Source organism: Nostoc sp. DedQUE12b, assembly GCF_034530835.1.
Taxonomy (GTDB): Bacteria; Cyanobacteriota; Cyanobacteriia; order Cyanobacteriales; family Nostocaceae; genus Nostoc.
The window spans coordinates 173,015-230,685 of record NZ_JAVRCI010000002.1; the positions used below are offsets into that span (position 1 = coordinate 173,015).

General features: G+C 42.8%; 56 protein-coding genes and 1 pseudogene (2 of these 57 running past the window's edge). 29 read left to right on the forward strand and 28 right to left on the reverse strand.

Annotated features, from left to right (window positions below):
• The 14 genes and pseudogenes from RMY16_RS01615 to RMY16_RS01680 all read right to left on the reverse strand — a co-directional run.
• A protein-coding gene (locus RMY16_RS01615; RefSeq protein ID WP_322734958.1) for a DNA translocase FtsK crosses the window boundary here: on the reverse strand, positions 1 to 307 show its 5' end (the start). Its footprint begins 1,874 nt before the window's first position; 307 of the gene's 2,181 nt are visible here — the first part of the coding sequence; its start codon is at positions 305 to 307; its stop codon lies off the left edge, out of view.
• A 9-nt stretch (positions 308 to 316) separates the two neighbouring features.
• Entirely contained in the window at positions 317 to 1,144 is an 828-nt protein-coding gene (locus RMY16_RS01620; RefSeq protein WP_322734959.1) for a lysozyme, read from the reverse strand.
• A 26-nt stretch (positions 1,145 to 1,170) separates the two neighbouring features.
• Positions 1,171 to 1,842, reverse strand: a pseudogene (locus RMY16_RS01625) (M23 family metallopeptidase).
• Complete coding sequence (locus RMY16_RS01630; RefSeq protein WP_322734892.1) at positions 1,826 to 2,167, reverse strand: hypothetical protein; 342 nt, start codon at positions 2,165 to 2,167, stop codon at positions 1,826 to 1,828. Before RMY16_RS01630 ends, RMY16_RS01625 begins: the two are co-directional and overlap by 17 nt.
• Entirely contained in the window at positions 2,167 to 2,658 is a 492-nt protein-coding gene (locus RMY16_RS01635) for a hypothetical protein (RefSeq protein WP_322734893.1), read from the reverse strand. The genes RMY16_RS01630 and RMY16_RS01635 overlap by 1 nt, the downstream gene beginning before the upstream one ends.
• An 18-nt stretch (positions 2,659 to 2,676) precedes the next feature.
• Positions 2,677 to 3,246, reverse strand: coding sequence for a hypothetical protein (locus RMY16_RS01640; RefSeq protein ID WP_322734894.1), 570 nt, complete (start codon positions 3,244 to 3,246; stop codon positions 2,677 to 2,679).
• A 4-nt stretch (positions 3,247 to 3,250) separates the two neighbouring features.
• Positions 3,251 to 4,093, reverse strand: a complete 843-nt coding sequence (locus RMY16_RS01645) for a phage terminase large subunit family protein (protein ID WP_322734960.1) — start codon at positions 4,091 to 4,093, stop codon at positions 3,251 to 3,253.
• 10 nt (positions 4,094 to 4,103) lie between these two features.
• Complete coding sequence (locus RMY16_RS01650; RefSeq protein WP_011316696.1) at positions 4,104 to 4,322, reverse strand: hypothetical protein; 219 nt, start codon at positions 4,320 to 4,322, stop codon at positions 4,104 to 4,106.
• Between the two features lie 61 nt (positions 4,323 to 4,383).
• Positions 4,384 to 4,644, reverse strand: a complete 261-nt coding sequence (locus tag RMY16_RS01655; RefSeq protein WP_322734895.1) for a hypothetical protein — start codon at positions 4,642 to 4,644, stop codon at positions 4,384 to 4,386.
• A gap of 8 nt (positions 4,645 to 4,652) precedes the next feature.
• Positions 4,653 to 5,204, reverse strand: coding sequence for a hypothetical protein (locus tag RMY16_RS01660; RefSeq protein WP_322734961.1), 552 nt, complete (start codon positions 5,202 to 5,204; stop codon positions 4,653 to 4,655).
• 55 nt (positions 5,205 to 5,259) lie between these two features.
• Positions 5,260 to 5,625 carry a hypothetical protein gene (locus RMY16_RS01665; RefSeq protein ID WP_322734896.1) on the reverse strand — a complete coding sequence of 122 codons (366 nt, stop codon included), beginning with the start codon at positions 5,623 to 5,625 and terminating at the stop codon, positions 5,260 to 5,262.
• A gap of 391 nt (positions 5,626 to 6,016) precedes the next feature.
• Positions 6,017 to 6,604 (reverse strand): hypothetical protein, encoded by a 588-nt coding sequence (locus RMY16_RS01670; RefSeq protein WP_322734897.1) that lies wholly within the window; start codon positions 6,602 to 6,604, stop codon positions 6,017 to 6,019.
• Between the two features lie 5 nt (positions 6,605 to 6,609).
• Positions 6,610 to 7,854: an AAA family ATPase gene (locus RMY16_RS01675; RefSeq protein WP_322734898.1), complete on the reverse strand. Its 1,245-nt coding sequence runs from the start codon at positions 7,852 to 7,854 to the stop codon at positions 6,610 to 6,612.
• A 104-nt stretch (positions 7,855 to 7,958) separates the two neighbouring features.
• Positions 7,959 to 8,816 (reverse strand): AraC family transcriptional regulator, encoded by an 858-nt coding sequence (locus RMY16_RS01680; RefSeq protein WP_322734899.1) that lies wholly within the window; start codon positions 8,814 to 8,816, stop codon positions 7,959 to 7,961.
• 238 nt (positions 8,817 to 9,054) lie between these two features.
• Between RMY16_RS01680 and RMY16_RS01685 the strand changes: the two genes are divergently transcribed.
• The 7 genes from RMY16_RS01685 to RMY16_RS01715 all read left to right on the forward strand — a co-directional run bounded on the left by RMY16_RS01685 (position 9,055) and on the right by RMY16_RS01715 (position 13,899).
• Positions 9,055 to 9,225: a hypothetical protein gene (locus RMY16_RS01685; RefSeq protein WP_322734900.1), complete on the forward strand. Its 171-nt coding sequence runs from the start codon at positions 9,055 to 9,057 to the stop codon at positions 9,223 to 9,225.
• Between the two features lie 74 nt (positions 9,226 to 9,299).
• Positions 9,300 to 10,034 carry an SDR family oxidoreductase gene (locus RMY16_RS01690; protein ID WP_322734901.1) on the forward strand — a complete coding sequence of 245 codons (735 nt, stop codon included), beginning with the start codon at positions 9,300 to 9,302 and terminating at the stop codon, positions 10,032 to 10,034.
• 39 nt (positions 10,035 to 10,073) lie between these two features.
• Positions 10,074 to 11,183 (forward strand): aldo/keto reductase, encoded by a 1,110-nt coding sequence (locus RMY16_RS01695; protein WP_322734902.1) that lies wholly within the window; start codon positions 10,074 to 10,076, stop codon positions 11,181 to 11,183.
• Positions 11,184 to 11,364: 181 nt separating this feature from the next.
• Positions 11,365 to 11,700, forward strand: coding sequence for a DUF5674 family protein (locus RMY16_RS01700; protein ID WP_289794363.1), 336 nt, complete (start codon positions 11,365 to 11,367; stop codon positions 11,698 to 11,700).
• Positions 11,700 to 12,035, forward strand: coding sequence for a hypothetical protein (locus tag RMY16_RS01705; RefSeq protein WP_221704741.1), 336 nt, complete (start codon positions 11,700 to 11,702; stop codon positions 12,033 to 12,035). Before RMY16_RS01700 ends, RMY16_RS01705 begins: the two co-directional genes overlap by 1 nt.
• 408 nt (positions 12,036 to 12,443) lie before the next feature.
• A complete protein-coding gene (locus tag RMY16_RS01710) occupies positions 12,444 to 13,673 on the forward strand; it encodes an RNA-guided endonuclease InsQ/TnpB family protein (RefSeq protein WP_416211640.1) in 1,230 nt (409 codons plus the stop codon).
• Between the two features lie 43 nt (positions 13,674 to 13,716).
• A complete protein-coding gene (locus RMY16_RS01715) occupies positions 13,717 to 13,899 on the forward strand; it encodes a hypothetical protein (protein ID WP_221704736.1) in 183 nt (60 codons plus the stop codon).
• Between the two features lie 35 nt (positions 13,900 to 13,934).
• Here RMY16_RS01715 and RMY16_RS01720 read toward each other — a convergent pair whose 3' ends face one another.
• The 3 genes from RMY16_RS01720 to RMY16_RS01730 all read right to left on the reverse strand — a co-directional run bounded on the left by RMY16_RS01720 (position 13,935) and on the right by RMY16_RS01730 (position 16,555).
• Positions 13,935 to 14,360, reverse strand: coding sequence for a VOC family protein (locus RMY16_RS01720; protein ID WP_322734904.1), 426 nt, complete (start codon positions 14,358 to 14,360; stop codon positions 13,935 to 13,937).
• Positions 14,361 to 14,771: 411 nt separating this feature from the next.
• Positions 14,772 to 16,040, reverse strand: a complete 1,269-nt coding sequence (locus RMY16_RS01725) for an RNA polymerase sigma factor (protein ID WP_322734905.1) — start codon at positions 16,038 to 16,040, stop codon at positions 14,772 to 14,774.
• 158 nt (positions 16,041 to 16,198) lie between these two features.
• Complete coding sequence (locus RMY16_RS01730) at positions 16,199 to 16,555, reverse strand: hypothetical protein (RefSeq protein WP_322734906.1); 357 nt, start codon at positions 16,553 to 16,555, stop codon at positions 16,199 to 16,201.
• Between the two features lie 83 nt (positions 16,556 to 16,638).
• Here RMY16_RS01730 and RMY16_RS01735 point away from each other — a divergent pair, with 83 nt between their 5' ends.
• The 5 genes from RMY16_RS01735 to RMY16_RS01755 all read left to right on the forward strand — a co-directional run bounded on the left by RMY16_RS01735 (position 16,639) and on the right by RMY16_RS01755 (position 19,096).
• Positions 16,639 to 16,782, forward strand: a complete 144-nt coding sequence (locus tag RMY16_RS01735; protein ID WP_322734907.1) for a YciI family protein — start codon at positions 16,639 to 16,641, stop codon at positions 16,780 to 16,782.
• A 25-nt stretch (positions 16,783 to 16,807) separates the two neighbouring features.
• A complete protein-coding gene (locus tag RMY16_RS01740) occupies positions 16,808 to 17,305 on the forward strand; it encodes a VOC family protein (RefSeq protein ID WP_322734908.1) in 498 nt (165 codons plus the stop codon).
• 217 nt (positions 17,306 to 17,522) lie between these two features.
• Positions 17,523 to 17,954 carry a YciI family protein gene (locus tag RMY16_RS01745; RefSeq protein WP_322734909.1) on the forward strand — a complete coding sequence of 144 codons (432 nt, stop codon included), beginning with the start codon at positions 17,523 to 17,525 and terminating at the stop codon, positions 17,952 to 17,954.
• Between the two features lie 84 nt (positions 17,955 to 18,038).
• Positions 18,039 to 18,467, forward strand: a complete 429-nt coding sequence (locus tag RMY16_RS01750) for a VOC family protein (protein WP_322734910.1) — start codon at positions 18,039 to 18,041, stop codon at positions 18,465 to 18,467.
• On the forward strand, positions 18,464 to 19,096 hold the full coding sequence (locus RMY16_RS01755) for a glutathione S-transferase family protein (RefSeq protein ID WP_089131498.1): 633 nt from the start codon (positions 18,464 to 18,466) through the stop codon (positions 19,094 to 19,096). Before RMY16_RS01750 ends, RMY16_RS01755 begins: the two co-directional genes overlap by 4 nt.
• Here the strand turns inward: RMY16_RS01755 and RMY16_RS01760 are convergent.
• A complete protein-coding gene (locus RMY16_RS01760; protein ID WP_322734911.1) occupies positions 19,081 to 19,233 on the reverse strand; it encodes a hypothetical protein in 153 nt (50 codons plus the stop codon). The genes RMY16_RS01755 and RMY16_RS01760 overlap by 16 nt on opposite strands.
• A gap of 48 nt (positions 19,234 to 19,281) precedes the next feature.
• The gene (locus RMY16_RS01765; protein ID WP_322734912.1) at positions 19,282 to 19,521 is read right to left on the reverse strand and encodes a hypothetical protein; all 240 of its coding nucleotides are present in this window, start codon (positions 19,519 to 19,521) and stop codon (positions 19,282 to 19,284) included.
• Positions 19,522 to 19,530: 9 nt separating this feature from the next.
• Between RMY16_RS01765 and drmD the strand changes: the two genes are divergently transcribed.
• Complete coding sequence (gene drmD / locus RMY16_RS01770) at positions 19,531 to 22,611, forward strand: DISARM system SNF2-like helicase DrmD (protein ID WP_322734913.1); 3,081 nt, start codon at positions 19,531 to 19,533, stop codon at positions 22,609 to 22,611.
• 37 nt (positions 22,612 to 22,648) lie between these two features.
• Here drmD and RMY16_RS01775 read toward each other — a convergent pair whose 3' ends face one another.
• Positions 22,649 to 23,185: a hypothetical protein gene (locus tag RMY16_RS01775; RefSeq protein ID WP_322734914.1), complete on the reverse strand. Its 537-nt coding sequence runs from the start codon at positions 23,183 to 23,185 to the stop codon at positions 22,649 to 22,651.
• 18 nt (positions 23,186 to 23,203) lie between these two features.
• Positions 23,204 to 23,758 (reverse strand): GNAT family N-acetyltransferase, encoded by a 555-nt coding sequence (locus tag RMY16_RS01780; protein WP_322734962.1) that lies wholly within the window; start codon positions 23,756 to 23,758, stop codon positions 23,204 to 23,206.
• Positions 23,759 to 23,848: 90 nt separating this feature from the next.
• Here RMY16_RS01780 and RMY16_RS01785 point away from each other — a divergent pair, with 90 nt between their 5' ends.
• From RMY16_RS01785 to RMY16_RS01795, 3 genes are read left to right on the forward strand one after another with little or no spacing between them, the layout of a single operon-like run.
• Entirely contained in the window at positions 23,849 to 27,889 is a 4,041-nt protein-coding gene (locus RMY16_RS01785) for an Eco57I restriction-modification methylase domain-containing protein (protein WP_322734915.1), read from the forward strand.
• Between the two features lie 35 nt (positions 27,890 to 27,924).
• Entirely contained in the window at positions 27,925 to 28,230 is a 306-nt protein-coding gene (locus RMY16_RS01790) for a DUF2281 domain-containing protein (RefSeq protein ID WP_102206001.1), read from the forward strand.
• Positions 28,230 to 28,679 carry a type II toxin-antitoxin system VapC family toxin gene (locus RMY16_RS01795; protein ID WP_102206002.1) on the forward strand — a complete coding sequence of 150 codons (450 nt, stop codon included), beginning with the start codon at positions 28,230 to 28,232 and terminating at the stop codon, positions 28,677 to 28,679. The genes RMY16_RS01790 and RMY16_RS01795 overlap by 1 nt, the downstream gene beginning before the upstream one ends.
• Positions 28,680 to 28,692: 13 nt before the next feature.
• On the opposite strand, the gene RMY16_RS01800 is transcribed toward RMY16_RS01795, so the two are convergent.
• A complete protein-coding gene (locus RMY16_RS01800) occupies positions 28,693 to 28,812 on the reverse strand; it encodes a DUF4351 domain-containing protein (protein WP_322734916.1) in 120 nt (39 codons plus the stop codon).
• Between the two features lie 24 nt (positions 28,813 to 28,836).
• Here RMY16_RS01800 and RMY16_RS01805 point away from each other — a divergent pair, with 24 nt between their 5' ends.
• The 4 genes from RMY16_RS01805 (at position 28,837) to drmC (ending at position 35,485) form a co-directional block, all read left to right on the forward strand.
• Complete coding sequence (locus RMY16_RS01805; protein ID WP_322734917.1) at positions 28,837 to 29,214, forward strand: hypothetical protein; 378 nt, start codon at positions 28,837 to 28,839, stop codon at positions 29,212 to 29,214.
• 184 nt (positions 29,215 to 29,398) lie between these two features.
• Positions 29,399 to 32,794: a DISARM system helicase DrmA gene (gene drmA, locus RMY16_RS01810; protein ID WP_322734918.1), complete on the forward strand. Its 3,396-nt coding sequence runs from the start codon at positions 29,399 to 29,401 to the stop codon at positions 32,792 to 32,794.
• 34 nt (positions 32,795 to 32,828) lie between these two features.
• The gene (locus RMY16_RS01815) at positions 32,829 to 34,685 is read left to right on the forward strand and encodes a DUF1998 domain-containing protein (protein WP_322734919.1); all 1,857 of its coding nucleotides are present in this window, start codon (positions 32,829 to 32,831) and stop codon (positions 34,683 to 34,685) included.
• On the forward strand, positions 34,685 to 35,485 hold the full coding sequence (gene drmC, locus RMY16_RS01820) for a DISARM system phospholipase D-like protein DrmC (RefSeq protein WP_322734920.1): 801 nt from the start codon (positions 34,685 to 34,687) through the stop codon (positions 35,483 to 35,485). The genes RMY16_RS01815 and drmC overlap by 1 nt, the downstream gene beginning before the upstream one ends.
• 239 nt (positions 35,486 to 35,724) lie before the next feature.
• Here drmC and RMY16_RS01825 read toward each other — a convergent pair whose 3' ends face one another.
• The 5 genes from RMY16_RS01825 to RMY16_RS01845 form a co-directional block, all read right to left on the reverse strand.
• Entirely contained in the window at positions 35,725 to 37,713 is a 1,989-nt protein-coding gene (locus RMY16_RS01825) for a RecQ family ATP-dependent DNA helicase (RefSeq protein ID WP_322734921.1), read from the reverse strand.
• Positions 37,703 to 38,680 carry a hypothetical protein gene (locus RMY16_RS01830; RefSeq protein WP_322734922.1) on the reverse strand — a complete coding sequence of 326 codons (978 nt, stop codon included), beginning with the start codon at positions 38,678 to 38,680 and terminating at the stop codon, positions 37,703 to 37,705. The genes RMY16_RS01825 and RMY16_RS01830 overlap by 11 nt, the downstream gene beginning before the upstream one ends.
• A gap of 392 nt (positions 38,681 to 39,072) precedes the next feature.
• Positions 39,073 to 39,954, reverse strand: coding sequence for a hypothetical protein (locus RMY16_RS01835; RefSeq protein ID WP_322734923.1), 882 nt, complete (start codon positions 39,952 to 39,954; stop codon positions 39,073 to 39,075).
• 14 nt (positions 39,955 to 39,968) lie between these two features.
• Positions 39,969 to 40,763, reverse strand: a complete 795-nt coding sequence (locus RMY16_RS01840) for a hypothetical protein (protein ID WP_322734924.1) — start codon at positions 40,761 to 40,763, stop codon at positions 39,969 to 39,971.
• A gap of 20 nt (positions 40,764 to 40,783) precedes the next feature.
• Positions 40,784 to 41,794: a hypothetical protein gene (locus tag RMY16_RS01845; RefSeq protein ID WP_322734925.1), complete on the reverse strand. Its 1,011-nt coding sequence runs from the start codon at positions 41,792 to 41,794 to the stop codon at positions 40,784 to 40,786.
• 233 nt (positions 41,795 to 42,027) lie between these two features.
• On the opposite strand from RMY16_RS01845, the gene RMY16_RS01850 reads away from it, so the two are divergent.
• From RMY16_RS01850 to RMY16_RS01870, 5 genes are all read left to right on the forward strand, one after another.
• On the forward strand, positions 42,028 to 42,615 hold the full coding sequence (locus RMY16_RS01850; RefSeq protein WP_322734926.1) for a hypothetical protein: 588 nt from the start codon (positions 42,028 to 42,030) through the stop codon (positions 42,613 to 42,615).
• Positions 42,616 to 42,677: 62 nt separating this feature from the next.
• Positions 42,678 to 43,892 carry a hypothetical protein gene (locus RMY16_RS01855; RefSeq protein WP_322734927.1) on the forward strand — a complete coding sequence of 405 codons (1,215 nt, stop codon included), beginning with the start codon at positions 42,678 to 42,680 and terminating at the stop codon, positions 43,890 to 43,892.
• 48 nt (positions 43,893 to 43,940) lie between these two features.
• A complete protein-coding gene (locus tag RMY16_RS01860; protein WP_322734928.1) occupies positions 43,941 to 45,260 on the forward strand; it encodes a DNA cytosine methyltransferase in 1,320 nt (439 codons plus the stop codon).
• Between the two features lie 49 nt (positions 45,261 to 45,309).
• Positions 45,310 to 47,460 (forward strand): caspase family protein, encoded by a 2,151-nt coding sequence (locus RMY16_RS01865; protein WP_322734929.1) that lies wholly within the window; start codon positions 45,310 to 45,312, stop codon positions 47,458 to 47,460.
• 225 nt (positions 47,461 to 47,685) lie between these two features.
• On the forward strand, positions 47,686 to 50,922 hold the full coding sequence (locus tag RMY16_RS01870) for a DEAD/DEAH box helicase (protein WP_322734930.1): 3,237 nt from the start codon (positions 47,686 to 47,688) through the stop codon (positions 50,920 to 50,922).
• Between the two features lie 91 nt (positions 50,923 to 51,013).
• On the opposite strand, the gene RMY16_RS01875 is transcribed toward RMY16_RS01870, so the two are convergent.
• Positions 51,014 to 52,189 (reverse strand): WYL domain-containing protein, encoded by a 1,176-nt coding sequence (locus RMY16_RS01875; RefSeq protein WP_322734931.1) that lies wholly within the window; start codon positions 52,187 to 52,189, stop codon positions 51,014 to 51,016.
• 469 nt (positions 52,190 to 52,658) lie between these two features.
• Here RMY16_RS01875 and RMY16_RS01880 point away from each other — a divergent pair, with 469 nt between their 5' ends.
• The 4 genes in view from RMY16_RS01880 to RMY16_RS01895 are tightly spaced (at most 4 nt apart) and all read left to right on the forward strand, a layout consistent with a single transcriptional unit that may run on beyond the window.
• A complete protein-coding gene (locus tag RMY16_RS01880; protein WP_322734932.1) occupies positions 52,659 to 53,639 on the forward strand; it encodes a hypothetical protein in 981 nt (326 codons plus the stop codon).
• Positions 53,615 to 55,561 (forward strand): hypothetical protein, encoded by a 1,947-nt coding sequence (locus RMY16_RS01885; RefSeq protein WP_322734933.1) that lies wholly within the window; start codon positions 53,615 to 53,617, stop codon positions 55,559 to 55,561. Before RMY16_RS01880 ends, RMY16_RS01885 begins: the two co-directional genes overlap by 25 nt.
• Before the next feature lie 4 nt (positions 55,562 to 55,565).
• Entirely contained in the window at positions 55,566 to 56,489 is a 924-nt protein-coding gene (locus tag RMY16_RS01890) for a hypothetical protein (protein WP_322734934.1), read from the forward strand.
• On the forward strand, positions 56,486 to 57,671 hold the 5' portion of the coding sequence (locus RMY16_RS01895; RefSeq protein ID WP_322734935.1) for a DEAD/DEAH box helicase. The gene runs 476 nt beyond the window's last position; only the first 1,186 of its 1,662 coding nucleotides appear in the window; its start codon is at positions 56,486 to 56,488; the stop codon falls past the right edge of the window. The genes RMY16_RS01890 and RMY16_RS01895 overlap by 4 nt, the downstream gene beginning before the upstream one ends.

Genomic DNA, 57,671 nt, shown 5'->3' on the forward strand with positions numbered 1-57,671 from the left:
TACAGTGTTCTGCACATATTGATAATATTTCTTCATCGTTTGTACCTGCAATTACTGATTCGTATATTACCTGAAATAAAAATTCTAAATTAAATTCTATAACTTGACGTGATAATTTTGCTCTAAAGTCAATCTGCTTTAAAACAGTTTCAGCATAAGAAACCATTACATCAGGTAAAGCTTCCCGTATATTCTCTATAATCTCTTCATTGCCCAAACCATCTTGTTTTGCCTGCACAATTGCAGTCAAAAGCTGTTGTTTTTTAACTTCAATATTACCATTAGTGTTATTGTATGGTAATAACATCACTGATTTTTACCTCCTAGAAATTTCAAATTTTTGTAATTGCTGCTGATAGTAAATTCTCAACTGCGCTAAAGATTTTGGGTTTTGATTGTACGAGTTGCAAATAAGACTGGCCCATACCCTACCTACTTTACACATCGCAGTATCAAACCTTCCTGCTTCAACATCACTTAAGGCATTATTACGACGAATATATTCAATTGCCATCTTGTCCTGAGAAGCTGGGCTAAAATCCTTTAAGTTTAACTTTGGCTGAAGGTCATACCAACTTTTATCCAACATTTGATAAGCACCAGCCGCAGTTGAACAAACATTTTTACCATTAATAGGAGCGCACTGTTTCTTTAACGGGTGTGTAGAAAAATCATTAAAAGTTCCGTTAAATACTAACTTGCGATAACTTTCTGTCTCACTAGTTCCTGTTTCTGCCCAACGAATTGTTGCTAAAAAAGCACTCAACCGTGGAGAATCAGGATGTGGTGAGTAAGAACCTGTACTAACTCTTCCTCTTAAACTATTTAACGACGCTGAAGAAACACCAGTACTTTGAGAAATTGAAAAATAAATGCCCAAAGTAATTAAGGAAGCAGTTGACAAATGAATGGGTTGAAAACGGGATATAAATTGATGGCGAGGACTCAAAATCAACCCACCTAAACCACCAACAATAAACCCAAATTTCCAACTATCGAGTGCTTTACCAAAACTACGTACCTGACAAATAGTATCCGCACCCTTTGATACCAATCCACATGGCAGTGAAGCTACTCCATAAGAAAATGCAACAGAGCAAGCTGCACCAACCAAACCTGATATAAAAATCGGTACAATTTGTATTTCTCTTACCAATAGCTGAATAACCTTCAACGGTTAGCTAAATACTTGTGTAAATAAGGACGGGGGTTCTGTGCCACACCATTAGAGCGAACTTCAAAATGCAAATGCGGCCCGGTTGAAAAACCAGTACTACCTACTGCCCCAATCATCTGCCCACGCACAACCTGTTGTCCCTGTTGTACATACAGCTGACTAGCATGACCGTAGAGAGTAGATAAACCTCTTTGATGCTAAATAACAACTGCTTTGCCATAACCACTCTTATCGCCCGCAAAAACCACTTGACCAGCATCAACCGCATAAATTGGTGTACCCTTTGCTGCACCAAAATCAATCCCTGCGTGAAACTTGCGATCGCCTGTAATCGGATGTGTCCGCCAACCAAACTCTGAGGTAATAGGAGTACCAGGCGCAGTAGGAAAGGCAACTCGACCATTCTTTAAAACCTGATTCCTACGAATAGTTTTTGGTAATATTAGACTTTGGAGAGATTTGACTAACACTTGAGATTCAATCCATCCAGAAACCTGGGGAATGACCATAGCTGCAATTACAACTGAGGTTGCGATCGCATATCTCCAATTTGCACTCGAATTAGTATCGACTGTCTCATCCAAACTAGTTACAGTCGAATTACTAACCTCTTTGTCACCGTTAGTTTCAAAGATTATTCGCATTGCCTCAACGCCTTTTTGCATTAGCAGGAGCAACCTGCCAACAACCAATCTTTGCAGTACTCAATACTTCCTCAAAGTCATTCCTAACCACACGACAATCAGGAGAATTTAGTTCATCTCCAGATGTTGCAGGTTCCCTAACTTTAGGGGAATAGCGCGTATAGACAGGATTAGAAGACATATTCACGCCAGGTACAGCAGTAGGGACAACAGCTGATGATGAAAACTGAAGCTTTTGTACCAATGCCACAGCATTACGCCAGCTATAAAACTGTAAATATCCCGGTTGCAAGATATCTGCAATCCATACCAGCAGTACGAACCAAAAAATTGCCTTTACCAACATTATTCCAACTGCTTAACCACAGGCAGGGCAAAAGAAGGAACTTCCTTGGGTACAACTTCAATCTTCTTCCCAGCCGCATATCCTGGCCCGGTGTAACTGCCATTAAGGACAAAATTCAACAGCATTATTAACAACCACACTCCCACAGCAGCGACACCCACAGGAGATTTAATTACATCTGATAAAAAATATACTGGATACCAGCCAAATCTCCAAGGGTTTTGCGGGTGCAAGCGATGTGCTTTCCAAGTCTCAATGTAGGGAATTTCTATCTGAGAAACCCTCGGCTTATAGGCAGTAGGTGCATTAATATACCTAACCTCAATAGGTTGAGTATCATAAGTAGTCAGAGGAGAAATATTAGGTTGTTGATTTACTATCCCTCCTTGTTGCTGTACCTGCTGCAACATATTTTGCAAGCGGTTTGCAGGCACAATTGCTCCACCTTCAGAATAATCAACATCAAAATTACGGCGCTGATTTCTGTTCATAATATGACCTCAAATTAACTAGCTGGCAGGATTATCATTTACCTGGGAGTTAGTATCTTCCCAGAAATCTTCATCTTGAAGTTGGGTGTAAAACTCTTCTGGAGATAACATTCCCGGCTGATTTTGCACTCCATCTTCAACAAACTGACTACTATGTACTCGCCCCAATCCAGAAACAGTAGAACGAGGAGAAAATTGAACTACATTCTTAGCAGAGAATTCGTTATTGAATCTCATCCCAGGAACAGGTGAAATCGGAGGAATTAAAGAAGGCTGAATATCAGTATCAGAAACATCAACATGGAGTTGTTGATTGTTGGGATTTCCCAACTTATCAGACACTTCATCTCTTTCTTCAACTGCATTGTTATAGTCAGAAATTCCCCAGCCCAAAAAACAAGCAAACCCAGCCAGAAATATAACTGCACTCATCCAATGCACTCCTGAATTGGGAGATGGCATCATCTCAACTGTCGTGCGAGTTGAACCTTCAAGGGTAGTACGAATAGGGGTACGTTTGACTGCCGCTACAACGTTGAGCGAACACAAAGCTATGCAAATTATCGCAGCAGCAAACTTGGCATACATGACATCACCCCCTCGATTTATTAACAGGCTGTTTATTAGGAATTGGCTTAGGTAATTGCTTCTTCATTTGTTGGATATATATTCGCCTTTGCTCCTCCCTCTGGTGTATTTTCTCGCGGATGTCTGCTACCTGTGCCATCTGCTCTACTGGGTCTAAATACCCCCGCGCCCATAACAGCTGCGCCTGTGCAAGAGAATATGGTTCTTGAGCATTCTTAATCTGAATTAGCATTTGATTCAGATCAACTGATGGTTGAGATTCTAAGTTTTGAGCGTAATCAATCGCCTCTAATTTACCTAAGATCAAAACAGCAGCAGCCCCGGTTGATATCTTCTCCTCAACTTTCGTACCATCGGTTTTGCGGTATCCCCAATAAAAAGTATTATTTCCAGAAGCCGCTTCTAGTAGAACATCCAGCGAGTTGAATTTAACTATCTCCAGTGCCGGCATATAGTGAAGGCGGTAAAACCCAGATTTCTCATTAGCTTGCATTCTGGATATTTCACCTCGCAATTGCTGTCCCCACAATGCCGCCGCCAACTGTCGCCAGCCTGTAAGAGTAGGCGCACCCTCTACTGAGGAGTAACTGGAAAGATGGTCTATATTGTAGTCAGTACGGGAAAGCTTTTCTAAGTACACTTCCCGAATTTGGGAAACTTGCGCCTTTACCTGCTGTACCTCCGATATTTGATTACCTGGAACCTGTTGCTTCCATCCAACCATCAATGCAACCGCCCCTATAACAGACAGCGCACTAACAGTTGAACAAACCGTCCACAGAATAACATTTACCTTTTTCTTTCTGCGACTTGGCTGTTTATTTCGCACAGGTGTAGGAGTAAACATCATCTACCCCTTACGTATTATCAACAACCAACTGCAACTGAGGGCGCTTGTTTAACTCGCGCGCGATCGCAATTCCCGCACCACCCACAACTATCCCGGTTAGTAGCAACAGAGGATGTAAGGCAAGAGTCGCTCCCACTCCCAACAGTTGTCCTACCATCCCGGAAACACCCAGGTTCATCAACAAACCACCAGCTGTGTTAACTAAAAAGTCAAATGCTGCGCTCATAACTGCTCCCTGGCAATAATGCGACTAAAATGAGTAATTCCCTTGATGAGAGAAAAGTTGATTAGGTTTTTTGTTCGTCCCTGGTAAACCAAATTATTACTAGTGCCAGAATCAAACCAACTAATTCGCCTATACCCACACCAATCAAAATTGGCTGAATACTCGGAATCTCCTGTCTTTCTTGAGTTGGGGGAACTGCTACCCACGTCCCAACCACAGTACCAGCTACTACCGAAAGTAGATTTATACCAACTGCCTGAGTAGATGTTTTTCTCAAGTTGAGTAAACTCTCATCCCGTATTTGATAGCAGATAGGTAGCATTTGAGCTACTATTTCTTCGGAGATTGCGCGGTTTTCGGCTGCGAGGACTTCAACTGTCTCGGCTGCTGTGTCGATGTACCGACTAACAGTGGATGAATCTCTTCCCCCCAGTTCACTTTGCCGAAAAAATCGTTATCAATGCGCGAGTTAATTCGCTCTTGCGCTTCATTGTAACCAGGCGGAACGGAAGTATCACCTTCACCAAGTAAACTGCTGCCATGAAAAACAAATTCTTCTAAAGCAAGTGTGGAAGATTCAAGCACCACTTTATGACGTAATTCTCCTAACTGAATACCCCTATCTGCATCTCGGTAAAGTATTCCTACAAAGCTGTCGGGTGAAGCTTGTTCTGGGTCTACGCCAAATCGCTGTTTGATGTACTCGCGTTTGTCGAACTTATGTTCGCCTACTTCTGATTTGCGATCGCGCATTGCAATCAAGTGCTGGGCAGCTTCTTCAAGGGACATACCTTCACGGGAGGCTATCTCTTTGAGTTGAACTAGCTGCTGCTCAACAGTTTCGTCAAGCGTATCATTTGGCTGCAAAGCTAAATCCAACAACCGACAGCAGGTACGTACTACATCAGGCGACACCTGCAAAGTCTCTGCCACTTTGTTAATATGCTTCATTTCGCTCAATTCTCCTAATTACTGCTTGCACAATTGGGTTATTTTTTTCTTCATTAGATATATGCTTAGTCAAAAAGTCATAAAGGCTTACATCATTGACTTTTTGCAAATAAGCATCTAAGCCACCAGCAGGAATCACCTGCTGTAAATATTCCTCACAAGTCAGCCGCCGAATCTTGATAGCAACGTAGAAAACATCCGCAATCTCGACTGTTGTTGCATCAAAATATCCTCCCCGCTTTCGGGGTTTTACTATACCGGCATAGGGATACCACCGTTGTAAAGCGGCAATGGAAATCCCGTATCTTTCGGCAAGTGTTTTCTGGGTGTAGATAACGTTCTCACATATCATCAAACTCAATTCCAACTGAAAGACAACATCAATTGAAAGCAAATTAAACTAGCACCTTACCAAACTGCTTGTAAATTATTTTTTAATTTACAGATTATCTCACTTTAGTACAGGTATAGCTCAACTCAAATACAGCTAAATTTCAGTTCATCTCCTACTAAACTGCACACCTGCCAAGTTACATACTGCCTGTTGATAATGCAAGCACGTTTGTATATATGAGTTAAAAAAATAGAAAAATAACTCTTTTGGTAAGAAACTGCTCTAACAGAAATATATAACGCGATGTGCTACTTAATAGTCTGTGACAAGTTCATTGAACTTTTACCCATTTATCTTGCCGTATCGTGTTATGAAAATACTTGCCTTCCTAATCTGATGACTGCAAAGCTTATTCTTCTTGAGAAATAGCCTGCTGCTGTTTCTTTATCGCACGTGCTATCAAAGGAGCTTTTTTTTCTAATCCTTGTAGAGTCAAATCCCCATCCAAATAAAGTTGATACCATTGTTGACGCTGGCGCAAGACTCTTTCATCATCCCGTAACCGCAACCGTTCCAAAGTAAATTCCGCCTTTTGACGTTGTTGCGGAGGAACTTTATCTGTTAATACTAATTGTAGGGAAGGAAGTAAAATTTCAAACCAATCTTCTCCCAAATCCAAAGGATCAAGTACCCGGTCATCAAGCGTACCTTTACTACTGTTTATCCAAGCAGAAGCAAAGCGTAAATTGCTCCATTCATAAGCTAAATTGCGATAATTTTCACGGCTGCGATAATGATCTACTGTACCAACTGGTTCATACATTACGCTATAGCCACACAGATTATTAAATCCATCAGCTAAATCACTTTTGAAAGGCGACCAATAATCTCTGGTTCCTTTTTTGGGATCTGGGTTTTTTGCCAACCAAGCATTTCCTGGTTGTCGCACTTTTTTATCAAAATCAGGCGGTTCTGGAGGAGGGTTAAATGGCATCATCTGTGTTATGCCTCTGATAACCCAAAATTTCTTTTCTCCGTTGTAACTATCCAACGGGGCCAAAATGGGTCATGTCCTGGTAAAACTCTTTGAAGTTCCTGATGAATTTGTGTTGGTATTCTCAGATTTTCTGGAAACGCATTCATATCATCATCACGCATCCAAGCCTCTGCTGCTTCAATTGCGATTTCTGCTTCTTTGGAACGGGCTTGTTTGAGTCCAAAAATGTCTGAGGTTAACCATCCAACTATGTCCCCTTGTTTTGACCAAGGTACTTCGTCAAGGCTAACCTCTCTATCTTGTAATTTAAATAAAAATAGTTGATCTTCTTGCTCATTAAAATTTGGCTCTAAGGAAGCAAGAACAAGTGGAGAATGAGTAGTTACTAAAGCCTGTATCTTCATCCTGGGTTGTAATTCTGTCACCACAGACAAAATAGCTGGTAAAATCACCCTCTGCCAACGAGGATGTAAATGAGATTCAATTTCATCAACTAGTAAAACTATCTGATTTACTGGCTTTTGTTGTCGCAGTTCGGAAGCTTTTTTATGTTCGTACCAAGTCCACATTAGTAAATAAGCTAGTCCCAGAATACGCTTCATTCCGGCTGATGTTTGAGTAACAGGAACATTCCCGTAAGGTAGGTTAACTGTAGGAATATCGCGCACGTCTTCAATAGAAACTCGCGTTGTTTCTCCCACTTCTATCCATTCGGAAGGGTGAGGTGCAAGTTTTTTAATAACATTAGAAAAGAGTTCAAATGGATATTTATTAGGTTGATTCTGCCATGTAACCCAATCTTGAATTAGACCATTACAAATAACTTTACCTTTTGACTTTAATCCATTCCAAAGTGTATTTGGATTAAAATTATAAGCAATATCGCGTTGGCGAGCAGGGTCAAAAACGGAAAAACTACCATCAACCCGCACATAAATAACTACTTCTTTTAATAAAGGAGGCATTTGTAAATTACGCCATTGCTGTTCAGAAAAATCAAACTGGCTCTGATACTCTCTTATATTTTTTTTATTGCTCACTACGGCTGTAATTTGTGGATTTTCACCTTTGACTCGCTGTGGGTACGCTGGTTGCTCCGCCCAATTTGTAGTCATCACCCACCATGCAATATCGAGTAAAAAACTTTTACCTAAACCATTATCACCAGTAAATATATTGAGCCTATCGGCAAATGCGACATCAAAATGGGCAGCAGGACCAACTTGTTGGAGGTGAAGTTCTTTTAACATTTGGCTCTCATACACAAATTTATATTGATCAACTTACTTCTTATAAATTAAAAGCTATATGTCTGGATGTTTGCAGTTTGCTGTAGCGAACTCACAGTCTTTGCTCAAGCTATTCGTAATCGTTCAATGTCCTTCATAGGAGGCGCACCAAACATCCGAGAATATTCGCGACTAAACTGTGAAGGACTTTCATACCCCACCTGATAGGCAGTATGGGTCGCATCGGCATTCTCGGCAAGCATCAGGTGACGCGCTTTCAATAGTCTTAATTGCTTTTGATATTGCAGCGGACTCATGGAGGTGACTTCTTTGAAATGGCGATGGAACGAGGAAGGAGACATATTGGCTTGAAGAGCTAGATCCTCAACCCGCAGTGGCTTTGTAAAATCAGCCTTGATAAGTTTTATCACTTCAGCAATGCGCTGCATATTGCTGCCCGATGTGGCAATTTGGCGAACTGCTTCACCTTGTTCACCAATTAGCAAACGGTAGTAGATTTCGCGGACGATCATTGGTGCTAGGAATGGAATATCCTGCGGTGTGTCCAAAAGCCGTGTCAGCCTGATAGCACAATCAATCAACGATGGATCGGCATCGCTGATGAACCAGCCTCTAACCGAGTTTTCTTTCTTACCCATGCCTGGGTTAGTTTGAGCAATAATGTCACAGAGTTGAACGGGGTCTAAATCTAGCTTAAATCCTAGATACGGCTTCGCAGGTGTCGCCTCGATCGCACATCCACAGAGCGGTAAATCCACCGACACCACTAGATATTGAGCCACACCATACCCATAGGTTTCCTCATTTAGCAACACTTCTTTTTTGCCTTGAACGACAATGCCGAGAATCGGTTCGGTGACCCCCTGCATTGTGGCTGAAGTATCAGATTCCCGCATGAATTCTAACTGATTAATTGCCGTTGCATGAACACCGTTCCCCTTACCGTCAGTGTGCCGAGTCACTAATGCTGCCAGTTCGTCACACTTGTTGATTGCCGCTTCATAGTTGAATGTTTCAATCACCATACTCAATTCCTGACTGATACCATCCTCATACGCTCATTATAGAGAATATTTCTCCCTTGCCAACGCCTGATTTGAGAGGATTAGGCAATCATCTGCGAGGTTTATGTATTTAGGGAAAAGCTTTTCAACCTTATGATGAACCCATGCTGAAAGACAAGGCTGAAAGGATGAGGCAATGAAGAGAAACAAGGCAAAAATTGCTTTAGTCACAGGAGCGAGCCAAGGACTGGCGAAAAAAGAGGTTGGTGTAATTGTGACGGATCGCAGCAGTGAGGCAAAAGTGAACAGTGTTGTTTCTGCGATCGCCTACTGTGGCCATTCACCCATCGCGGAAACCGATGAGTAAATACCCAAAGAATTGAAGTCTCTAGAGGCATATTTTTCTAAGTCAAATCAACCTCAACAGCAAGGACAGTCATCATGTTAAATGTAGAAAACAAAGTTATTGCGATCACTGGAGCCAGTAGTGGCATTGGTGAAGCCACCGCGAAGTTACTTGCTCAAAACGGTGCAAATGTAGTTCTGGGGGCACGGCGTACAGAAAAGCTAGAAGCGATTGTCAAAGAGATCCGCGACCAGGGAAACAGCGCAGAATTCAAAGCGGTAAATGTCACTGATCGCGAGGATGTGAAAGCATTCATCCACTTTGCATTAGACAAATTTGGTCGCGTCGATGTCATCTATAACAATGCAGGCGTGATGCCCTTGTCCCCAATGAATGCCCTGAAAGTTGAGGAGTGGGACACCATGATTGATGTAAATATCCGTGGCGTATTGAACGGCATTGCGGCTGGTTTACCGATCATGGAAGCACAAGGCGGCGGACAATTTATCAATACTGCATCGATCGGCGCACACATGGTGGCACCTACTGGCGTAGTTTATTGCGCGACAAAATACGCTGTTTGGGCAATATCTGAAGGGCTGCGTCAGGAATCGAAGAACATTCGCGTGACCATCATATCCCCTGGCGTAGTTGAGACCGAACTCGGCTCTGATATCACGGATGATGCAGCTAAAGGCTTCTTGAAAGAACTCCGCAAAACTGCCCTCACCCCTCAGGCGATCGCCCGATCTGTCTTATTTGCTGTGTCTCAACCAGATGATGTCGATGTCAACGAAGTCATTGTCCGCCCGACAGCCAGCGCCTTCTAGGCATCGACATACATCACTCCTCCGTCCCCTCTTTGCGTCATGAGCTTGATTGACACAGACAAGACACTTTTTTATTACCGACTTGAAAAAAAACCTATGAGCCTTACTGCCTACCGCACTCTCGGACACTCCGGCTTGATCGTCAGCCCGCTCACCCTCGGCACCATGACCTTCGGCACCCCGCGATGGGGTGCGCCCGATGAGGTTTCTGAGTCCATCTTCCATGCCTATGTCGATGCTGGCGGCAACTTCATCGACACCGCCGATGTGTATGCCAAGGGTCGCAGCGAGGAACTGATTGGTAGCTATATCACCGATCGCAGCCTACGCGACCAACTAGTGCTTGCAACCAAGTTCAGCTTTCACGGCGGCGAACCGGGTAACGCGAATGCGGGCGGCAACGGACGCAAAAACATGCATCGGGCGCTTGAGGGTTCGCTGCGCCGCCTCCGTACCGACTACGTTGACCTCTACTGGATGCACACCTGGGATATGGTGACGCCTGTTGAAGAAGTACTACAGTCGCTCGGCGACCTGGTGCGCGTCGGCAAGATCCGCTACTTCGGCTTCTCAAATGTGCCAGCCTGGTACACTGCCAAGGCAGCCGCGATCGCCACAGCGCATAACATTCCCGGGCCCATCGCCATGCAACTGGCGTATTCGCTCGTTGAACGCAGCATTGAGCGCGAACATCTGCCCGCCGCCCGTGAATGCGGTCTCGGCATCTGTGCCTGGAGTCCGCTTGCTGCCGGTTTCCTCACTGGCAAGTACGAGCGCGAGGAGGCGGGGGCGAGCGGTCAAGGACGGCTGATTGGCCCCAATCCTTTCGGCAACCAGATGTTCACCGATCGTAACTGGCGCGTCCTTGATACCCTGCGAACGGTGGCAACCCAAGTCGATCGCCCCTTGGCGCAGGTCGCCCTTGCCTGGGTTTCAGTGCAGTCTGGCATTACCTCGCCGATTCTGGGTGCAAGCTTGCTCGATCAACTGTATGACAATCTGGCATCATTGGACATCTGCTTCACCCCGGAACAGATGCGGACGCTGGACGAGAGCAGTGCCCTTGACCCCGCCTTTCCCTATAGCATCTTCACCAGCGAGGTGAATCGTAGCATTTTCGGCGGCGCGATTGTCCAAGGCTGGAGGTAGTGCTTCGGTTGTGTTGCAAAGTACTTTAATAACTTAAGGTAGTCGATTTCAAGAGTGTATTCTCCATGTCTTGCTACAACAGCACAGATAAAATTACTGACTTGGGTTATGTTCAATTGTTTGGCGTGATTCACTAATCTATGGAATGATCTTGTTGATTGCTACTTGGGACTAAATTCAATTGATTTTAATAATCCGTGAGCCTGCTAGTCGTGAAGAAATAGACGAAATGGTGAAAACTTGGGATGTATTCATTAAAATAGCAGTAGACATCGAACGCAAAATTCTTGCAGGTGGTGGCGTTCGCCATTACGAATGCGAACAAGAGTTACTCAAAGACGGTAGCAGACAACGAGATATTTGGGGTGTGGATTGGTCTCCTTTGACTCAAGAAATCGTGTTTGAGTCAATCATCAACATTCGCCCAAGCCAGAATAACCGTAGTATGATAATACAGTCTAACCAAATTCGAGAACAAGTTAGCCAAATTACCAAGCAATTGCTAGGAGGATTGTAATGCCTAACTGGAGTGCAATTGAAGCGAGTTTTTTACGTCAACCCCACGCGCAACAATTAGGAGAATTGGCAGCTAGTTTGGCACGCCTTAACTCTTGGTCACAAAAGAGTGCAATTCGTGAATTAGTTCCAATATTGTTGTCAGAAAGTTTGTTGTACGTGTCTTTAATACAACAAAAAAGTGAAATAAATAATGTTGAATTAAATCAACTCCAAGACTTATTACAAAACTGGATTAATGTTTGGGACAAATCAATGGAAATTACAGATATTGCATCTGTTGCGTCTACTTGGTCACAGCGAGTATTGGAGATGTCGGGTTTGCTAGCTTCTTAAATCGTTGAGTGCATAGTTGACCACTGCGATCAGCTACGCTGGGCGGTTACGCCATCGCTCCTCAGTAAATACTGCTGTATCAAGAGTCGGCAGTCGCGTCATTATCAGTGGTAGAGTATTTAGAAGCAATAAAATAATTATTTTTGCTTGGTAATTAATTAGATTTTGCTACGGGATTATGAGAATACTACACAGCAATTTGCTCCCAGCTAGAATTCTCCTCAAGAATATCTATTTCATCAAGAGAAAGTATTTTAGGTTGCATTTGTTGTAGGTCACGCAGTACCATTTCGGTATCCTCAGCATTAAACTTATAATACTCAGTTAAACTGCCGATAGGATAATTTAAGCACTGATGATATTATATTGATGGTTGAGGTGAGACTTGTGTTCGCGGAGCGTCACGGAGTGAGGACAGCATATCAATACAAGCTACGACCAACAGCAAAACAAGCCATTGAGATAGACAGATGGCTGTCTATGTTATGCGCTCAGTATAATTTTTTGTTGGCTGATAGATTTGATTGGCACGAGCGCAATCGCTCACCAATTAATGCTTGCCCTCTTGTGTGCCACATACCAGAGTTACGCGACAATCCAGACTATTATTCACAAAAGAAAACGCTACCGCAGCTTAAAAAAACTCATCCTTGGTATGGCGAAATTTACTCGCAGGTACTACAAGATATAGTTAAACGAGTGAAGACAACGTTTGACCGTTTTTTAAAAGGTGATAGCAATGGCAAACGAAGTGGACGACCTCGGTTTAAATCACGCGACCGTTATCGCACATTTACATATCCACAGATAAAGGATGGGTGTTTACAAGGCAGTCTAATCACCTTGCCGATGTTTGGTATAGTCAAGGTGATTCTGCATCGCCCAATACCTGATGGGTTTAAAATTAAAACCGCATCTGTCACTAAAAAAGCTGATGGCTATTATTTAAGTTTAAGCCTTGAAGATACGACAATCCCAACGATTAAACCCGATTTTAATCCAAATTCAATCACGGGTATCGACCTCGGTTTAAAAGAATTATTGACAACTTCCGATGGTGATGTTGTCTCAATCCCTCAGCATTACCGTAAATCTCAGAAGCGATTGCGGGTCATTCAAAAACGTATCTCACGCCGTAAAAAGGGAAGTAGTCGCTGCAAAAAAGCTATTAAGCAAGTTGCTAAACAACATAAAAAAGTAGCTGATAAGCGTAAAGACTTTCACTTTAAAACTGCCAATAATCTACTGAAAAAATATGATGTCGTAGTTCATGAAGATTTAAACGTCAAAGGTCTTTCTCGGTCTATGCTAGCTAAATCTGTGTATGATGCTGGATGGTCAAGCTTCTTGTCGATACTGACAACCAAAGCCGAAAATGCTGGGTTGTTGGTAATTGCAGTGAATCCATCAGGTACGTCACAGGATTGTTCTAAATGTGGGGTGAAAGTTCCTAAAAAGTTGCATGAAAGATGGCACGACTGCCCTAATTGTAAATGCAGTCTTGATCGCGATCATAATGCAGCGTTGAATATAAAAAATAGAGCGGTAGGGCATTCCGTTCTTAAAGCTCATCGAGTATCCGAAGCAATAGCTGGATTTGGTGAGAAGCCTACACTGTACTGTACTCAGTCAGTGTAGGAGTATGTCACTAGGTTGAGATTGCCCAAATCCCTTTGCACACATGGCACTGCCTCAAAATTTACGTGCTGGAAGACGCGATTTTAACAGAATTAGTGGGGCGATGAGCAGGAGCCGGGAGTACATTTATTTCGCAACACTGCCCGGTAAAACCGTTTGCTGGCAGCAACATCAGCAACCCGTAGATGAACATGGTCAATCAGGCGACCTCGATGGAATTCCATAGTGTTATCTTGCCTCTAAAAATGAGTCATTCTCTGGTCAAGCATTGTTCTGGTTGAGTTGCTGCTCAAGCTGCTCATCCCAGAAGGCGGCTTCTATTTTGTGTCCATCTGGATCGCGCACAAAGCAGCCGTAATACGGCTCACTATAGTCGGGTCTACCACCGGGGGCACCATCGTCTTTGCCTCCTGCCGCTAATGCTGCCTCATGGAAGGCGTGGACTGCTTCTTTTGTAGGAGCAATAAAACCAATGTGAGTTCCATTGCCAACGGTTGCAGGTTGCCCGTCGAAGGGAGTTCCCACCCAAAATTCGGGATACTGTTTGCCATAGGCGATCGCCCCCGGATGCTCCATAAATCGCTTACAGCCCAATGTTGGCAACACAGCATCATAGAAGGCGATCGCTCGTTCAAAATCATTAGTACCAATTGAAACGTGCGAGAGAATGCTGGGATTGTTATCCATGTCGGAATCCTCTATCAGTTGATGTGGATGTGCTAGAGAGCCGATCGGTGATTTGCTGCACCCTAACACAACTTGATGAAACGATTGGATTATAACAGTACTTTAGTACTAAGCCGACTTGTCTTCTTTTGCCTTTTGTTAAGTTACAAGTTCACCCTGTTAGAAGATTTTTCATTTCTTTTCAACAAGAAAGGCAGAGGGCAGAAGGCAGGAGGCAGAAGGAATACTATTTTCGCCCTCTGCCCGTGACCAGACCGAACTTGGGTCTGAGTCCCCCACCATAATCTCTGATTTGGTGGCCAAGAATTGAGCGGGGTTAAAGCCCCGTTCAAATTCTTCCCTTCTGCCCTCTGCCTCCTGCCTTCTTTACCGGCATCATGGATGCCTGGCGCTTTAAACTGTTGTAAACCCTTAGCCGGACTGAATGTTAGGTTTAACTTCGCGCAACCGACGTTCCAGAAAACGACGCTCACTGTCATTTGTCACTAATTTTAGTGCCCGTGTATAGCTCTGGGTCGCTTCCTCTAATGCTCCAACACGCCGGAATAAATCTGCACGGGTGGCATGAAAGAGATGATAGCTGTCCAGTTCTGGAGCAAGGCGATCAATCAGTCCAAATGCGGCTTGAGGACTGTCTGCCATTGCGATCGCCACTGCTCGGTTCAAGGCCACAATGGGTGAGGGCTGCAAGCGTTCCAACACCTCATAGAGCCGCACGATCTGCGCCCAGTCTGTTTCTTCGGCGCGGGTTGCCTGACAATGGAGGGCTGCGATCGCCGCTTGCAGGGCATACACTCCGGTTCCAAAGAGCAACGCTTCCTCTACCAGAGGTAACGCCTCAGCAATCTGTAGATGGTTCCAACGACTGCGATCCTGATCTTCTAGCAAAATCAAATTGCCTGCCTCATCTAGACGCGCATTGCGCCGCGAATCGTGCAATAACATCAGCGCCACCAGTGCTGTGACTTCAGATGGGGGTTGGGGTGCCAGCAATTGCCGCACCAGTTGCCCCAAGCGAATCGCTTTGATGCAGAGGTCAGCCCGCACGATCGCATCTCCTTTGGTTGCGGCATAGCCTTCGTTGAAGATGAGATAGATGACTGTCAGGACTGCCTCTATCCGGGGAGCGAGATCAGTCGTCTCAGGTACTTTGTAAGGAATGCCTGCGTCTCGAATTTTGCGTTTAGCACGAACTAACCGCTGTGCCATTGTTGCAGTCGGTATAAGAAAGGCGCGGGCAATTTCGTCGGTTTCCAGTCCACCCAACATTCGGAGGGTCAACGCTACTTGAGTTTCCGTTGCCAGTGCTGGGTGACAGCAGGTAAAGATTAATCGCAGGCGATCGTCTCCAATTTCATCACTGTCATAGGTTGGTTCTTCAGTGGATGGAATTAAGCCAGATGCCGCATACCACTCCAGTTTTTCGGTCAGTTTCGTGCGTCGTCGGAGGCGATCAATCGCCTTGTACCGAGCAGTTCGGATAATCCAGGCACGGGGACGATCGGGAATACCGTCGCTTTCCCACTGATTCACTGCCGCTGTAAATGCTGCCTGTGCAGCTTCTTCAGCTACATCAAAATCTTTGACCAGCCGAATCAGAATAGCAACAATGCGCCCCCATTCAGTTCGATAAAGGGCAGCAATTGCTTGAGCCACATCTGTTTTTGGGGTTGAAGCCATACCTTTGACAAAAAGACTTGAAGAAGAATTCAGAAGTCAGAATTCAGGAGTCAGAATCAATGTTCGTTGGGGATTCAGACCCCAACCAATTGTAGACACCGTCCAGACGATAGCGCCGGCGGCAAGCGACGCAGGAACGTCTGGGGTTTTAAACCCGTTTATTCATCCACCAGTCGCACAGAATTCAATTCTGAATTCTGGCTCCTGACTCCTGAATTCTGTTTGATAAAGAATTTTGGGCAAGGTGTCGATTTGAGCAATTGCCGTTCGACTAACTGATAAAGGGAGATAAGTTCAATTGTACTAGACAAAATTTTTGCACTCAGGTGTCGATTTGGACAATTCCCGTTCGACTTAATCACAAAGGAGGCAACCAAATGAAATATTTGCTGCTGATTTATATGGACGAAAACGCCATGAGCGACACCGAGCGGGAGCATTGCTATGGGGAATCTGCCCAACTCGCCCAGAACTTGCATACTCAAGGACAATTTCTGGCGACGGCTCCACTTCATCCTGTTGCAACCGCAACTAGTGTCCAAGTCCGTGATGGCAAATCACTTGTACCGATGGACCATTTGCCGAAACCCGCGAACAATTGGGTGGATTCTTCCTCATTAATGCTCAGGATTTGGATGAAGCCATTGCGATCGCCACCCGCATCCCAGGTGCAAAAGTCGGCACCGTCGAAATCCGTCCTGTCATCGAAGTTGCGGGACTACCAAGCCCTGACCGTCCTTAACCGCTTGAACTCAAGGAGAACCCTCATGCAAAACAATTCCAAAATCACTCCCTGTTTATGGTTTGATGATCAAGCCGAAGCTGCCGCTCAGTTTTATACGTCGATTTTTCGCAATTCCAAAATTGTCCACGTCAGTCGATACGTAGACGCTGGACAGGAAATTCACGGAAAACCAGCCGGAGCCGTCATGACTGTCAGCTTTGAACTTGATGGTCAGCCGTTCACAGCACTCAACGGTGGTTCGACCTTCAAATTTAACGAGGCGATTTCCTTCCAAATCTTTTGCGATACGCAGGCGGACGTGGACGATTACTGGCAAAAATTGTCTGCCGGTGGGGATGAAACCGCACAGCAATGCGGCTGGCTCAAAGACAAATACGGCGTCTCCTGGCAAATTATTCCTCGCATTCTGATTGAGTTACTCAACCTCCCCGACGCGGCAACCTCTCAAAAAGTGACCACTACCATGCTGCAAATGAAGAAGATCGAGATTGATGAACTCAAGCGTGTCGCTGCTGATTAGCGGTTCCTTCGGAGTTGCGCCTTGTGCTAATCAGCACACCCAACCCAATACTTGTATGGGGAAAAGGGGAAGGGGAAAGGGGAAAGAAAAAACCTTTAACCTTTAACCTTTACCCTTTTCCCCAAACCCAATGCCGAGTTGAAATGCACAAAGCGTGCAGTATTGACACCCAACCCCTCGCAATCTAACTCAAAACCATTCAACAGGAGATTTCACAATGAAAGTCATGGTCTTTGTCAAAGCAACCCAAGACTCCGAAACTGGGGTCATGCCGAGCGAACAGCTTTTAACTGAAATGGGGCAGTACAACGAAGAATTAGCCAGGGCAGGTATCTTGCTCGCCGCTGAGGGGTTTCATCCTAGCTCAAAAGGGGTGCGAGTTCACTTTTCAGGAAGCGATCGCACCGTCACCCAGGGACCTTTCACTCCAGCGCAGGAGCTAGTGGCAGGGTACTGGCTGTGGCAGGTGAACTCAATGGAAGAGGCAGTTGCTTGGGTAAAGCGCTGCCCTAACCCTATGCCAGGAGACTCCGAGATTGAGATTCGTCCCGTATTCGAGGCAGAGGATTTTGGTGAAGTCCTGACACCCGCCTTAAGGGAGCAGTCAGACCGCATTCGCGCTCAACTTGAAACGCAGCAGCAAGAGTAACGTCATCAGCAACCGCGCAAATGATGTTCATGTGCGAACGATCCGCTCATCAAAACGCAGAATCGATTACAAAAGGAGAAATCAATGCAACTCAATTCTTACCTGATGTTCAACGGCAACTGTGAGGCAGCGTTCAAGTTCTATGAACAATGTCTGGGTGGGAAAATAACTATGATGATGACACACAAAAAAGCACCTTCTGCAGAAAATGTCTCACCGGAATGGCAGGACAAAATCATGCACGCTTGCCTTGAACTAGATGATCGCCTCCTGATGGGATCTGACTGCCCACCAGGATACTTTGAAACCCCGCAAGGTTTCTACGTACAAATTAGCGTTCCTGAAATCGCTGAGGCAGAACGGCTTTTTCACGCTCTAGCAGAAAACGGCAAGGTGAAGATGGCGATCGCGCAAACGTTCTGGTCATCCCGCTTTGGCATGTTGACCGATCAGTTTGGGACACCGTGGATGATCAACTGCGAACAAATGCACATCACTGAGGTTGATTCATGAAACTCTATGAATTTGCTCCCACACGATCAATTCGGGTTCGTTGGGTTCTCCAGGAACTTGGGGTGGAATTTGAAGCAATCTCCATCAACATGCAGGCAGGTGAACACCGTACACCCGATTTTCTCACCATCAATCCCACTGGCAAGCTCCCTGTACTCATCGATGGCGAACATATCATCACTGAATCCGTAGCCATTGCTTTGTACCTCGGTGAGAAGTACCCAGAATCTAACCTGGTACCTACAGACTTGCTTCTGCGAGCACAGCTTTATCGTTGGCTCCTCTTTACTGCCACCGAATTGGAACAGCCGCTATGGCGTATCGCTCGCCACACGTTTATATACCCAGAAGAGTTGAGATTGCCTGCTGAAATACCTCTGGCTCGGCAAGACTTCACCAGTATGGCTGTCGTTTTAGAGAACCATCTGTTGGATCGGCAGTTTGTAGTGGGTGAACACGTCACAGTGGCTGATTTTGTGCTTGCTTACACACTGGATTGGGCGAACGAAGTTCAGCTACTCGCCACTTTCCCCACGCTGGTGGACTACATGGAACGAATGTACAAACGACCAAAGGCATCTGGGCGAATCGCAGCTGCACTTGCAAGTCTCAATCAGACCTCACAATGATTCGTGATCTGATCAGCCGTTTGGGTATCAGCCAGAGTGAAGTCTGGTAGATATTGTTTTACAGAGACATCCAGGACATCCAGGTTAATTTTTCCAGCTTCTACCAATTGCAGCGCTGCGATCGCTTCTAGACGCAATCATTGTCTAGCAAAAGCCAAGTCACTTCAACGATATCATCAAAGCTGTCAATCTCCTGAACAGTCTTCTTCATCTACCCAATCTTCATCCCAGAGAAGTTCATTGTAAACCTTAGTTGCTTGAGATATTTTTAGGTTGTGAGCTGCTGTCACACAATTTCTTGGTTGCCAGCCAATGAGGGCATATCTTCCATGTAAATGTCTGACAGCATCTTTGCAGTCATTAATTACTGGAATATCTTCTTTGATGTATTTCCGCAATTGGACTCCTAAACGAATTGCCTCCATTTCATAATTTTGAAAGTAGGGTTCTTCAACATCAGGTGTAGAACGAATTGGGATTTAGTTGCCAGCCGAGGATTTGACGATGCACGGCTGTTTTCTGCCTACCTGCACACACTGCGTTGGAACTGCGTCACTTCCATAGACCCAAAATTATTTCAGGCACCTTACAGGGCCGGGATTGAGGTGAAAGCTTATCAGCTAGAGCCACTACGTAAAGCCTTACTGATGCCTAGAGTAGCTCTGTTTATTGCCGATGATGTTGGTTTGGGCAAAACCATTGAAGCTGGGCTGATCCTCCGCGAAATGTTGATGCGCCAAAAAGTGAGGCGCGTTGTCATTTCCTGTCCGCCATCGGTGGTACGACAATGGCGGGATGAAATGGAGAGCCGATTTGGACTCACTTTTATGATTTTTGACCGAGAGTTTGTCGCCTCTCGTCGCCAAGAACGCGGCTATGGAATTAACCCTTGGACAACGCACAACCGCTTTATTATTTCTCATGCGCTACTCCGAGATGAAACCTATGCTGCACCATTACGTGATTGGTTGGGTGATTTTTCTGCTGCATCAATGCTGATACTTGATGAGGCTCATAACGCCGCCCCAGCAAGTGGTGCCAAATATGCTGTTGATTCTCAACTGACACAAACTGTTCGTAACTTAGCTCGTCGGTTTGAGCATAAGCTGTTTCTGTCTGCCACTCCTCACAACGGCCACTCTAACAGCTTTGCCGCACTACTAGAAATTCTTGACCCACAACGGTTTTGTCGAGGCGTACCTGTTCGCAACCCAAAACTCCTTGATACTGTGATGGTAAGGCGTTTAAAACGCGACCTACGGGAAATAGGAGAAGATTTTCCTAATCGCCAGGTTATCCCCATAGTTATTGATGGGCTACCTGCAAATGCCCCAGAGTTAAAGCTGTCTCGATTGTTACAAGAGTATCGCCAACTACGTGAGGAACGGTTAAAAGATACATCCAAATCCACTCAGAAGTCAGCGATGCTTGTTGTCACCTCTCTGCAAAAACGCCTACTCTCCTCTATCGAAGCATTTGCCAGAACTTTAAAGGTGCATCGTACTGCAATTGAAAAGCAAGCTGCTTCTACTCCTAATACAACTAAATTGTCACGTAATTTACCGCTACTGTGGGAACCTCCAGGTGCTGATGATGACCGCGCTGAACTTGATGAAATGGAAGTACAGGCGGAAGAAGATGCTCAGATGATGGCAGCAAGTAGTCAACCTACAACCTCTGCGCTTACAGCCCGCGAACTAGAATTACTAGAAGAAATGTCGGAGACTGCAAATGCGGCACGTTATCAACCAGACCCCCGCATCAAAGAACTAGAAAATTGGATTCGCAGCAATCTTTGTCCCAATTTGGGCGAGGCAGGGGCTACTTGGAATGACCGCCGAGTAATTATATTTACTGAATATACAGATACAAAACGCTACCTCCAACAGCAATTAGAAGCGTTGATTGCAGGCTCAGACCGTGAACATCAACGCATCGATGTATTTCACGGTGGTATGGGCGAAGAACGCCGAGAAGCAATCAAATTCGCTTTTAATACCGACCCATCTCGCCATCCTCTGCGTATCCTCATTGCTACCGATGCAGCGCGGGAGGGGGTAAACCTACAAAATAACTGCGCTGACCTGTTTCACTTTGACGTACCGTGGAACCCTAGCCGCATGGAACAGCGCAACGGGCGGATTGACAGAAAACTGCAACGATCGCCTATTGTTCGCTGTTATTATTTTGCATTGCCACAGCGAGCCGAAGACCGGGTACTAGATATCTTAATTAAAAAGACGGCAACCATACAAAAAGAACTGGGTAGCCTTTCCCCAGTGGTAGAGAAGAATTTATCAAGATTGCTGGAAGGGGGTATTCGCCATGAAGAAGCAAATTCAATTGCTGAGGTGATTAAAAAAGTAGACCAGTCTGAGACTCAAGTGATCGCTTTCTCCCAAGTAGTTGATGAAGAATTGGAGGAAATTAGACTTCAAAAAGAGCAATTGGTTAACCAAGTGGCACAACTTCAAGAAATGCTCAAAACTTCGCAGGACTGGTTGGGACTCGATGACCGCCATTTTCGGGATGCTATTTCCGCTTCTTTGGAAATTTTGGGAGTAAATTCGCTCGCACCTGTGGATGCTAATGAGGCGGCTAATGACCCTACTACTGCGCGTTGGATAGTACCATCTCTCGACCAACGCTTGGGAGCAGATCCCACCTGGGCTACTACTCTTGATACCTTAAGAATACCGCGAAAACACGGTCAAAAACCTTGGGAATGGCGACGGGAGGCTCCTATTCGTCCGGTAATTTTCCGTGATCCTGGTACGTTGGATGGTGATGTAGTTCACTTGCATTTGGAACACCGGGTAGTGCAGCGGTTATTGGGACGCTTTTTATCGCAAGGTTTTACACACCATGAATTAACTCGTGCTTGCGTCTGTCTCACGGATGAACCTTTACCTAAAGTGTTAATTTTAGGACGCTTATCTTTATATGGCGATCGCGCCACTAGATTACATGATGAAGTAATTGCTGTGGCTGCGGAGTGGTCAGACCCAGTAACTAGAGGGCGTAAAAAGTTACAAGCTTTACCAGAAGGACAAAAGGATGATGTTTTAGCTTTACTGGAAAATTCCTTGGCTTCTCCCCGGTTGCGAGAGGTTCCTGCATCAGTTAGACAACGCTTATGTCAAGCTACATCTGAGGATGTGGGAGAGTTGACACCACATTTGCATAAACGTGCAGAGGTGCTAGCTGAACGCGCCAAGAAAAAGCTGACAGCACGGGGACAAAAGGAAGCTGAGGAAATGAAGAAGATTTTAGAGGAACAACGCGATCGCATTCTCAAAACTAAACAAGAAACCGAACAACCCCTACAGCTTTCGTTATTTGCTGAAGAAGAGTTGCGTCAGTTAGAAGCAGACCGTCGCCATTGGGATAAGCGACTAAATATGCTAGCCGAAGAGTTGGTGCGCGAACCAGCGCGAATTGAAGCAATTTATGAAGTGAAGGCGGTACGCGTTGAACCTGTAGGTATAGTTTATTTGTATCCAGTTAGCGGTTAGTTGTTAATTTGCAGTAATTGATTCTTAAATCTATGACTTATGCTGAAATTTTTTCAACAGAAACTTGATACATAATTCGCTCTTTTAACGAATCTGCTGCAACTGCTGCAATAGTTTCCCAATCTTCTTGTTTCAACAACACCGCAAGCAATTCGCGTAGTATCTCTCGATTAGAGATAAACTCTTCGCCATAAAGTTCATCTGTTCCCAAAACAACGAGTAGGTGTTCTCTTACTTCTGGTGTAGGTAGTCTTAATCTTTGAAGTAATCTATCTCTTGCAGTTTTTACCGCAATTTTTGTAGCTGTTCCTAAATTCCAATTATTCAGCAGCAACCGCACTTCTCTATTAAGAGAAATACGTAATGTTGTTAAACGTCCTAAAAGTTCAAAGTTAAGCATGAGGTCGCCAAATCCAGAACCCCAATCCAAGCCAGCACCAATGTTCCCACCTACTTTATCTTCTGCTTCAACAGCTTTTCTCAACCATTTTTCATCAAACAATAAATCCATCGGATTTACTGCATTTTCTTGATTAAAAGTGCTTTGAATATAATTAGGTTCTTCCTGATTCATTAACTTCACCTCGCTACCTTATTCAGAAGAACGGCGAACTCCATACTCAAAATAAACCAAGTCTTCGTAATCTTCATCCTCTCCCAAATCAATCATCCCTTGATTATCATAAAATTCTTCTGCTCCTGGTAGCGAATGTAACCCTACTCTACCCTCGTAACCTAGTTCGATACTGCGGTTTCTGGCAAATGCTAAGAGTGCAGTACCAACGCCTTTTAATTTGGGCGGACGTTGAATAAATTCCCGATTCCAAGGCGCAGAAGCAATTCCATCAATGTATACTAACCGTTTACCCTCACTGATACGCGAACCGTGCATTTGAGTTTCAATCAGCATTAACCCTTGAGTTTCGCCTTCGTACTCAATTGCATAGCCTTCGCGGTTTGGTTGTCTGTGAATAACGAACTGAAGTTTAAACTCCCAGTCCCAAAATTTATCTTCTTGTCCGTACAATCTTAATTGTTCTTTCCACTCTGAGGCATAATCATTGACGTGCTTTTGCACTAATTCTACTAAATCTGCTTCCACGGTCATGCTATCTTGACCGCGAATTAGTTGTATTTTTGTTCGCATCGCACCAATATCGTGTGCATTAGCAGATTTTGATGTTATCAGATTAAGTAAACAAACTGTACCAGACTCAAAGACCGCAAAGGAGAAACGATGGCGATTGACCCAGAAATCACGAGACATAAAGAGTGGTTGGGTTTTCTCCAGCCTGTAGGGTTGGTAGTATCTCCCCCGGCGTTGGTGAAGGCGCAGGCGGTGGTCAACCGCAATATTGTAGATTTGCAACAATCATTGCTGGCTGCGGTTGATGAGGATGGCTATATTGCTGATTTTCCGGCTTTTGTGGTAAATGTATTAAGCTGGGCTGATAGTGACCTTGTTAAACCATCACTAGAATACGAGATAGCTTTAACTGATTACAGCGAAATTCTTGCGCCTACCTATATTGTGCCTGACCCGGATAGCGACAAGCCGCAGATTTTGGTGCAAATAATTTCTTCTGGTACTGACTTGGATGTAGTCGCACCAGAATTAACTAAGTCTAGCAGTGGTTGGCACGCCAGCCCCCAAGCTAAGTTTGAGCGGTTGTTACGGGAGACGCAAATACCCATAGGTTTGTTGTGTAATGGTGGGTTGCTGCGTTTAGTGTATGCGCCACGGGGCGAGTCTTCTGGACATTTGACTTTTCCAGTACAGGCGATGTGTGAGGTGTCTGGACGGCTGATTTTGGGGGCGATGGAAATGCTGCTGTCGGCATTTCGTGTGTTTAGTGCCACTACAGGCCGTCGTTTACAAAATTTGTTGGAAGATAGCCGTAAGTACCAAGCAGAAGTTTCTACAACCTTGGCTAACCAAGTACTAGATGCTTTGTGGGAACTGCTGCGTGGGTTTCAGATGGCGGATGCGGCTGTTGATGGTAAGCTCTTAAGTGAAATTGCTGCCACAAATCCGCAACACATTTATGGTGGATTAATCACTACACTGATGCGGCTGGTGTTTTTGCTCTACGCTGAGGACGAAGGGTTAATGCCACCAGACGATGTTTACCAGCGTAACTATTCTGTATCTGGATTGTATGAACGGCTACGAGAAGACGCGGGGAATTACCCTGATACGATGGATCAGCGTTATGGGGCGTGGGTGTGGCTGTTGAGTTTGTTTCGATTGGTTTATGACGGCGGCGGACAAACACCAGAGTATTTACCAGCAAGGCATGGTCAGCTTTTTGACCCGGATGAGTATGCGTTTTTGGAAGGTCGCTCACGCGGTAGTAAGTTTGTCAAGGCTCAACCAATCGAGCCTCCGCGAATTCCCGATGGTGTAGTGTATCGTTTGTTAGAAAAATTACTAATTTTAGAAGGGGAGCGCCTGTCTTATCGGGCGTTAGATGTGGAGCAAATTGGCTCGGTGTATGAGGGCATTATGGGTTTTGCTGTGGAACGGGCAGAAAGTCCGAGTATTGGAGTTTACAGCAAGCCCAAGGGATCAAAGGTTTCTACCACGGTGGTAGTAGATGTGACGGCGATTTTGGCAGCAAAGTCAGCTGACCGTCAGAAGTTACTGAAGGAATGGGCAAATTGTGAGGTATCAGGGAATGTCCTCAAGGAACTGAAGGCGGCGCAGACGTTAGAAGATGTAGTGATTGCACTAGGTCGGAAGGTATCGCGGCAAACACCTAATTTGTTGCCTGTGGGTTCGCTGTACTTGCAGCCAGGGGAAGAACGCAGGCGTTCTGGTTCGCATTATACGCCCAGGCCACTCACTAAACCGATTGTGGAAACAACGCTGCGTCCGGTGTTGGAAGCGTTGGGAGAAAAACCGACTGCGGAACAGATTTTATCTTTGAAAGTTTGTGATTTGGCGATGGGTTCTGGTGCGTTTTTGGTAGAAACCTGTCGTCAATTGGCTGAGAAGGTGGTGGAAGCGTGGGAACGCGAGGAAAACGATACCCGCCTGGGAATTAGCGATCGCAACCAGAATGCGATAATTGATAGCGATCGCAATCAGAATACGATAATTGATAACGATCGCAACCAGAATGCGACGATTAGCAATTCTGGCAAAGAAGAACCTTTATTAATTGCGCGTCGCTTGGTGGCGCAACGGTGTTTATATGGCGTGGATAAAAACCCGTTTGCGGTGAATTTGGCGAAGTTATCTTTATGGTTGGTGACGCTGGCGAAGGATTTACCGTTTACATTTCTTGACCATGCGCTCAAGTGTGGAGATTCGCTGGTAGGGTTGAGGAAAGAGCAGATTGGGTCTTTTGGGAAGGATGCAACTGACGATTTACCGCTATTTGTATATTTGAAAGAGCAACTTGACCGTGCGCGTTCTTATCGGGCGGAAATTCAGGCGTTGGATACCCGCAGTGATGCTGATGATGACCAAAAGCGGGATTATCTATATAAGGTAGAGCAAGAATTGCACCAAGCGCGGTTAACGGGGGATGTGAGAATTGCGGCGTTTTTTGAGGGAAGTAATAAGAAGCAGCGAGAGGAGAGGGAAGCTGAGATTGCAGAATTGGTGAAGAAATGGCGATATCACCAAGCTGATACTGAAGGTTTGGAAGAAATTGCTAGCAGGTTGCGGAGTGGAGACAAGGGGATTATTCCGTTTAACTGGGATATTGAGTTTCCAGAGGTTTTTGATAGGGAGAATTCGGGGTTTGATGCAATTATTGGGAATCCGCCGTTTGCGGGGAAGAATACAACAATTAATGCTCATGCACCCGGTTATCAAGATTGGTTAAAGGAAGTTTACCCAGAGTCTCACGGGAATTCTGATATTGTGGCGTTTTTCTTCCGTCGTGCTTTTGAGATATTGCGAGAAGGTGGAACGTTTGGACTAATTGCTACAAATACTATTGCTCAAGGTGATACTCGTAGTACCGGGCTACGTTGGATTTGTCAGAATAAAGGCACAATTTATAATGCTCAAAAGCGGTTGAAGTGGCCTGGACTTGCGGCGGTAATTGTGAGTGTGGTTAATGTTTTTAAAGGAATTTATAAAGGATTAAAACTTTTAAATGGGCGAGAGGTTTCCCTGATTTCTGCGTTTCTGTTTCATGCAGGGGGAAACGAAGATATAGCATTACTATTAGAAAACAAAGATATAGGTTTTGTTGGAAGCTACATACTAGGTACAGGTTTCACTTTTGATGACTCAAATCCCGATGCTACTCCAATCGCAGAAATGCAAAGTTTAATTGAAAAAGATTCAAGAAATCATGAACGCATTTTTCCTTACATTGGAGGTTACGAGGTCAATAGCAGCCCAATTCATAATCATAGCCGTTATGTGATCAATTTTGGTGATATGAGTGAAGCTGAGGTTCAAACCTATCCTGACTTGATGAAGATTATTGAGGCAAAAGTTAAAGGAACTCGTGCAAGTCATTCAACATCAGCTTGGTGGAAGTTTGAGCGACCACGAGGAGAACTGTATAAAGCAATTACCGGATTAGATAGGGTATTGGTTTGCGGACAAACAAGTAAATACAGAACATTTACATTCTTAAAAACTAACTATGTATTTGACCAAAAGTTAATTGTATTTGCTCTACCGTTATTTTCATCTTTTGCTATATTACACTCCCGAATACATGAAATGTGGGCATTATTTTTTGGGTCAACTATGAAAGATGACCCTGTATATACGCCTTCTGACTGCTTTGAAACCTTCCCCTTCCCTGAAAACTGGGAAACTAACCCCACCCTAGAAGCAGTAGGCAAAGAATACTACGAATACCGTGCCGCCTTAATGGTTCGCAATAACCAGGGACTAACCGACACCTACAACCGCTTCCACGACCCAGAAGAACGCGACGCTGATATCCTAAAATTACGCTTACTGCACGCCGCAATGGATAAAGCCGTCCTCGAAGCTTACGGCTGGAGTGACATCCCCACCGACTGCACCTTCCTGCTAGACTACGACGATGAAAACGAAGAAGAACAAACCAGCAACGGACGACAGCGAAAAAAACCTTGGCGCTACCGTTGGACAGAAGAAGTGCATGATGAAGTTTTAGCACGCCTACTCGACCTTAACCAAGAGCGAGCAAACATGGAAATTCTCGGCGGGAAAGCAGCACAAAAGAAAACCAAGGAGAAAGCTAGTAAAAAGAAAGCTAGTAAAGCACGTAAAATTAAAGAAGATGCGCCAATAATACCAGGGTTAAATTTGGAGTGATTTGAAATTAAATGGTCTAAATACAAGGAAAGATAATGACAATTAAAGAACAGATTACACAAGAACTAGAAAAATTACCTGAGCCTCTATTGCAGGAAATTTTAGATTTTGTACAATTTTTGCAAACTAAACAGCAACAACGGATATTATCACCAGAACAACCACAGCTAGAACAAAACCCAAACGATAATTCTCAAACATCATACCGTCCGGCTTCTGGACGTTCTCTTCTCAGACACGCAGGGACATGGGCTGGTGATGATTTTGAAGAATGCCTTCAGTCAGTTTATGCTACTCGTGGTAAAGCTAAATTTGATTATGAATCTAATCCTTTTGAATAATGTACTTACTTGATACAAACCATTGCAGCGCAATTATATTGGGCGAAACTAATGTAATTCGTCGCATTAGTGAAGTTGGGGAATCTAATATTTTTACTTGTGTGATTGTACAGGGAGAACTTCGCTACATGATGGAGAGATCCCAACAAAAAGAAACTAACATAGCGCGATTAATAGAATTTCTTGAAGATATTTCTATTTACCGAATAGATGAATATACTGCTGATTTATACGGACAACTCAAAACGGATTTATTCAATCAATTTGCGCCCAAAGAAAAAAGCAAGCGGAGAAAAACTAAAATAACTGATTTAGGTTTTGGTGAAAATGACTTGTGGATTGCAGCGATTGCTCTACAACATAATCTTACCATCGTCTCAGCCGATAGCGATTTTCAGCGTATTAAAGAAGTAAAAACATTATCTGTTGAATCGTGGTTGACAAGTTGAAAAATTGATGAAATTAATTACTTTCATTCTGGTTTAACCAAGCTACTAAATCAGATATTTCTGAAAAGTCTAGTAGTGCTTCTGCTAAATCATCTATCTTTTCAACAGATAGCACTCGAATTCTATCAATCAATGATGAATCTATGTCATTAAATTTATGGTTCAACGTATTGAGGAAATCCTGGGTACTACAATTAGTGAATATACGCCTAATGCAATTAAGTTTCACGGCTTATCATTGGAATCATTGGAACAGATCGTTAAAGAGGGTTACACTACAACATCTGCAAGTTTTAACGCGGCTCCATCCGTAGGTTTATTTATCGAATTTGGACAGCGCTGCCAAGAAAAAGGGTTAATAGTAAATTTTGATGGAGTAGCATTTACCAACGCAGAAAACTCCAATTTAGTTGTTGATGCGATTACAGTTATCGGTGTGGAAGACTTAGATTTTGTTGGTGAATTTGTTCAATTTGTTTGGGGATGCGATGAGCTAGAGATAAATTCTCAAAAGTTATATGCTTGGTGGGATTAGGTAATAATCAGCACATCAGCCTATTTTTAGGGGATAAGTTTAATTTTGACGTGACCATTGAACTCAAATGATTTCTACGATTTTAAACAAAAGTATTATTTGACACTTTTAACTACTTCGGGCAACATAAGATAAACAGTTAATTGCTTGTTATATCTTTCAAGGGAGTAAACAGCGATACACTATGCCCAATACTCCTGCCGAAGTGCGTTCATGTCTCATTGATGCCCTACAACTTGACTTAGTGGGGCCTACACCCAATGATATCGCCCACGTTGACGAAATTATCGACCAAGCTCCATCTAAGTGGTATCTCACAGGTTTTTTAGTGCCTTATGAAGCTTCGGTAGAACAGCGTTCAGAAGATATAGGTAACGATGACATCGACGAGATTTCTCAAGTCAACGCTGGCGATGATGAAAAGCAACCCGAAAGTGCCTCCGCCCGGAGAGCATTTTTTCCCTCTTCAATGGGTTTAAGTATTCTTGTACCAGCAACCGCCAAGGAAATAAGTGTTACTGTTCACTGGGGCGATTACTGTCCAGTTGATGAAGAGAATGAAGAAAATCAGGAAGACTCTAAAAACCAACTCCAGTTACCCCGGCTGTGGCAAAGAACCCCCGGACAAGCAGAATTAACCGTTCCTCTCCATGTAAGTAATGCACCCAAACATTGGGAAATTCCTGGTAGTCATGGTTTGAGACTAGTTACCTCAGTACGTCCCGTAACTGCGGCAGAGTTGGTTCCTGCTGGGACTCGTTCCGCATCCGTGTTCCTGGTGAACTATCGCCCTCCAGCCGCCAACCCATACAGCGATATCGCCTTCGCCTTCCAAACTTGCCTCATCATCCGCACTCCTTATTCTCTCGTCTCCCGTCCCAACCTGCGCGGACGACACGGTGATGATTGGGATGAGAAGGTAGCAGATTTACAGTATCGAGATGATTATGAATATGCGGTGGGACATAACGTTTCAGCTGTCGCCATCACCAACGATGACGCTACTTGTCAAGAAGTCCGCACTGCTTGGATGCCCATTGCTGATGTAGAAAAGGTAGTAGCCGCCCAGGTTCCAGGCGTAGAACTGGGGATGGAAGCACTCGCCGCCGCACCCACAGTCGAAACTCTGCGAAATATGATGTCTGGGATGGTTGATGCTTATGGGGTGTGGATTGAAGGACAAAAGGTAAAGTTTCCTAATGACCCAGAACGAATTGAAGTTGCTAACGACTTACTAGACCGGGCAACCAGGGTAAACAAACGCATCGCCGCCGGACTGCAAGCACTGGATGACCCCAATATATTAGAAGCATTTCGGATTGCAAATCGAGCGATCGCCATTGCTATTCGTCAGCGTTCTACCCACAATACAGATATTACCCCAGAATCTGTCAAGCCTCCGGCATGGCGACCGTTTCAGCTGGCGTTTTTGTTAATGAACTTGGTTGGTATCGCCCATCCCGAACACCCTGACCGAGAATTAGTAGACTTGCTGTTTTTCCCCACAGGCGGTGGTAAAACCGAAGCTTACTTAGGTCTAGCAGCATTCGCAATGGTACTGCGCCGCCTGCGAAATCCCACGATAAATGCAGCTGGCGTAAGTGTCTTGATGCGTTATACCCTGCGCCTGCTTACCCTCGACCAATTAAGCCGTGCTGCTACTCTTGTCTGCGCTTTAGAGCTAGAAAGACAAAAAGATACACAAAAATTAGGCCCCTGGCCCTTTGAAATTGGGCTGTGGGTGGGACAAACCGCCACTCCCAACCGGATGGGAAAAAAAGGCGATAACGATGAATACACTGCCCGCGCCCGTACTATTGCCTTTCAAAATGACACCCGCAAACCTTCACCCATCCCTTTAGAAAACTGTCCTTGGTGCGGTAAACGGTTTACCTCTGACTCCTTCCAGTTACTCCCAGATTCCCATCAGCCAAAGTCACTACAAATTACTTGTATTAACCGCAAATGCAAATTTACCCGCAATCAATCCTTGCCCATCGTCGCAGTAGATGAACCAATTTACCAACGATTACCCAGCTTTATTATCGCCACCGTCGATAAATTCGCCAATCTCCCTTGGGTAGGAGAAACTGGAGCATTATTTGGACTGGTAGACCGTTATGACAAAGATGGTTTTTACGGGCCCGCCCATCCCGGTCGCGGTCAAGCACTTGCTGGTCATTTACCAGCCCCAGACCTGATTATTCAAGACGAGTTGCACCTGATTTCCGGCCCTTTGGGAACAATGGTAGGGTTGTATGAAACCGCCATTGACGAACTATGCAGCCGACAAATTAACGGTAAAAAATTACGCCCCAAAATTATTGCATCCACCGCAACAGTACGGAGAGCTAGCAAACAAATTCGAGCGCTATTTGGTCGAGATGCTGTAGATATTTTCCCACCTCCAGGCCCCGATCGCCGCGATTCGTTTTTCGCCAAAACAGTGCCAGCAAGCATCAGTAACGCCCGTACCTACGTGGGAATTGCAGCGCAGGGACGAAGCTTAAAAGTGGTACTATTACGAACTTACTTAGCATTACTGGGTGCAGCACAGAAACATTATCAAGCAGCAGGAGGGGCAAAAAATCTTGATAACCCCGCAGACCCTTACATGACCCTGCTGGGATATTTTAACTCCCTACGCGAACTAGGTGGTAGTCGCCGCATCGTTGAAGATGAAGTCAACTCTCGTCTAGCAAGGTATAGCCTCAGAAAGCGAGTCAACGAAACTGAAGGTTTATTTGCCGACCGTCAAATTGCCTACGAACCGGCGGAACTGACTTCCCGCGTTAGTACTAACGTTGTTGCTGAAATAAAAAGCTACTTGGCACTGCTATTCCACGAGAAGAAGCATATCGATGTAGCTTTAGCAACGAATATGATATCCGTGGGTTTGGATATCACCCGTCTAGGGTTGATGGTTGTGTTGGGTCAACCGAAAACAGCATCCGAGTATATTCAATCTACTAGTCGGGTAGGACGGGATGAAAATCGCCCTGGTTTGGTGATTACATTATTAAATATACATCGACCACGCGATCGCTCTCACTATGAACGCTTCCCAGCTTGGCATACCAGCTTTTATCGTTCTGTAGAAGCAACTAGCGTCACCCCATTTTCACCTCGTGCCATTGACAGGGGTATCGCCGCTATCACCGTCGCCTTGGCGCGTTTAGGACATCCTGGCATGACTGCACCACCCCGCGCTATCGATATTTTACAACATCGGCAGGATTTAGAATATGTTGTCGATGCCATTAGCGATCGCGCAGAAATGCACGATAAAGAACTTGATGCTGTGGAAGCCGAAGCACTACGTCAAAAAGTTCGCGGACGGGTGAAAGATTTACTGGACACTTGGGAACGCATCGCCAGTCAAAAAATTAGCTTGCAATACCAACAAGAAGTAGGACAAGCACCGCCATTATTATTTGACCCCCTTGACCCAGAACTTGAAAAGCAACCAATGGAAGCACGCAAGTTCAAAGCACAACGCAGCCTGCGGGATGTGGAACCAACAGTAAACTTGTGGGTTTGTAACCCTGATGGTTTTGAGGTTGAGGAGGACGAGAAATGAAAACGAACCGCCAAGACGCAGAGAAGAAAGAGAAATGAAGTCAAAAAGCAAACGCAAGCCTTCAGGAGAAATACGGCAAAGCCAAATTATTTCCACCTTTGGCCCTGGCTCAATGGTGGACTTACCAAATTACTCAGTAATTATCGGCGGACTCAACCATTGGCGGGGTAATAGACAGCGAATTTACGAAGACCGCCTTGCAGCCAGAGTTGCCGAGATTTTGGGTGTCAGAGACATTACCATGTATGCGCCACCTACGGACGAGCAAGACCCAAGCGCCGCCAGAAGTGGAATTTCAGCTTTTACCTTCCCCACTTGGTTTGTTGCCCAAGTAGAAGAAACTTGGACTTCCCCTAACGGCAAAGAATATCGTACCCGTCCTCTGATACCTTGGGGTAGTTTAGTTAAAGGTAAATACCTCAGCGATACCAAAAAGAAAATACCAGTTGTCCCGGTTCGCTTTGTCCAAGCCTGTGTGAACGGACACATCAGCGATATCGACTGGTATCGCTTTGTCCACAGCAATAGCGATCCTTCCAGTAAATGCCGGGGGCAGCTTTGGCTTGACGAACGTGGTTCTGGCAATGATTTCGTAGATATCTTTATTCGCTGTGAAGCCTGCGGCACTCGTCGTCCTCTCTCTGATGTAACAGTACCCAATAGCAAAATTTTGGGTCAATGTCTGGGGAATCGTCCTTGGCTAGGGCCAAAAGCTTTTGAACCTTGTGTTTCCCGCCTCACTGGTAAACAAGAGTACAACCGACTTTTGGTAAGGGCTGCAAGTAATACCTACTTTTCGCAAGTTTTGAGCGTTATCTCCCTCCCAGACTCAGACGCAGCAATGCGAGAAGCAGTTAATTTGGTTTATGAAGACTTTCTTCAGTATGCAGAAAGTTCAGATGATATCAAAAGAGAACGACGCAAACAAAAAGTTGCTAATGCTTTAGAGGGATTTAGCGATGAAGCTGTGTGGTTAGAAATACAGCGCAAGCAAAGCGGACAAGGAGACCAAGATAAAAGCATCAAGCAAGTGGAAATTGAAACACTGCTTTCTAGCCCAGAAGAGATGGGAGAAGATGCTCCAGATGGTGACTTTTATGCCCGCGCCCGCAAGTTAACTAGTTTGCCCCCATTATTATCGTCTCGTATTGACCGGATTATTTTAGTGCATCGCCTACGAGAGGTCATTGCCCAAGTCGGGTTTACCCGCTTTGAACCTGCAATGCCTGATATTGATGGCGAACTGGCTCTGGATGTGCGACGGGCAGCCCTTGATATTGAACCAAGCTGGGTTCCTGCCATAGAAAACCGTGGCGAAGGCGTATTTATCAGCTTTCAAAAACAGGCAATAGAAAATTGGGTAAAGCAGCCTGCGGTACAAAAACGTGGGCTGGAATTGCTGAGGGGCTTCGAGGTGTGGCAAAAGCGCAAGGCGCAAGAGGACGCTAAATTCCCCGGATTACCTTATATTATGCTGCACTCCTTGTCACACCTGTTGATTACAGCAGTATCCCTAGAGTGCGGTTATGCTGCTTCATCAATTCGTGAACGCATTTATGTTGGTGAAACAGGCTATGGAATTCTTTTATACACTGGTTCACCTGGGTCGGAGGGAAATTTGGGGGGTCTGGTACAAATTGGCAAGCGAATTGAGTATCACCTAACTACAGCATTAGAATCGGGAAGGCTATGTTCCAATGACCCTGTTTGTGCCCAACACCAGCCAGACAATGTACAAGAGGAGCGTTTTTTGCATGGTGCAGCCTGTCACGGTTGTTTGTTAATTGCTGAATCTTCCTGCGAACGTGGTAACGAATTTCTCGACCGGGCGCTTGTAGTACCTACAGTTGAGGGTTTGGGTGCTGAGTTTTTTCTAAATCAGGAAATGTGATGGCAGCGTTTCTCCAACTGAGCCGACCAGTTTTGATCAGTTTGGCTACAGCCCTTGAAACAGGAAGACTTCATCCACCTTTTACTATATCAATTATTAAAACCTACGTACCGGAAATTCTCAGTGGCGGTATTGTTGAGGAACTTAATCGACTCAATGCAATGGGTGCTACTTCTGACCACATAGCTTATACATTGCGCCTGCTAGCAGCAGAACGGTCAGCATCTCAGGAAGTACACGACAGAGTAGAGTTGGTTTGGACAGGACAGGAAGTCGTCGGTTCTCAAAGCCGCGATACTAGCGTTGTCGTGCGCGAGTTATTCAGCACAGCCAAAAGTAGCATCCTTATTTCTAGTTTTGCTGTTGACAAAGGGAAAAAAGCACAAGCTCTGTTTGGTGTCCTGGCTTCCCGGATGGATGCGAATCTAGAACTAAATGTCAGGATGTTCCTTAACGTGAAGCGATCGCACAACAATAAATTACCAGAGTCAACGCTTTTAAAAGAGTTTGCAGACACCTTTCGTAAAGAAATCTGGACGGGACAACGCTTACCAGAGGTGTTTTATGACCCCCGTTCCCTCGCCCCAGGTGCATATACAAAAGCCTGTCTTCACGCCAAATGCGTTGTCGTAGATGAAGAACGCTTGCTTGTAACTTCAGCCAACTTTACTGAAGCCGCCCACGAACGCAATATAGAGGCTGGTGTACTAATTGATGACCCTGTAGCTGCTAAAGGAATGCGATCGCAGTTTGAAACCTTGGTGGCAAAGAATATACTACGTCGAGTACCGGGAATTTGATAATTTAGTGTAATCAGTTACTCCTCTTTTGTTACTCTAGGTCAATAAAATAATAACCAAATTTTTAATTGTAGAGAAAGCAAGCATTTGAGCGTTTATTTTCTAACAGAATGCCTGAAATCAAAATTTTTGGTAAAAGTCTTATGCTATGGGCATTTCAGATTATTCACTTCCGAAAGTAACAAAAGCGTCCGAGGAAAATGATCGCATTTCCAATGGATGTAAAGAAACCATTCTTGTTATGTCATTTTAATTTTTTTAACTAACTCATTTACTTGGTTGCTTAAAACCGCACTTTCCTTTGTCGTTAATACTTTGTCAGATACTCCAAGTTCTTTGTAAATTTCCTTTTTCTCCTGCCAATTTTCGTTGTATTGCTCGTTACCTAAAAGCCCAAGGTGTTCCCAATACCAAACATTGCCATTATGTCTGATTGTGAAGTCAGGTTCTTTCCATTGATATTCATTATAAAAAAGTTTTTCTTCATATTGAAAATCAATATTTGAATGATAAAGAATATTTGCAATTATTACTTCTGATTTTGAACGAACCCAAATCCCATTTTCAGCCTGATGTATCTTATTTAGTGAATGTTTACTTACGCCTAAATATCTTCCAATATCTTGGTGCATTGAAATTGAACTGTCAAAGTTATCAAGGAGATAAACGAGATAGTCTAATAAATTATGTTTATACTCTCTTTTACTTGCAGTTTCATTACTAATTGTTTCAATTTGCTCATCAGTAAGATATTCTTTTGTTGCTTCAATAATTAAGCATTTGTCAAGATTTTTAGCTAATTTTGCCTCATTATCAACTAATGCTTTATAGGTTATGTTGAAAAATTCTCGACAAGTAAGTTTTGAGAATTCGGGTTTTAACAATACAGGAACAACCATTCCCGTTCTTGTAGATTCAATTATTGACTTCAACATAGGGTTTGAGTTAGTTTTGAAAACTTTTAAGCCTGTAAAGCCTTTGCCTTCTATCGTAATTGCACCGCAATTCAAAAAATAAGGTAGAGCCGATTGTAATTCTTCTTCTGCAAAATATTGCAAAGTCTTTTTACCAACTTCATTGTTGGTTGCCTTTTTGAACAATTCTTTGATTTGATCCCCTTGAGGAAATGATTTGTCGATAAAGTGTGTTTTTCTTACCTGAACATTTTTATTAGAATAAAGCATATAAGAAATAGCACCATTTTGGTCTCTTCCTGAACGTCCAATTTCTTGATAATACTGCTCAATAGATTCGGGTATCATAAAATGAATTACAACTCGAATATTGGGAATATCAATACCCATTCCAAAGGCATTTGTTGCAAAAACTAAATTGGTTGAACCATCTCTAAACTCGTTTAGAACACTTTGCCGTTCGGAGCTACTCATATCTCCATGAAATGATAATGCCTTTAGCCCCTTTTGATTTGCAGTTTCACACAAATCTTCCACACCACCTTTGTGGTATTTACGATATAAATAAACCAATACTTTCTCGTTGGTGTGGTTATCTATTATTTGCCAAAGACGATCTTTCTTTTCTTCTTCGTTTGATAACTTCTCAACTTTCAAATCAATATCAAATCTTAACAATACATCATCTTTGATGATAGAACTTTTCTTAATTTTAAAATCAGTAGTAATATCAATAAGCTCTTTTGGATTTATTGTGGCTGTCAAACCTAAAATTGTTGGCCATTTATCTGAAAAGACTGAATTAAGAAAAGTTGGTATATGCTTGTAAAATGGTCGGAAATCAAATCCCCATTGGCTTATACAATGGACTTCATCAATAACTACTAATTTGATTTTATTTATCTGCAATGAAATACAGTATTCAAAAAATCCATCTGTCGCCATCCTTTCTGGACTAGCAAAAATGAAATCAGGTTTAGATTCACCCTTAGCAAATTTTTTTAATTGCTTCATTTGTTCTGAAACTCCCATACCACTGTGAATAGCTAAGACTTCAAAACCTTCTTTTTCGAGTTTTTCTGCCTGTTCGTCAATAAGTGCTATCAATGGCGAAATAACTAAACAAGTTCCTTTTAGTGCTTTTGCAGTAACCCAATAAATGAGGGATTTCCCACCACCTGTCGGCATTACTGCTAATGTTGAACCATTCTCTATAAGATGGTTAATTACTTTTTCTTGAAATAGTTTTAAAGAAAACACACCTGCTAAAGCAGGAAACTCTTTTTCAAAAACTTCTTTTGCTTTAGTATTCATAATGATAGCTTTCTGCTTTCTTCTTTAAATCGTCAATTTCAGACTGATGAGTTCTTGCGACAAATGAGAGAAAGCTATCCACTGGAACAAATCTATATTCAATAGGTAGGCTTACTCCATGCTTTGCATAAAGCTCTTTTAGTTGCTGATAAATTCTAATAGCGTAAAATGAAAACAAGGCATACGGATAAAAATAATTTTGCTGAGTTGTTCCTTCTCTCGCATTGATCATAAGAAACTGAGAGTCTTCTTTACAACCAAACTTTTTCTTACTGCTTAAATAATATAATGCCCAAACAGCTTCTCTGCTTCTATTTGGATACATTTCAGGAAAAAGCTTGTAAATAAAATGACTTTTAATTCCCCCGCCAATTACTCCGTAAACTGTGTAGGCTTCTCCATCCAACTCATAATATCCCAAATCATAGCATGTCTCAATTTCTTCAAATTCATTTTCTTCATACCACTCATTACGCAATTTATTTGCTAATTGAACAAGGTTAGATACTACTTCAAATAATTGTCCTGCTTGCGCGGTGTTGAATGCTGCACGAAACTTATCAAGTTCCTTAGCTTGTTTGTTTTGCAGTGTTTTTCTGATAATAGGAATGTTATTTCTTAAAACTGTATTTTTAAAGGAGTTAACATCTTTTTTATATTCTTTTTCTAGTGATTCTAAGTGAAGGATATCTTGATAATCTAGGCGTTCTTTTTCATAATGTTTGATTGATTCTTTCAAAAGCCTTTCTAGAATTTTTTTTGTGTCTTTTGGCTTGCTTTTTGGTTTGCAGGTAGAACCAAATTTTACAGCGAGCTTTTCAATTTCGCTTTCTTGTATTGAATTTCCGCCTTCTGTATCAATATATTGTTGGAAGTAAGTCGGGATAACTTGTTTCATTTCATCCCATACCTTTTCAATATGGTCTTGATCATAACAAATTTCTTCAATGTTGTTCGGATAATACATATTCTAGATTTTGCCTTTTAGTTAGCGGGACTTGAACAAAAAAGATCCGTTAGTTGTTTTATGGTTACACGGGTCATTGTCTACACTTGTCTGTAACGTTTGTGTATAATCATTATGTTTATATTTTTATAGTGGAATCAAAAGCCGTATTCTTAGTGTTCCCACAAACTGAGCAAATATAACACCCGCTGCAAACGTTAAGTTGATAAGCAAAAGTATTGGGTTACTTCTTGGAACAAAAAATACTATATTTGCAGGATTTTTTATTTTTTGATTCAGTTCGTAACCACATTATCTGCAATGGTAATGCGGTTAACTTATTTTATTTCAATGAATATAGCTTTTTCGCAATAATATTATTCCATTAACTGTCCAAAAGGACAGTTTTACCTTCATTGATTAACTCGATTCAAATAAATATTTTCTTTATTGAAAAATAACAACATTCCATGTGGATTATCTAAAGATACATCTTTATTACTATTGTGATTCTGCAGCTCATTCCCTTGTAAATCCTGACTTGAAAGTGAGTACACATCAGTTGCAACAAGCTTATATCCTTGAGTATTCAAATAACCAACTAGTTTATCAGGCATGACATGAGATGCACCGTAAATTGGTAACAAATTATGTTCAATTTTATCCTGGTCTAAAATATTTAATTGCACAACACCTGTACGACAAAATATATCAAAATAAATCGGCTCAAATAAGCCACTTGTAGTAATTTCTATTGAATTTAATTCCATCGCTAGTTGCTCTACACTCGCAAAATTCCGCGACCACGGGTTGCCCATTAAAAATAGCCTTATCGATATTGCCTCTGGCTGTACTTTCACAATATCGAGTAATGTTCTCGTAACAGCATCTGGTTGTAAGTAATCTAACACTCCATGAACCGAAACTAGCCGCAGGCTATTAGGAGCGTAAAGTTTTGTCAGTTCTAGTTCTGCTAGATTGCGATCGCAAAAATAATTTAACTGTAGGTTTGGGTATTGGCTGCGTAAAGCTAAAAACTTTTCTGGCGGCTCAGTAGCAATGTCGTAACAGTCGATTGTCGGAAGTTGGTAGCGCGTTAAGTCAACTCCCTCAAAACCAAAAAAAACTTCACGTTCGGCAAAACCTGCACCCAAGATAGCTGCACTATCACCATTACCTGAAAGAATCGCTTCCCAGGTGAGGGGATAAACATTGGGGGTAAGTTCTAAAAGTCTAGCTCGACTAATCTCTAGAATATTGCCACTGCCCTTGTTTTCTAGGAATCTTACTGCCATAAAACCTCGCTATATTATGAAATAACCTTGGGACGACTGATTAGGGCGATATCTTTACCTTCGCCCAAACGGTACACTTCTGTGCGATCGCCAACATCAATTTCAAAAAACCGATAGCTTGTAGTAAACCGCGCCCACGGTGCCAAAGGATTAATTTTTGGGAGATTGGTTGTTGCTTGGTAAGTAATTTCAAACCCCGCTCCCCCATCTTGCTTGAACATCCGCAAAAAACATTCATAGTCTCTAGCGTGCCAAAAATCAGTTGTTCGGCGACGCACCACATCTTGTGAGTCAGAACTCATCGCCCGTGCTGCTGATGCGGACACGATTAATTGCAAATTGTCAGACATTCGCGTTAAAGCAAGTTTCTTGTCTGGGTTTGAGAATATTTCATCAACAATTGGTTTAAGCTCAGGGTGCAAACAAGTTTCGGCAATGTAAAACCCTGAATACTTGCTGATATCTTTCTCAAATTCCCGATCAACTAGTTTTTCTGAATCACAACTAACCGACTTTCGTAAGCTCGCAAAAATTAAGTCTTCGTATAACTTCTGCTGCGATGCTGGCGCTGCTGCAAGAATTTTGAATGCAGACCCACGCATCCCCTGAATTCCTATCAAAGCACAGGTACAATCGAGGGATGCCGCCCACATTGCTAGAAATTTTCGATAGTTGGTATAAAGCATTAATGCTTCCTGGTAGTCAGGAGCTTTAATTTTGAGTAGATGCTTTACTGGGTTGGGTTTAATTTCCCATCCAGGCTTGCATAGTAAAGTCCACAACGTTGAGGAATCTTCAATGGCATCCATGCATTTATCCCCTCAGCAAATTAATGACAATTATTGGTCTGTCCGTTCTTGTCAAACCTCATGCGGGATATCAAATCCTTAAGATGGGCTGGATCTACACCAAACCTATGAGCAATGTCATACTCCTCATCTTCAGTTGGCGGTGCATTTAGTGTAAGTAAATGCTCCAAAAAAGGTTGCGACCCCCCTAAAGGCAAACCATCATCCGTAAAAGGTAACCTATGTTCGTGCATTGACTGCTCAAATACCGCAGGGCGGGTATTTTGTAGCCACGCTACAACCTCACCAGGTTTTGGCGGCTCTATCCCCAGTCGATCGCATTCTTCTAATAACTCGTTTGATAATTGCGATTCTACTGCGGAGACGCTGTGCGATCCTCCTTGAAGAGCCGCCAAGGGCGAACGCACCACCAAATCCTGCAACCACTCCTGTAGTTTTCCTGTCTCTGGTAACTGCAAATCCAGCGTCTGACAAGCAGCTGAAAGTTCTTGTCCAATAGCAGCATTAACATATAACTGCCCCAACCAAGTAGCAAATTCCTCATTTTGAGGTAATTCTATCCCTTGTTCAAAGCTAAAAGTTTGCAGTTTCTTTCCTAAACGAATTCTTTCTAAAAGCTTTGTACCAGTATCTTCTTCATCATTAATAATTTGAGGGTCATTTGACCCAAAAGCCATTTTGTCTAAAAGCCAAATAGCTATTTGTCCTGATTTTGGAGCTGACAAATTTAGAGTTTCACAAGCAATCAGCAGCTCAGTTCCCAAAGACGTATAACTTGCAAGCCACTCCTCTAAATTACCTGACCGAGGAGCAGTAAGTCCCTTTTGAGATAAACCAACAAGCTCTAAACCCAAATTCACCAAGTTCCTAACTACCATTGACAAGCTTTTACCCATATCAGGTATTAGCTTCTCAATTTGACCTCGCATTTCAACACTAATATGAACTGTCACGCGGTCTTTCTCTGCATCTACAGGACGACCACGCTTCGGAGGTAGCTTCGGGTTTTGTTCGGGCTGTTGTTTACTCATGTTACTTCAGTCTATCGGAACCACAAAGCATATTTGAAGCCTTTGTATGCTAAATCGTTAATAAACGTAACTATTTAGCAGTGCATAATTGCTTTTACACTGCTAAATAGTTACAAAATGTAAATAAAACACATACATAATTAGTTGATTTGGTATTCTTCAATCAAAAGCACAAAAAAGTTGAGATGGCAGAAAAACACCTGTTTCAATCAAAATTTCTGCACGAGTCCAATATGAAATACTGCGAAATCTTCAAAAACTTGCCCAAAGAAGGCTTAGAACCAAGACAATTTCTACGCCACTGTTTTGATATCGCTGAACTCAGTCCCCCAGAACTTCTCGAAGAAGAAACCGACTCACAATACCGCAAAAAATGTATCACTGTACTATGTGCAGTCTTAGGTGTACAAAGACCAACAGTTCGCAAGTGGGGAAGTGACCTCAACTTTGACGGGATGCCCAACTACTGCAAAGTTTCACTTGCTTACATTCACGCTGCCGAAATCGTGCCAAAGCAGCTAAAGAGCGTCTTGAGAGGAGAATATAGCGCACTGGAAGTAAATGCTCAAACGTTTCTAGAAAAAATACTCCTTCAAGGGTTAACTGAACAACAAGTACTACAAACTGTGTCTCACGCCAATTTTCGCGCAACTTGTGTCAAAACTCTCACGCAAGTATTACATATTGGCACCAAGTCAGTCCAAGATTGGGGTCAGGATATGTCGTTTCACAAAATGCCCAAAATTCACAAGCACACCTTGGGCTATGCCTTGGCTGCTATCTCCAAATCATCATCAGAAAATTGGGAAAAAGCGGCCTGACTTATTTAACTAGTCGAATTAGGAAACTTGGTCTTAGAGATTAAGACCGCGCATACAATATCATGACTACAACAACTTTTGCAAATAATTCATACGTCGAGCAGCATCAGGTAGACTCCAATCCTACCACCCACATAGAGCAAAGTACCCTAGAGTACCTCCATACGGCTTTCCTACTCTACGAGTACAAGCAGACTTACACCAAAAAAGAATATCGCGCACTATTAGAAGAGTACGGTTGGGATAAGGGCAGTGCTGAGGAAAGGCGATCGCTCCGAATTGCCGAGAATTTTCAAGCATTTATCAGTTGCCCGGAACACTTAGCGGTTTTACCAATATCGCTACTACTTCGGTTATGTTCTGTGAACTACAAAATCCTAATTGATGAATTGAAAGATATTCCTATTGGTGGATTGACTTGTGGATTAGTGTTAGAACTGATTGAGAAAAGAAGATTATTTCTCAGAGCCATGAATCAAGAAAGAAAAGATGGCAACTGGCGAGCAACACCAGATGGAAATAGATATTACACCTTCGGCAAAATTATGGAGGATGACCACCAAACAGGAGTGTTTACCGAGAAGTTAATAGAGGAATTGGGACTGTCACCGCAGCGAATTGTCAGAAAGGCGATCGCTGACCTATATGAAAAGCATCAAGCTGAAATAGCCAAGAATGAAATCGGCTCTTTTGAAGAACTAATCCCTTGTGAACAACCCACTAACACCATAGAAGAATTGATTCCTGCCAACGATGAAAGTGTCGTCAACCCAATAAACCTTGAGGTAATGCAGCGAGAACTTGAAACCTTGTGGCAAAGGGATACAGAAGAATACCTGGAAGAACCTGAAGAGTCGGACATTGACTTTGAAGAAGATGAGATTCAGGCAGTGGAAAGTACATTTGTTGAGATGTTCGGTACAAATCAAGTCCCAGCAACTGATGCAGAAGTCCTCGCAGACATATTGCGGAAAGCTTCAGATTATTCCTCAGTGCGCTGGGGACTATGGCAATATCAACAAGCTAAAGAAGAAGCTTGGAACCTCCTCTCGGATTCGGAAAGGAAATCTGTATGGCAGATGCTTCCAGAGGCAATCAAAAAGCTTAGTAATGCCAAGCGTGAAGGGTTGATTATCAATTTTTATGAGATGGAGTCAGGAGGAGTATATAAAGTCTTTACTACAGATTACCCATTAATAGAAGAAACAATTAGTAATAGTCGGTTAGACAGATGGTTGGCAGACTTAAAACTCAGGCATAACTCCGATTGTAATTAATGTGTGTTTAAAGCCAAGTGCAAGAAGTTAACATTAATTAGAATCTCGATGAACTCAACAGCAACAAACAAAAAAATAGCTGTTAGCCTATTCTCCGGGGTGGGTGGATTTGACTTGGGATTTAAAGCAGCAGGATTTGAAATAGCGATCGCCATTGATAATAATCCCATCGCCCTAGCATCGTACCAACATAATTTCCCGCACGCCACAGTCTTGTGCAAAGACATTCGGGAGGTGACAGGGGAAGAAATACGCGCCTGTATTCAGACAAAGTACATAAATTGGGACGGGGAAATTCATACCGTTTTTGGTGGCCCACCATGCCAAGGATTTAGTGTTGCCGGACTGCAAAATGTTGAAGATGAGAGAAACTCGTTGGTAGGGGAGTTTGTTCGGCTGGTGTTGGAACTTAATCCCCTTGCGGCAATCATGGAGAATGTGCCGGGGATTGAGAATCAGAAGTTTGGCACCATCACCGATTCCCTCCAAGCAGTGCTAGAAGAACATTATTTTCTCTCAAAGTGGAACCTCACCGCTTCAGATTACGGGGTTCCCCAGGCGAGAAAAAGGGTGTTTTTTGTTGCATCTAAGTTTGGAGAAATTATACCGCCGGAGCATCAACCTCAACATACAGTTAGAGATGCGATCGCGGACTTGTCGCCAGTTCCCCTACTCCCCAAGCAAAACACTCAAGAATGGCATCCAGATTGGGTGAAGGGAGAATATGCTAAATATCTTGAAAAAATATTCCCAAATCTTGGTATAGTAACTAACATTGAGACGGGATTCGCAGCGACAACACATACACCAGAGGTAATTCAGCAATTCATCAACACTCCTCCAGGTGTGAGAGAAGCTAAATCCAAGTCAAAAAAGCTGCAATGGGATGGATTCTGCGTGACGTTAAGAGCGGGGAGTGGCAACCGCACCGCATTACGTCCCCTCCATCCAGAACAGCCACGGGTTATATCTGTAAGAGAAGCTGCTCGCTTGCACAGCTACCCCGATTGGTTTAATTTCAGCGAGGCAATACTCCACGCCCAAAGAGAAATCGGAAATTCGGTACCCCCATTGCTTGCATATGCTGTGGGAATGCAAGTTAAAGAACATCTAGAATGCAATATCACTTATCAGATTAAGTGCCAAAATTGGCAAAACTGCCTATTTTTACCAATTTCTTGCAATTTTAAGAATCTATTCGTTTTTGTCAATGAAATACTGTCTTTAAGCAGGTTAAGCAAAATCAGCAAAGAGCGATCGCCTCCACATCTGGCTAAAAGAAAGCAAAGAGCAGATGTTAGGATCAACATTAACTTTATTAAGGAGCGGAAACTACTAAAGAATATTCAGGGATGCAGTGATTGTTAGTTGACCTTTTCTACATCTTTAAGCGCAAGCATGTGTAAACAAAAAAATTATGCGTAAGATTTATGCACTTCTTGTTGGGATTAATAATTATCATCCTGCTTCTTATCCTCCAGTACCCTCTCTACAAGGCTGTGTTGCTGATATTGAAGCTATCGGAGATTACTTAGATGAACGAATTAATAAGGATGAGTATGAACTAGTAAAACCTCAAGATATAAAATGGATACTACTGAATCAAGATGCAACCCGTCAAGCAATTATAGATGGCTTTGAGCACCATCTATGCAATGCAGGTTCTGATGATGTTGTGCTTTTCTACTATGCTGGTCACGGTTCTCAGGAGAAGGCATCAGAAGAGTTCTGGCATCTCGAGCCTGACCACTTGAACGAAACCCTAGTTTGCTACGACAGCCGCACAGCAGGTAGTTGGGATTTAGTTGATAAGGAATTATCTTATTTGATTGCTAAACTTGCTGAACGAAAACCACACATTATTGTAATTTTAGATTGCTGTCACTCTAGTTCTGGTACACGAGAGGGAGTTTTGGTTACGGATGTGCGTACTGCACCGCCAGATGCACGAGTACGATCGCTGCACGATTTCATCTTTGCAGAAGATCGAGCATTTGCAGAATATTTACTCACTTCTAACAATGCTGGCCAGAAGTCCAACCGTCTGGTGTTCCCTCAAGGGAAGCACGTCCTCCTCGCAGCCTGTCGCGATCATCAGGAAGCTAAGGAATATTTGACAGAGGATGGGTCACGCAGAGGTGTGTTTTCTTACTTCTTGTTACAAACACTACAACAGACAAAGGGGAACATTTCTTATCGTGATTTAAACTGGAATATTAATGCGTTAGTCACAGGTAAAGTTCGAGGTCAGTCACCTCAAGCAGAGGCAATCAACCCCGACGACCTTAAGCAAAGTTTTCTAGGTAAAGATGCAATTAAAGAACGTCCCTCTTATTTTGTCTTGACCCACAACCAAGAAAATAACTGGGTAATTAATGGAGGTGTTATACACGGTGTTCCTAAGATTGCTGAGCGGGAAGAAGCTATAGTGGCAATCTTTCCAACCAACGATGAAGAGCGCTTACGTCACTTGTCAGATCCTTTAGCTACAGCCAAGATTACAAAAGTACGGTCAAATCATAGTGTTGTCCAAATTATTGATAACGAAAAACCATTAGATGACCAATCAAGCTATTGGGCAGTAATTATCAGTTTGCCGCTCAAACGGTTGAATATTTACTTTAAGAGCGATACTCATAGTACAGTTGGAATAGAGCGTGCCGCGCAAGCTCTTCAGACTCGGAATTATAATCAATACCCTTCACTATATCTCAGTCAAACAACAGAGCCGGAAACTGCTGATTATCACCTTCTAGCTCACTGTGGGCAGTATTGGATCACCCATCCTGCGAATAATCGTCTTTTGATCCCTCCCGTTCCAAGCCAACCTCATCCGCAAGGTGATTACACACTCCAGTCAGCTTCCCAGGTGATTCGACATCTAGAAGCTATCGCACGTTGGCAGAACATTTTGGATCTTGCCAGCCCAGCAAATAGTAGCATTAGGTCTACCGATATCACCCTAGAAATTGAGATTTTGCGAGGAACTCAAGCAACTACTCCAGATTCAGATTCTACTTATAGCACATCCACAGTTGCAGACATACGCCTTGAATATGTCTATGACAATGACAATACTGAGTGGCAATTTCCAGGCATTCAACTAACACTTACTAATCATAGTAATAAAACACTTTACTGTAATGTTTTGCTGCTATCAGAAAATTACAAGGTGGATCTGCCATTCTTTGAAGCACAGAGTAGTGTAAGAATTCCACCAAATGAACAGATTGTGAGTAAGCAGATTGGTTTGTTTATCCCACCTGATTATCTGGAGGAAGGTATTACCGAATACAAGGATATTCTCAAGTTGATTGTCAATACAACTGACTTTGATGCCAGTCTTTTGGAACAAGAGGGGTTAGATCCCGCCACTAGAACACGCTCTACCATAATTCCCAAGGGACTTTTAAATCGTTTAATGGATCGGATTTATACTCGCGATGGCATTCCGTTTTCTAATGAAAGCAATGACCATTGGACGACGCAGGCGATCGCAATCACAATTTTACGCCCTCAAGACGCTAAACTTATCCAATCCAACCAAGATGTTGTTTTGCAAGAATGATAGTAAATAATACCTAATGTACCAAGCGTATTAGACGCCCATTCACGATCTCCTATTACTCGATACAGGTCTAAGGCTTGCTGCAAAGTTTGAAGTGCTTGAGAAAACTGATGGTTTTGATAAAATTCCAAGCCCTGATGAATAAGATCGTCAGCTTGCATTTTTGCTATATTGTCCATTTACATACCTGTTAAAAATTAACCTACCCTTTCTTAGGAGCTTAGCGTGAGTTCTGCTGAACATTGTCATCCACTTACCAACCTACGCGATGCCATGGCCTTTCAGCCTGAGCTTAACGAACTGCCAAGCACGGAACGTCAGGGTATGAGATTCAAAGGATTATTCATTGGTATCGATCGCCACGACTCATCCAAAATCTCGTGGTTAAGCTGTGCCAAACGTGATGCCACAGCACTCCATGCTTTATTCTGTGACACGCTGGGTGGTGAAGCCGAGCTTTTGATTGACCAGCAAGCCACTTACCAAGACATTCTCGAATGTTTGGCCGCTCTAGCAACTTGTAACGAAGAGGATCTTGTTGTTATCGCGTTCTCTGGCCATGGAACCAATTCTCATCAGCTTGTTGCGTATGACACGGATACTTACAACTTAGATAACACATCAATCTCTCTTGAATTTTTAGCTGAGCAAATTGCACAAATTCCAGCACGTCGGCTCATCTGCTTCTTAGATTGCTGCTTTTCTGGTGGTGTAGAAGCCAAAGTATTTCAGGTTGAAACTGTGGCACGCAATTTGGAATCTGTTGATGCTGCGCTATCTCAATTGTCCGGGGAAGGACGAATAATTTTGACGGCATCAGGTTCAGCGGAATCAGCCTATGAAAATATACGACTTGGGCATGGCTTACTGACCCATTATTTATTGGAAGCCCTACAAGGAGCAGAAGAAGTACAACAATCTGGCAAACTCGCTGTTTACCCCATGCTTCAATACATTACGCAGCGAGTTATTGACGCATCCACTCAGCTTGGTAAGCCACAGCATCCCACACTAAGGGGCAAAATTGACGGTAAGTTACTTTTACCTATTTTTAAACCTGGTTCATTGTATCGAACGGCATTTCCAGAACGATCGCATCCTAAAGTCACATCTGATCTTCAAAGCCTTGCTGCCTATGGTTTTCCAGAAACTTTACTTCAAACTTGGGCAACAGTCATTCCCTCCTTCAATGCGCTCCAACTTGCAGCAATCAATGAATTTAAGGTATTAGAAGGAGAGCATCTGGTTGTGTCAGCACCCACTTCTTCAGGCAAGACGACCATAGGAGAGCTGGCTGCGTTGAAAAGTGTGCTAGAGCGCAAGCGGGCGCTATTCCTATTGCCACTCAAAGCATTAGTTAGTGACAAATTTAGAACTTTTAATGAATCTTACGGTTCGTTTGGCATTATCACAATGCAAGCTACAGGGGAAACAGACGATATTACACCCTTACTACAAGGACAGTATGACATTTGCCTGCTCACCTATGAGAAATTTGCATCTGTTGTTTTGACAAATCCACATATTCTGAATCTGGTTGGTACAGTCGTAATTGATGAAGTGCAGATGATTGCGGATGAAACGCGGGGTGTGAATTTAGAGTTTATCTTAACTTTGCTCCGAGTGAGACGACAACAAGGGCTTGAGCCTCAAGTCATTGCGCTTTCAGCGGTTATTGGAAATACAAATGGGCTGGAACATTGGCTAGGTGCACGCTTACTGCGGCGGGAAGAACGACCTGTTCCTTTGGATGAAGGAATTTTACTCGCAGATGGGCGTTTCCGGTTTATTGATGGAGATTCTGGTGAAGAAAAGATAACGGAGCCACTCTTTCAACCCCAGCCCATTAAGAATTCTAGCCAGGACTATGTGATTCCACTGGTTCAGAAATTGATTAGTGAAGGGAAACAGGTGCTTGTTTTCCGTGAGAAAAAGGGAGAGGCTCGTGGATGTGCACTTTATTTGGCTAGAGAACTAGGATTGGCATCAGCTCAAATAGCTTTAGATTCTTTACCAACTGGCGACGACTCGAAAGCTTCAAACGATTTGAAGTTAGCATTGCAAGCTGGCGTTGCATTCCATACTAGCGAACTTACCGCAGAAGAACGACGAGTCGTTGAAGAGCGGTTTCGTGCCAAGAAGACAACCTTGCGAGTGATTGCGGCTACAACCACTCTGGCAATGGGAATTAACACACCAGCTGAAGCTGTTGTTATTGTTGGTCTAAACCATCCTTTGGCTAACAAAGGATCTAGTCCTTATTCAGTAGCAGAGTACAAAAACTTGGCTGGACGTGCCGGACGGCTTCAGTTGACAGAAAGAGGAACGTCTTACCTCTTAGCTTTAGCTCCACTCCAAGTACACAACTTTTGGACACAATACGTCAAAGGTCATCCAGAATCCCTTACTTCTCGCTTCTTAAGTACTGATACAGATCCACGAGCACTGCTGTTACGGATTCTTTCTGCAATCCAAAAGTTATCCAAGCTAAAAGCAACCCAGCAGTTACATATGCAAGGAATGCAGGCAGAGGATTTAATTGAGTTTTTGGAATCTAGCTTTGGTGCATTTCAACAAATGCAATTTGCCCACCAATGGAAATGGGATCGTAACCAGCTTATAACAGCACTTCAGAGTTTGTCGCAGCATAGACTGATTGAGCCAGATGAAAACAATTTCTATTATCTAACCCCTTTGGGACGATTAGCTGGAGAGGCAGGCGTTGAGGTTGAGTCGGTCATTCGTCTAGTCGCCTGCCTCTCCCAACTCAATCCTGAATCTATTCTTGAACCAACGCTTTTGGCTGCAACACAGTTAACAGTTGAGTTGGATCGACTTTTGTTTCCGATCAATTGGAGAAGCACAAACAAAGAACCTACTGTTTGGAAACAAGAACTTTTAAGACAAGGTGTTCCTCATTTGTTACTGAATGCTCTGGAACGGGGTGTTACCACTCAGCATCAAAGCACTTTAAGAGCAAAGAAAGCAGTTGCTTGTCTTCTATTTGTAACCCATCGACCAACAGCTGAAATTGAGAGTATTCTTACACAGTTTGGAGGTGCGCCCGGTGGAGCAGCAGGAGCAATTCGTGACGTTGCTGAACGAACCTGTGATTTATTACCTACTGTGGCTCAAGTCGCAGGAATACTGCATCCTAACCTTGATTTAGACGAACCTATTTCTCGTTTGCTCATACGGCTGAATGTTGGAGTTCCGCCAGCAGCTGTTGATTTGGCAAGGCAGGTGGCTACCCGTTTGACACGGGGTGAATATCTGCAATTACTTAATGCTGGACTTTGCAATATAGACGCGATCGAAACAGTGTCTGATTCAGATATTCTCCCTCACCTCAACCATGATGTCGAAAAGCTAGCCATTGTGAGAAAGGCTGTGGAACAACACCGTCAGCAAGAACTTGAGCCAACTCTCCTTTCACCAATTCTTGAACCTTTTGAAAGTTAGCCGCTGAAATTAACCGCTTAGTGTCCTTTGCGATCGCTCTAACCAAGCATTTAATCAATTAGGGCTAGAAAAGAAAGGAGATGCCAATAGTTCAAAGATAACGAGCAAGCAATTCCTGAGCAGCTTGCTTGTGTTTTTCCACCAATTCCTTGGGTGTAAGGAATTGAGCGCTACCCATAAAGCGATAAACCCAACGGCTAAATTCCGTCAGAGATCGCGATGGAAGTTTGAGTCTGTAATCTAGATAGCTTGGTTTTCCATCTGGAGTTTTCGCTCCAAAAGAAATTTTCTGGCTTTTATGGCGTTTTTCGCCTTCTTGAATAAACACCATAACATCAGGAAAGAAGCGCACGGTTACTTTAACAAAATCTAATTTTCCCTGTCGCTCTAAACTTTGTTCTTCTTGTTTACCTAAATATAACCCCCAGCCATTCTCCAGTAGTTGATGTGCGACTTGGAGGCTTTGCCATTGTTCTGTTGAATCCCGTCCTTTAGAGTCAAGCAACTTAAAGTGTTCGGTAAACCTATCCAACCTTGAGATAGCTAAATGTCCATTCTGACAATCTTCATGCAATAGATACCAAGCTATATCTGAATAGATAAGTTGTAAAGGGTAAATATTTAAAAACTCAGTAATACCTTTTTGATAAGCATTACGACTGCGGTAAATTTCTATTGCCTGGCCCCGAATAATAGCGCTTTCTAGCTGTTCTAGTTTTTCAAAAAGGGTGCCGCGATACTTACTTTCAGCCATCATTTCTTGCGGGTCAGTGTAAATAATTGCTCGATTGATTTGCGCCCGCACTGGATAGGCAAATTGGTCTGCTAAGTTCAGTCCCCGCAATCGTCGCATCAATATTTGATAAATTTTGTTAACTTGCGGATCTTGTTGATATTTTGCTTGAGAACTCAAGGCATTGAACGCAACCTGTAATTCTATCCGACTCATTGCACCAGTCCCCAGATAATAACCCCAACGATACATGCGGTTGTCTAGGATATTGTAGTCACGCAATGTCCGCAAATCTTTTCGCAGCGTGTGTAGTGAGTAAGCTGGCAAATCAATACCGCAGTCACGAGCAACTTCCTGCAAACGCACCGACACCTCAGTAAGTGCATCATGATAACCCCCAGATTTTGTATCGATTGAATCATTAAAATCACTGCCGCCCACTCCGGGATAACGCACAAAAGTCGCAATCAGTAGCATCAACCGTTCAAACGCCTGGAGGTCAGTATAAAGATGAGCAATAGACTTCTTGGGCATTTTGACCTGTCAAGTAAAAGAAAATATTCAACTAGTACTTAAATTAACCTCTCAAAGCTCTACTAGTCTTGCTTTTTAGGTAATTTTAAATAATCAAATAAATACTCGGATTTAATGGATTTCTTGAAATCCCTTTTGCTACTATGCAGTTTATACAAGGTAAATCAAGGCATTCAGGCTACATTGCACTCAAACGGCATAAGTACTAGACCGATATCTTAAATAGATAATTTTCCGCGTAAATTGTAGATATAGTGTAAAAATAGTTACTTAAAACCCTTTGCAGGGAATCTTAAGTATAGAGATACTTTTTTGTCAGGGCAGCAACCGAACTTTGTTGGTTGTCTGGTTAGTAAAAATTGAACAAGAAAGCAGAGGGAAAAAGGCAGAAGGGATAAATCCCTTCTCCGATTGCCCGATAGCCCAGCGTTAGCGACGCAGTTTAACTAAGTTAGTTATCTACTAAACAATGACTACTTTTAACTTCTCTATACCAAGACAAACGCAACATCTTTGGCAAACAATTTCGTCACATTGGTCTCATTATAATCGTCCAGATAAACAGCGATTTTTGGGTAGCGTTCAGATTAGTCAAAAAGCCACAGACCAAGTTTTAGATGTTGTAGGCTATAACTTGAGCAACCTAAGTACAGTTACTTATAATAAGTTATATGAAAGATTCGATGAACCTGAGCAGAACTGGCTGAAAATTCTAACCTTTGCTCTATCTGAGTATGCATATTATTATTCAAGCGTTGAAGAAAAATTTTGGTATGGTTTTTGTCAAAGGTTAAAACTTTCGTGTAATCAAAGTTTAGAGAAGACACTACGTCGGATCGTTGGTGAAGGGTTTGACCTACTTGGTCTTGTCAAAGCTAAAGGAGGGTATCCCTATGTATCAACCTTATGGCTGCAAAGTGGTATTCCTCAACAAAACCTCAATCATTTTGCCCACTTAGTTCAGGAATTCTCAAATGAATATGGATGGTGGGAAATTGCCCATAGCTCATGTGAAGATATTTCTGAAGAACTGTTTGATTTTTGTCACGAAAAGCATCCTCAATGGACTACTCTAATTCATTTTCTTAAATCTAGTTGCCCGCAGAAAGAAAACGAGGAAGTTGAACCAATATCCGGGCAGTTACTTCAAGGCATTGCTATTATTGCTGTTGAACTTGAACGTCAAGGAACATTACCTGAAACGCTGAAAGATGACAATGAGCGCGAAAAGCTGCTGAGAAACTATTACTTACCAAACAATTTTTTCTTGAGGGACTGGAACAGTTTAATTCAGGTTTTAACTCCTAAACAGCGTCGTTTTGGTAATAGCCGTAAAATAATTAGTCGTCGCCAAAAGCCTCTATCACTGGTTTTAGATGTTACTGAATCATTGAATATGCAGCTAGTGCTGCCAGAACAAAGCCTTTGGAAGAAAGTTGGGAACGCTTAAGTGGTACTTTCTGCCAAATTCCAGCAGCACATTGGGAAGGTACTATTCCCAATAATCCAGGATTAATGATTCCCGAACAAGTTGTAAATATCAAAAATGGGGCTGAAGTATGGGAATGGCAACTCTTAGATCATCGAAAAAATTGCTTAAATGAGTGGAAGCTTGAGGGTGTAGCCAGGAATCTGCCTTGTCTAATATTCGATGCGGGGACAGGCGAACACTTAAATTTAGACTCTGCTAATCCTAGCATCAGGGGAGCCAAAGAAATTATTTTCTTTACTCCTAAAGGCGTTTGTCTAGACTTTAGTAATGGTATTGAAATTGTAGATACTTGTGTACCATCTAGTATTAGAGGCTGGCAAGGTAAACAGCTTACACTGACAACGAAAGAATCATCAATTGCCTTCATAGCTTTCTCCGATGAAGAGATTACTACATTCCCAACGATTAGCTGGAAAGTTTCTTTTGAGGAACAACCAAGTTTAAGAGGACTGAAGCTCAAGGGTAAAAAATCTGTTTATCTAGAAATTCCCACGTTCTGGTATCCGCCTATTGAAGGACAAATATCCTTAAATGTTTCTATCGAAAATATCACCCATCAAAAAACAATTATTACTACAACTGAAATAATACAACCAAGCGATAAATGGCAAGCAATTCCTCTCGATAAATGGATTATTGAATCAGGGAAATATGAAGCCCGCTTTTGGAATCAATTTCATCGCTGGTCATATAAGTTTGAAACTCAGTCTAACTATCAGATGGCTAGCAAGCCAGAGATTAAAAATTTACTAATTAGTAGCAGTTCGCAAGGACAGGTAGAAAAATTACCTATTCCTAATGGTTCTGCTGATACTTTTTGGGCAGAAGAAATTAAAATGAAAGGTCTTTTACCTCTAGAAATTATCAGTTTATCTTTATATGATAGGCAGGAAACTGTATCTTCTCAGTGTCAAGCAGATTCATTGGGTAATTTACACATAAACTTGGCATCTTTCTATAATTTATTATCTCCTGATTCTAATTGGTATGCTTTAGATTTCCAGAGGATAGGTGGGGAAACACAACGTTTAACAGAAATGGAAGTTGCTTCCCTGGTAATTAGCTGCACTTGGGATAATCAAGCAGTTCAAATATCTGGTTTATCACCTAACGAACTTTATTCTCTTTCATGCTGGAATTTACTCTTACCTGAAAATTCGCCAGTAGAAATTAAAATTTACCCAGTTTCGTCAAATGAAGATAAAATTAATGTTCCGTTAAAATTGCAACCTGGAATTTATAACATTCAGATATTAGGCTCACGTAAACTACGACATAACCTTGGTTGGTGGTGTAATAGCAATCAAAATGATTTACCGGATGAAACTTTAGAAAATGAAGATTTGGCAGATTACTGCTACACCATTCTAGATAATGAATCTGTTAGTGATTTTGTGAAATCTGCCAATAAATATGACTATGACCCTTATTTATTACAAACAGCTATTGATAGCCTGAAAAACTTACCCTGCTATCTTCCAGAATGGTTGCAGATTAGTTCTCTTACAGAGAAACTCCAAGCTATTGTTGAAAATCTAAAAGTCAAGTTGAAAAGTCCGGCAAGTACGCAAAAAGTAACAATATCAAAAGGAGCGGATACTATTCATGTAGCAGCTATTAAAGAAAATTGGTTATTAATAAGTTTAACAAACCCTAAAAAACGTAATTTTGTTTTTAAACAAATAGAAATAAACATTGAAAAGAATCATCGGCAGAAAGGAAATTTAAGTATTCATCTTCCTAAACAACCTGTTTACAATGATATTCTAGTATTGAAATACAAAAATATAAATAATATTAACAGCTATATACCTCTAGAATACATTCAACAAACTCAGCCTTTAACCTCAAATGAGGCTCAAAAAATATTAATATCATAAAATCATGTTTGCCGAAAAAATTACTCGACTACTCAGCAATCATCGTCATTCCGATAATCAGACAATTCCACAGCCTTTAACAAAGCATCAGATTATTTCGCTGCTAGTTTCAAGTCTTTCTCCCAACGAATATCAAGAAAACCTAACAGATACAATTCAAAATACCCTAAATGAATTGCAAGCAGAAGGTGAAATATTAGCAGGAACGCGAAACCATTACTGCATTGCTCCTCCGATGGTTTTAACCCAGAATAAAGAAGATTTAACAAGTTTGCTATTTCGGGGCGATCGCGCTTATTTGACTCTGGCTCATCAAGTCCTAGAAAGTCAACAAAACCCTCCAAATCCTTTAGTATTACGCCCTCAAAGTAATCAATTTCATAGGATTAAAAATCGCCTTCATCAAGTTGGTATTCGTTTGCTGACTATTTCAGATAGTATTGAAAATTTCCCAATCCCAAGAAAACCCTTGAAATCGGAGTTGCGTTCAACTTGGACAGAAGACCCTTTTTCTATCAAAAATTGGCAAAATGGAAGCTATATTCAGCGATACGTACCCTGTAATGAAGCGCAGAAAGAGCGTTGGCGCAATCCGAGCCGCGAAAGTATCAAAAATGAAGATATATTGCACTTACCCACAGGTGAATATCTGTGGTTTGAAGACCAAAATTTTTATGAATTAGAGCCAGATTTAGCTATTTTAGCCATGTTCTACCAGGACAAACAAATGGGATGTCCTTTAAAAATAATTTGGGATGAACCTCCAGGAAAGTTAAATTTGCAAGGTGTCTATCTTCCCAGTACCTATGCACGGTGGTTATGGCATATTTCTGAGCCTGGAGAAGAATACAGAACTCGAAATTTTCAATCAAAAAACTGGCCACTTGTAAAAGAAGCATTTAAACGTTTAGGAGCTAAATTAGTATGACTAAATATCTAGATCCAATCGCAGCAGTTGAACAACCCCGTGCAGACTTTATTCGCTATTTACTTACAGCTTACCCCCTACGTGACCCCCATCTCCGCTACGGTTTTAAGCAATTATTAGAGCAACCTGGAAACCTTTGGCAACATCCTTACCTCGAAGGTTCCCAGCCGTATAAATCAAGTCTTAGTATCAATGATTTGGTCGAACAAGGGGTTTTACACCCTGATATGGCAACACTATTTATACCTAGTAGCCGTCGGTTGTACGAACATCAAGAAAAAGCTATCCGCGCAGTTGTGGAACAACAGCAAAATATAGTCGTTGCGACTGGTACAGGTTCGGGAAAAACTGAGTGTTTCCTGACACCCATGCTCGATATGCTACTGAAAGAAGGAGATAATTTATCGATCGCTGGAGTGCGTGTGCTAATTTTATACCCGATGAACGCTCTGGTAAATGACCAAGTTAAACGTCTGCGGCAATTATTATGTCGCCAAAAGACGACAACCAAAATCAAATTTGGATTCTACACCAGTCGCACCGAAAAGGACAGAGGTAAAGCAATAGAGTCATTAAGAGAAGAATTTGCAGCTTACGATCCAGAGGAACTGCGGCAATTATTTACCTCGGCTGAAATAAAATCTATAAAAGATGAGGAATTAATTGATAAAGCTATTGAAAAAACTAGCCAAGTGCAATTACTCTCAAGAGAAGAAATGTGGGAAGCACCACCCCATATTTTAATTACCAACTACTCCATGCTGGAGCATATGTTGATTCGGCCCAAGGAGCGAGAAAAAATTTTTGAGGCTTCAGTAAATACTTTCAAAATGTTAGTAGTAGATGAAGCTCACACCTATGATGGTGCTAAGGGTAGTGAAGTTTCCATGCTATTAGAGCGTTTTAAAGCTTCCGTAGGTGTGGAACAAAAAGGTAAAATTCGCTGCATCGCTACCAGTGCTAGCTTAGGAGATGCTTCGGTTGATGATAAAGTTATCGCATTTGCAGGAGAGTTTTTTGGTGAAACTTTTAGTCAAGTAATTCGCGGTCAGCGTCTCAATGCTAAAGACCGATTAGGCAAACCTTATACTCTACCTGCTGCACTTACTAATGAAGAAATTATACAATATTTAAGTATTATTGAATTACCACAACAAGGTTCTTCAATTAGTTCTTGGTTTG

Excerpts from the sequence above, each read along its gene's own strand:
- RMY16_RS01725 (WP_322734905.1), bottom strand. The coding sequence starts at position 16,040 with ATGGCTTCAACCCCAAAAACAGATGTGGCTCAAGCAATTGCTGCCCTT.
- RMY16_RS01830 (WP_322734922.1), bottom strand. The coding sequence starts at position 38,680 with ATGTATTATCCGAACAACATTGAAGAAATTTGTTATGATCAAGACCAT.
- RMY16_RS01675 (WP_322734898.1), bottom strand. The coding sequence starts at position 7,854 with ATGTTAAAAGAACTTCACCTCCAACAAGTTGGTCCTGCTGCCCATTTT.
- drmC (WP_322734920.1), top strand. The coding sequence starts at position 34,685 with ATGGCAGCGTTTCTCCAACTGAGCCGACCAGTTTTGATCAGTTTGGCT.
- RMY16_RS01645 (WP_322734960.1), bottom strand. The coding sequence starts at position 4,093 with ATGTTTACTCCTACACCTGTGCGAAATAAACAGCCAAGTCGCAGAAAG.
- RMY16_RS01780 (WP_322734962.1), bottom strand. The coding sequence starts at position 23,758 with ATGCGAACAAAAATACAACTAATTCGCGGTCAAGATAGCATGACCGTG.
- RMY16_RS01845 (WP_322734925.1), bottom strand. The coding sequence starts at position 41,794 with ATGAGTAAACAACAGCCCGAACAAAACCCGAAGCTACCTCCGAAGCGT.
- RMY16_RS01640 (WP_322734894.1), bottom strand. The coding sequence starts at position 3,246 with ATGTATGCCAAGTTTGCTGCTGCGATAATTTGCATAGCTTTGTGTTCG.
- RMY16_RS01850 (WP_322734926.1), top strand. The coding sequence starts at position 42,028 with ATGAAATACTGCGAAATCTTCAAAAACTTGCCCAAAGAAGGCTTAGAA.
- RMY16_RS01730 (WP_322734906.1), bottom strand. The coding sequence starts at position 16,555 with ATGAAGTGGAGCCGTCGCCAGAAATTGTCCTTGAGTATGCAAGTTCTG.
- RMY16_RS01865 (WP_322734929.1), top strand. The coding sequence starts at position 45,310 with ATGCGTAAGATTTATGCACTTCTTGTTGGGATTAATAATTATCATCCT.
- RMY16_RS01715 (WP_221704736.1), top strand. The coding sequence starts at position 13,717 with ATGGCACTGCCTCAAAATTTACGTGCTGGAAGACGCGATTTTAACAGA.
- RMY16_RS01815 (WP_322734919.1), top strand. The coding sequence starts at position 32,829 with ATGAAGTCAAAAAGCAAACGCAAGCCTTCAGGAGAAATACGGCAAAGC.
- RMY16_RS01665 (WP_322734896.1), bottom strand. The coding sequence starts at position 5,625 with ATGATATGTGAGAACGTTATCTACACCCAGAAAACACTTGCCGAAAGA.
- RMY16_RS01875 (WP_322734931.1), bottom strand. The coding sequence starts at position 52,189 with ATGCCCAAGAAGTCTATTGCTCATCTTTATACTGACCTCCAGGCGTTT.
- RMY16_RS01705 (WP_221704741.1), top strand. The coding sequence starts at position 11,700 with ATGCCTAACTGGAGTGCAATTGAAGCGAGTTTTTTACGTCAACCCCAC.
- RMY16_RS01765 (WP_322734912.1), bottom strand. The coding sequence starts at position 19,521 with ATGGAGGCAATTCGTTTAGGAGTCCAATTGCGGAAATACATCAAAGAA.
- RMY16_RS01755 (WP_089131498.1), top strand. The coding sequence starts at position 18,464 with ATGAAACTCTATGAATTTGCTCCCACACGATCAATTCGGGTTCGTTGG.
- RMY16_RS01835 (WP_322734923.1), bottom strand. The coding sequence starts at position 39,954 with ATGGCAGTAAGATTCCTAGAAAACAAGGGCAGTGGCAATATTCTAGAG.
- RMY16_RS01750 (WP_322734910.1), top strand. The coding sequence starts at position 18,039 with ATGCAACTCAATTCTTACCTGATGTTCAACGGCAACTGTGAGGCAGCG.
- RMY16_RS01685 (WP_322734900.1), top strand. The coding sequence starts at position 9,055 with ATGAAGAGAAACAAGGCAAAAATTGCTTTAGTCACAGGAGCGAGCCAA.
- RMY16_RS01790 (WP_102206001.1), top strand. The coding sequence starts at position 27,925 with ATGACAATTAAAGAACAGATTACACAAGAACTAGAAAAATTACCTGAG.
- RMY16_RS01825 (WP_322734921.1), bottom strand. The coding sequence starts at position 37,713 with ATGAATACTAAAGCAAAAGAAGTTTTTGAAAAAGAGTTTCCTGCTTTA.
- RMY16_RS01650 (WP_011316696.1), bottom strand. The coding sequence starts at position 4,322 with ATGAGCGCAGCATTTGACTTTTTAGTTAACACAGCTGGTGGTTTGTTG.
- RMY16_RS01860 (WP_322734928.1), top strand. The coding sequence starts at position 43,941 with ATGAACTCAACAGCAACAAACAAAAAAATAGCTGTTAGCCTATTCTCC.
- RMY16_RS01805 (WP_322734917.1), top strand. The coding sequence starts at position 28,837 with ATGGTTCAACGTATTGAGGAAATCCTGGGTACTACAATTAGTGAATAT.
- RMY16_RS01630 (WP_322734892.1), bottom strand. The coding sequence starts at position 2,167 with ATGTTGGTAAAGGCAATTTTTTGGTTCGTACTGCTGGTATGGATTGCA.
- RMY16_RS01690 (WP_322734901.1), top strand. The coding sequence starts at position 9,300 with ATGTTAAATGTAGAAAACAAAGTTATTGCGATCACTGGAGCCAGTAGT.
- RMY16_RS01670 (WP_322734897.1), bottom strand. The coding sequence starts at position 6,604 with ATGATGCCATTTAACCCTCCTCCAGAACCGCCTGATTTTGATAAAAAA.
- RMY16_RS01795 (WP_102206002.1), top strand. The coding sequence starts at position 28,230 with ATGTACTTACTTGATACAAACCATTGCAGCGCAATTATATTGGGCGAA.
- RMY16_RS01890 (WP_322734934.1), top strand. The coding sequence starts at position 55,566 with ATGTTTGCCGAAAAAATTACTCGACTACTCAGCAATCATCGTCATTCC.
- RMY16_RS01695 (WP_322734902.1), top strand. The coding sequence starts at position 10,074 with ATGAGCTTGATTGACACAGACAAGACACTTTTTTATTACCGACTTGAA.
- RMY16_RS01880 (WP_322734932.1), top strand. The coding sequence starts at position 52,659 with ATGACTACTTTTAACTTCTCTATACCAAGACAAACGCAACATCTTTGG.
- RMY16_RS01740 (WP_322734908.1), top strand. The coding sequence starts at position 16,808 with ATGCAAAACAATTCCAAAATCACTCCCTGTTTATGGTTTGATGATCAA.
- RMY16_RS01775 (WP_322734914.1), bottom strand. The coding sequence starts at position 23,185 with ATGAATCAGGAAGAACCTAATTATATTCAAAGCACTTTTAATCAAGAA.
- RMY16_RS01855 (WP_322734927.1), top strand. The coding sequence starts at position 42,678 with ATGACTACAACAACTTTTGCAAATAATTCATACGTCGAGCAGCATCAG.
- RMY16_RS01785 (WP_322734915.1), top strand. The coding sequence starts at position 23,849 with ATGGCGATTGACCCAGAAATCACGAGACATAAAGAGTGGTTGGGTTTT.
- RMY16_RS01635 (WP_322734893.1), bottom strand. The coding sequence starts at position 2,658 with ATGAACAGAAATCAGCGCCGTAATTTTGATGTTGATTATTCTGAAGGT.
- RMY16_RS01745 (WP_322734909.1), top strand. The coding sequence starts at position 17,523 with ATGAAAGTCATGGTCTTTGTCAAAGCAACCCAAGACTCCGAAACTGGG.
- drmA (WP_322734918.1), top strand. The coding sequence starts at position 29,399 with ATGCCCAATACTCCTGCCGAAGTGCGTTCATGTCTCATTGATGCCCTA.
- RMY16_RS01840 (WP_322734924.1), bottom strand. The coding sequence starts at position 40,763 with ATGGATGCCATTGAAGATTCCTCAACGTTGTGGACTTTACTATGCAAG.
- RMY16_RS01720 (WP_322734904.1), bottom strand. The coding sequence starts at position 14,360 with ATGGATAACAATCCCAGCATTCTCTCGCACGTTTCAATTGGTACTAAT.
- RMY16_RS01655 (WP_322734895.1), bottom strand. The coding sequence starts at position 4,644 with ATGCTACCTATCTGCTATCAAATACGGGATGAGAGTTTACTCAACTTG.